The sequence below is a fragment of the Ilumatobacter fluminis genome (assembly GCF_004364865.1).
In the GTDB taxonomy this organism is placed as follows: Bacteria; Actinomycetota; Acidimicrobiia; order Acidimicrobiales; family Ilumatobacteraceae; genus Ilumatobacter; species Ilumatobacter fluminis.
Genome location: NZ_SOAU01000001.1, coordinates 2,140,001 through 2,195,700, shown reverse-complemented (window position 1 = coordinate 2,195,700; position 55,700 = coordinate 2,140,001). Strand labels below are relative to the sequence as shown.

The following is a 55,700-nucleotide window of genomic DNA, read 5'->3' as shown; positions in this document are numbered from 1 at the left end:
CAGGACGACGTCGGTCCGCCCGATGAGGTGCCAACCACCAGGCGACGCCGTCGGGTACACGGCGCTGAATCCTGCGGCGATCGCGACCGACCCGGCGGGCACCCGGGTCCGCGGGGTGGCCCGTCGGGCGAGATGGAGCTCGGGCGGCAGCCCGTCGAGGTAGGCGAACCCCGGCGAGAACCCGCAGAACGCGACTCGGAAGGTGGCACCGGCATGTCGTTCGATCACGTCGGCGGTCGACAGGCCGGATCGTTCGGCGACCTCGGCGAGATCGTCCCCGTCGTAGACGACCGGGATCTCGACCGGTCGGGTGTCCCCCTGGTCCGCTTCGCGATGCTCGGCTGCCGAGAGCGCAGCGACGACGGTGTCGACCGCCTCCTGGCGATCGACCGTGATCAGCAGGGTCTCGGCCGCCGGGACGATGTCGACGACCCCGGCGAGGCCCAGCCGCCGTACCGCTTCCCCGACCACGGCCGGGGGTGCGTCGAGGTCCTCGACCAGGACGGCGCTCGGGCCCATCGGCAGGACGCGCATGACTACAGCGCGAACGCGTGGACGCCGACCTCGGCCATCTCGAGACCGGCCCGGACCGCACGAGCCAACTCGACCGCACCGTTGGTGTCGCCGTGGACACAGATCGAGCGGGCGTGCACCTCGACGTGGGTTCCGTCGATTGCCGTGACCCGACGTTCGGTGGCGACGGCGACCGCTCGTGCGGCGACGATGCTCGGGTCGGTGATGACGGCGTCGGGCTCCGAACGCGGCACGAGCCGACCGTCACCGAGGTATGCCCGGTCGGCGAACGCCTCCGGCACGGCTTCCATCCCGAGCGCGTCGGCGACGGCGAGCAACGGCGAGCCGGGCGCACCGAGGATCGCCATCGACGGATCGAACTCGTGGGCGGCGGTGGCGACCGCCTCGGCCTGGTCGTGATGCGTGACGCAGGCGTGGTAGAGCGCACCGTGCGGTTTCAGGTACTTCACGCCGGTTCCGGCGACCTGGGCGAACCCGTCGAGCGCACCGAGTTGGTACAACACGGCGTCGCGCAACTCGCCCGGATCGATGTCGATGAAACGACGGCCGAAGCCGAGCAGGTCGGGATACGACACCTGCGCCCCGATCGTCACGTTCCGCTCCGCAGCGGCATGGCAGACCCGGCGGAGCGTGCTCGGATCGCCCCCGTGGAACCCGCAGGCCACGTTGGCACTGGTGACCACGTCGAGCATCGCGTCGTCGTCACCGAGCGACCAGATGCCGTACGACTCACCGAGATCGGCGTTCAGGTCGATGGCGGGCACGGCCCCACCTTAGATCTCGGTGGATCGAGATGTGAGCGAACCGAGCGCGCTCCACAGGCCCATCACCGCGATCGCGACCGCTGCACCGATGCCGGTGCCGAGCAGGTTGGCCGCCATGTCGCTGCGCTCGACGGCCCGGGTGTCGCTCCAAACGCCTTGGCCCAGCTCGATGACGAGCGACGATGCGGCCACGGCGACGACGACGAACGGGGTCGCTCGCCATGACCACAGGGTGAGCACGGCGAGCACGGTGACCACGGCCCAGAGCACCACATGGACCACGGCGTCGGGCTGCGACGCCGCCTCGCCGGCCAGTTCGGCCGGCCGCCCGGCGAGATCGACCCGGTTCCAGAGCCGCTCGATGCGAGGGCCGAGCACCGTGCGCAGCACGCCGGGCGCTCGGTCGGAGAGCAAGAGCGCAGCGCTGAACAGCCCGGCCGCGAGCGCGCCGAGCGCGATGACGGCACGCAACCACCGGGGCGCCCGCGAGCGCGGGCCACCGAGGAGCGGTCGGTCAGCGACCGAGCGCTGCGACGACGTCACCCTCGGCGAGACGGTGGAAGCATCGGCGGCCGTTGCCACGCGACAACTGCGCCACCTCGAGCTCGCTCGTGGGCAGCTCCCGATCGGGCCCGGCGAGCGCCTCGACACCGATCCGGACGGCGTCGTTCAGATCGAGTCCGTCGGAGAACGATTCGGCCAGGCGACCCGAGATGGCCTCCGCATCGCCACCGAGCACCGCCGTGTCGCGCTGGTCCATGACGGTGCCGTCGTAGAGGATGTGGAACATCTGGTCGCCGTCGGGCTCGAGGCCGACCTCGGCGACGAGGATCTCGACCTCCATCGGCTTCATCTCGTGGGTGAACACGGTGCCGAGGATCTGCGCGTACTGGTTCGCGAGCGTGCGGGCGTCGACGTCGTCGCGCGAGTACTGGAACCCCTTCAGGTCGGCGGCGCGGATTCCGGCGACCCGGAGCTGGTCGAACTCGTTGTACTTGCCGACCCCGGCGAACGCGATGCGGTCGTAGATCTCGCTGACCTTGCGCAGCGTCTCGGACGGGTTCTCGGCGACGATCGCGATCCCGTCGCTGTAGCGGATCGCGACCAGCGCCCGGCCGCGCGCGATGCCCTTGCGCGCGTAGTCCGCGCGGTCTTTCATCACCTGCTCGGGTGCGACGTAGAACGGCATGCTCATGCGTCGTCACCTCCGAGCGCCGGGTCGGGTGCGGGCGGTGTGGTGCGCACGAGGACGTCGTCGGCGATGCGCCGGAAGCGCTCGGCCAGATCGTCGTCGCCGACCGGTTCCCAGCCGTCGGACGTGACCGTGGCGACGATCGGGTAGATGCCGCGCAGGGCATCGGGGCCACCCGTGGCCGAGTCGGCGTCGGCGGCCTCCCACAGCGACCGCACCGCCAGGTCGATCGCGTCGTCGCGCGTCATCGCCGAGCGGAAGCCGACCTTGATCACGGTGCTGGCGTGGAGGCTGCCCGAGCCGGTCGCGACGTACTCGCGCTCCTCGTAGCGGCCACCGGTGACGTCGTAGGCGAACAGACGCCCGACGTCGCGTCGCAGGTCGTACCCGGCGAACAGCGGCACGACGACCATGCCCTGCATGGCCGCCGGCAGGTTGCCGCGCACCATCATCGACAGCTGGTTGGCCTTGCCCTCGAGGCTGAGCGGTGAACCCTCGACCTTCTCGTAGTGCTCGAGCTGCAGCTGGAAGAGGCGGATCATCTCCATCGCCGGGCCGGCAGCACCGGCGATGGCGACGCCGCTGTACCGATCGGCCTGGACGACCTTCTCCATCGCCCGATGCGAGATCAGGTTGCCCGACGTCGCCCGGCGGTCGCCCGCCATGACGACACCGTCGGCGAAACGGAGTGCGACGCACGTCGTGGCGTGCGGCACGTCGATCTGACCGGACTGCTCGCCGTGGCCGGACAGGCCGACGCGCCGGAGCAGCTCCGGGAAGTTCGAACCCGGATCGTCACCGGGCTCGAAGAACGGCATCGACACGGACTACTGCCCGCCCTTCTGCACGTAGGACTTCACGAAGTCTTCGGCGTTGGTCTCGAGCACTTCGTCGATCTCGTCGAGCAGATCGTCGAGGTCGGCCTTCAGCTTCTCGCCGGACTCACTGACGGCGGGTTCGGCTTCTTCGACGGTCTCGTCGGTGCGGTCGCTTGTGGTCTTCTGCTTGTTGATGCGTTCTGCCATGAGGATGGCCTCGCTCGTGTCAGGCGCCGAGCCGATCGAGCAGCTCGGCGGCGGTGGTGCTCTCGTCGATCAACGTAGCAACATGATGGGCGGTCCCGCGTAGCGGCTCCATCATCGGGACGCGACGCAGCGGGTCGCGCCCGACGTCGAACACCATCGAATCCCAGTTGGCGGCGACGATGTCGTCGGGGAACTTCTGCAGGCATCGGCCACGGAAGTAGGCCCTGGTCGTGGTGGGCGGTTCGGTGATCGCGTCGATGATCTCGTCCGGGTCGGCGATCGTGCGGAGACCGACGCGGTACGCCAGGCCCCGATCGGTGCGGAGATCGTGGTATTGCAGGTCGATCGCCTTGAGTTTCGGCGAGTCGGCCGGTAGGTCGTGTCGGCTGCGGAACCCGTCGACCAGGCGCCGTTTGGCGACCCAGTCGACCTGGTCGGCGACCGACTCGGGGTCGGCCTCGAGCGCCGTCAGCATCGTCTCCCACCGTGCGAGCACGTCGTGGCCGACGTCGGCGCCGACGGGTTCGAGACCGTGGGTCTGGGCGTACTTCTGGGCCCGTTCGAGCAGGCCGAACTGGATCTCGAGCGCGGTGGCGCGGCGGCCGTCTCGCAGCATGATCGTCTGCCGGAGCGTCGGGTCGTGACTGACCTGGCGCACCGCAGGCACCGGATTGCCGAGCACGAGATCGTCGCCCATCACGTCGTCCTCGATCATCGCGAGGACGATCGCCGTGGTGCCGACCTTCAGGTAGGTGGCGACCTCGCTCATGTTGGCGTCGCCGGCGATGACGTGCAGGCGGCGGTACTGCTGCGGGTCGCAGTGCGGCTCGTCGCGGGTGTTCACGATCGGACGCTTCAGCGTCGTCTCGAGACCGATCTCCTCCTCGAAGAAGTCGGCCCGCTGGCTGAGTTGGTACGCGACGTCGCCGGGTTCACGACCGGGTTGCTCACAGCCGACCTTGCCCGCACCGCAGAACACCTGTCGGGTGACGAAGTGGGGCGTGATCTGGGTGGCGATCCGACCGAACGGCACCTCGCGAGCCATGAGGTAGTTCTCGTGGCAGCCGTAACTGTTGCCCTTGCCGTCGGAGTTGTTCTTGTAGACGATGACCTCGGCGCCGTCGTCGAGGATGTTGTCCGCGTGACGCATCGAGCGCCGGATGATCTCGTCGGCGGCACGGTCCCACGTGACCGCCTCGAGCGCGTTCGTGACCTCCGGGATCGAGATCTCGGGGTGGGCGTGATCGACGTAGTAGCGGGCACCGTTCGGCAAGACGGCGTTGACCAGGGTCGTCTCGATCTCGGGCGCGAAGACGGCGTCGAGGTTGAACCCGCGTGCGTCGTTCGCCGGGGTCTCGTCCTCGAAGTCCCAGCCGACCTTCTTCGACGTCGCGCTGACGTAGGCGTTGATCAGGAGCGACGAGGCGCTGACCGGATTGTTGTCGCCCCCACGCACGACGATGCCGTACTCGGTCTCGATACCGCAGACCTTGTGGATCGACATACGCGCACCCTACCCGTGATCGGTCCGGTCGGCGAGGGCGGCGGGCGGCACCGAACGCTCAGTCGGCCAGCAGGGCCTTGGCGATCGCCCGGGTCTGGATCTCGTCGGTGCCGGCGTAGATCTGGAGCACCTTGGCGTCGCGGGCCAGCTGTTCGACGTGGTACTCGGCCATGTAGCCGTTGCCGCCGTGCAACTGCACCGCTTCGAGGGCGCACGCGGTGGCCTGCTGGGCCGAGTAGAGCTTCATCGCGGACGCCTCGGCGAACGTCATCGTCTCGCCGGCGTTCGACATCTCGATCGTGCGCCAGACGAGGTTCTGGATGTTCATCCGGGCGACCTCCATCGTCGCCAGCTTCTGCTGGATCAGCTGGAACTCACCGATCGGCTGGCCGAACTGGACACGCTCCTTCGCGTAGGCGACCGACACCTCGAGACACTGCTCGATGATGCCGAGCGCCATGGCGGCCACGCCGGCACGCTCCTGCTGGAACGTGGCCTTCGCACCGGAACGGCCGCCGCCCGACTTCGGGTCCTCGTCCTCGCCGATCAGGCGGTCCTTGCCGACGCGCACGTCGTCGAGGAACAGTTCGCCGGTCGGCGACGAGTGCATGCCCATCTTGCGGAGCGGGGGCGTCTGGGTGAGGCCCTCCATGCCGGCGTCGAGCACGAAGCTGAGCACCTTGCGCTCCTTGGGGTCGTTGCCCTCGTCGAGCTTGCAGATGAAGACGATCGTGTCGGCGTAGGGACCGTTCGTGATGAACGTCTTGTTGCCGTTGAGGACGTACTCGTCGCCGTCGCGCCGAGCGGTCGCCAACATCGAACCGAACGCGTCCGAACCGGAGTTGGGTTCGGTGATCGCCCACGCACCGACCGTCCGCAGCGTCAGCAGGTCGGGCACCCACCGCTCGCGCTGGGCGATCGTGCCCTTGCCGTTGATCGCAGAGGCCGTGAGACCGGTCGAAACCCCGAGCGCCGTCACGAGACCCGGGCACTGGCGGCACAACTCGATCGTCGGGATCAGCGAGAAGCCGGCGTCTCCCCCACTGTGGCGGCTCGGACGGTCGGACGGGTCGACCTCGCCCGCCGCCACCTGCTTGTCGAACTCGAGGCGCTTCCAGAACGAGGCCTCCGCCTGTTCGGCGATCCCGAACTGGGTGTACAGCTTGCGGAGCACCTCGTACGGCGGCAGGTCGCCGTGCTCGAGATCGTCACGGATCGGGATGATCTCCTTCGCGATGAAGTCCTTCATCGCGGTGCGGATCATCTGGTGTTCCTCGGACCATGCGTACATGCCGCTCACCGTATGCGGCGCACGGTCGTGCTCGGAAACCGCGACGCATGCGCGACGGCGCTGCATCGGCGAGACTCGCGACATGACTTCTCGGACATTCGTGGTGGGCGTCGACGCGACCGATGAGGGCGGACGCGCCCTCGAGTGGGCCCGAGCGGCCGCCTACGCCAACGACTCGATCGTCGCCGTCCACGCCTGGAGCCTCCCGACGATGGTCGGCATCGACACCTTGGCGATGATCCCGGTCGACGACATGGAGCGCGTCGCCGCGCAGGGGCTCGCCGAGCTGATCGACCGGATCGACGACGACCGGATCGAACCGATGGCGGTGCAGGGCCACGCTGGCCGGGCGATCGTCGACGTCGCCGCCGAACGCAACGCCGACGTGGTCGCGGTCGGTCACCAGGGTTCGGGCCAGGCGACGATGGTGCTCGGGTCGACCGCCAACCACGTCATCCACCACGCCGAGTGCCCGGTGGTCGTGTGCCGGGGCGACCATGCGCCGGAGCCTTTGCACGTGGTGGTCGGCGTCGACGATCACGACCTGGAAGACGGCGAGAACGAGTCGGTCCGTGCGCTCCGGTTCGCGGCGATGATGTTCCCCGAGGCCCGCATCGACGCCGTGCACGCCTGGTTCGTGCCGATGGTCGCCGCCGGGCGGTTCTCGAACGCCGGCGGTGACTTCGACGACCTCGACGCCGACGCGATCGCGGTCGTCGAGCGGGTGATCGCTGCCGCCGACGTCGATCCGGCCGTCACCGTGACCGCCCGCCCGGTGAACGGCACGCCGGAGTTCGCCCTGATCGAGGAGTCACGCGAGGCCGACCTCATCGTGGTCGGGTCGCGCGGCCGAGGCGGGTTCCGGGGCCTCCTGCTCGGATCGACGAGCCTCGATCTGGCGAGCCACAGCCACAGCCCGGTCGCGATCGTCCGCTGAGTGGCGGCCGCCACTCGTCGCTCGCGCCCGACGCCGATACCGTCGCACGGGTGATCCCCCTCTCGGTCCTCGACCTGTCGGTCGTGCGTGACGGCGGCACGTCGTCGCTCGCACTCGACCACACCACCCGGTTGGCTCAACACGCCGATCGGCTCGGCTTCCTGCGGTTCTGGGTCGCTGAACACCACAACATGGGAACGGTCGCGTCGACGACGCCGGGCGTGCTCGCAGCGCACCTCGCCGCCACGACCGAACGGATCAAGGTCGGCTCGGGCGGCGTCATGCTCCCCAACCACGCACCGCTCGCGATCGCCGAGCAGTTCGCACTGCTCGAGTCGCTGTACCCCGGCCGGATCGACCTCGGTATCGGTCGGGCTCCGGGCACCGATCCGCGGACCGCGTCGGCGTTCGGCCGTCATCCGCACGAGAGCGTCGAGAAATTCCCGCGCGACCTGATCGACGTGATGGGGATGCTCGGCGACCAGCGGGGCGACGAAGGGATGTGGACCTCGTTCCGTGCGACGCCGGTGCTCACCAGCTCCCCCACCGTGGCACTGCTCGGGTCGTCGGGCTACAGCGCTCAGCTGGCCGGCATGCTCGGCCTGCCGTTCGCCTACGCCCACCACTTCGACACCGGTCAGACGAACCTCGCATCGCAGCTCTACCTCGACAAGTTCGAGCCGTCACCGGTGCTCGATGAGCCGTACCTCATCCTCGGCGTCGGTGCGCTGGCGGCCGAGACCGACGACGAGGCGGCGCGCATCGGGCTCCCGAGCCAGATCCTCCGATTGGGGATCCGCACGAACAAGCGGAATCCGCTCGTGTCCCCCGACGCTGCCGTCGACCACCCCGACGCCCAGCAGGCGCGGACCATGCCATCACAGCAGCTGATCGGCAGCACCGAACGGGTGGTCGAGGGGTTGCGAGATCTCGTCCACCGGACCAAAGCAGACGAACTGATGCTCACGGCGGCCACCTACGACCTCGAGGACAGGCTCCGCAGCCTCGATCTCATCCACGCCGCCTGGCGGTGACCGGAAGGGGTCAGGCACCATCTGGCATTCGACCTGACGACCACCGCGACGTGGCACGCCAGATGGTGCCTGACCCCTTCCGACCCCTTCCGCTATGCCATGGCGATGCGGTCGAACCAGCGGTCGAGATCGCGAACGCTGACCAGCGGGTTCATGACGAGATCGCGTTGGCCCTTGTCGCCCGAGATGCGCAGGCGCGCCGGATACGTGTGGTGCAGTTCGACCACCCGCCGGTCGTCGACCGGGATGATGCGACCGCGCGACGTCAGGCGAGGCACCCACCACCGCTGACCGTCGACGTCCCACGTCCGGATGAACAGGACGACATCGAGCAACACCACCATGCCGCCGAGGAAGCCGAACACGGCGACGATCCGGAAGTACCACGGCACCGAGTCGGTCGCCGCAAGGATCCCGACGGCGAGCGTGACGGCGAGCGCCGCGACCCAACGCACCCAGGTGCGCCACGAGAGGCGCAGAGCGATCGGGGCCACGAACCGCTACAGGTACTGACCGGTCTGGGTGCGTTCGATCGTGCGACCACCGAGCGGGTCGTGATCGTCGCCCTGGTTGACGAGGGTGCGGATGAACACGATCCGTTCGCCCTTCTTGCCGGAGATCTTCGCCCAGTCGTCCGGGTTCGTCGTGTTCGGCAGGTCCTCGTGCTCCTTGTACTCTTGCTTGATCGACGCGATCAGGTCGTCGGCGCACACGCCGCGCGTGCCACCGCTGATCACCCGCTTGATCGCCAACTTCTTGGCGCGACGGACGATGTTCTCGATCATGGCGCCACTCGCGAAGTCCTTGTAGTACAGGATCTCCTTGTCGCCGTTCTGGTAGGTCACCTCGAGGAACCGGTTGGCGTCGTCGTCGCGGTACATCTCCTCGACCGTGCGGTCGATCATCACGGGGACGTCCTCGCCCTCCATGATCGGGATCTCGTCGGTCAGATAGCGAGCGAAGATCGCCGTTGCCGCAGCGGCGCTCGGACGCTCGATCTTGATCTTCACGTCGAGACGGCCGGGACGCAGGATCGCCGGATCGATCAGGTCTTCGCGGTTGGTCGCACCGATCACGATGACGTTGCGGAGCCCCTCGACACCGTCGATCTCGGCGAGCAGCTGGGGGACGATCGTCGATTCCATGTCGGAGCTGATGCCCGAGCCACGGGTGCGGAACATCGAGTCCATCTCGTCGAAGAACACGATGACGGGCCACCCCTCCTCGCTCTTCTCACGAGCTCGCTGGAACACGAGGCGGATCTGGCGCTCGGTCTCTCCGACGTACTTGTTGAGCAGTTCGGGGCCCTTGATGTTGATGAAGTAGGAGCGGCCCTTGCCCTCCCCCATCTTGTCGGCGACCTTCTTGGCCAGGCTGTTGGCCACCGCCTTGGCGATCAGGGTCTTGCCGCAGCCGGGCGGCCCGTAGAGCAGGATGCCCTTCGGTGCCGGCAGGCGATGCTCGGCGAAGAGGTCCTGGTGCAGGAAGGGCAGTTCGACGGCGTCGGCGATCTCCTCGATCTGGTCGTCGAGGCCGCCGATGTCGGCGTAGCTGATGTCGGGGACCTCTTCGAGCAGCAGGTCTTCGACCTCGGGCCGTGGCAGCTTCTCGAGCAGCATGTTCGACCGGGGGTCGAGCCGGAGCATGTCGCCCGCACGGAGCCGCACACCGCGGATCTGGCTCGCCAGTTCGACGACGAGTTCTTCGTCGGCGCGGCCGACGACGATCGCCCGGACGCCGTCGTCCATCACTTCCTTCAGCGACACCACGTCGCCGGTCGTGTCGGGGTGACGGGCGTCGATCACGTTGAAGCTCTCGTTCAACGCGACCTCGGCGCCGATCTCGAGCAGGTCGAGGTCGATCTCGGGATGCACCTGGACCCGCATCTTGCGGCCGCTGGTGAGAATGTCGATCGTGTCGTCGTCGTTGAGGCCGACCACGACGCCGTACGCATTCGGCGGTTGGGTGAGCTTGTCGACCTCGTCGCGCAGTGACGCGATGTGCTCGCGCGCCTCGCGGAGGGTGTAGCTCAGTTTCTCGTTCTGGGCCGTCGCCTGCGACAACTGGCCCTTCGTCTCGAGCAGCCGCTCCTCGAGCGAGCGGATGCGGTTCGGCGTGTCGGCCAGCCGAGAACGCAGATGGGCGTTCTCTTCCGCGGCCATGGTGAGCTGCGCCTCGAGTGCGGCACGCTCGTTCGCCTGGTGGTCGTCGCTGTTCACGCTGTCGTCCACGTCCGTTTCCTTTCCGGTCGTGTGCTCTTGGTCTGAACCTACACGCGCGTCTGCGATCTCGCGTGGCACCGAAACGCCATCCGTGGCTGGCTCGTCCGGTCCTGGTGCTCATCGGTAGGTTGCCGGGCCATGACCGCCACATCGTCCGCCCTCCCCGCCGCGTTCGACAACACCGTGACCCGCCAGCTCGGCGTCGAGATCCCGATCGTGCAGGCCCCGATGGGCTGGATCGCCCGCAGTCAGCTCGCTTCCGCCGTGTCGCAGGCCGGGGCGATGGGGATCATCGAGACGTCGTCGGGCGAACTCGACGCCGTCAAGGACGAGATCCGGACCATGAAGGATCTCACCGACCGACCCTTCGGTGTGAACATCGCGCAGGCATTCGTCCGCGACCCGTCGATCGCCGAGTTCGTGATCGAGCAGGGTGTGGAGTTCGTCACCACGTCGGCCGGTTCGCCCACCAAGTACACCTCGACGCTCAAGGAAGCGGGCCTCATCGTGTACCACGTCGTGCCGACCCTGCAGGCAGCGCTGAAGGCGGTCGACGCCGGCGTCGACGGGCTGATCGTCGAAGGCGGTGAAGGCGGCGGCTTCAAGTCGCCGACCCCGGTCTCGACGATGGTGCTGCTGCCGCTCGTGTGCTCGCGCGTCGACGTGCCGGTGATCGCCGCCGGCGGCATCACCGACGGCGCCACGATGGCGGCCGCGTTCGCCCTCGGGGCCCAAGGCGTCCAGATGGGCACCCGGATGGTGTCGGCCGCCGAGTCACCGGTGCACGACAACTGGAAGCAGGCGATCGTCGACGCCGCCGAGACCGACACCGTGCTCCTGAACCAGCGCCACTCCCCCGCCCTGCGTGCGCTCAAGACCGGGCGGACGACCGCACTCGTCGACGCCGAGCACAACGTGTTCGCCGACTTCGGTGACGCGAAGTCGCTCTACTACGGCGGCGACATGGAAGCGGCGATCGCCCTGTCGGGACAGGTCGCGGGTCGGATCGACTCGGTGCGTCCCGTGGCCGACATCATCGGCGACACCGTGCGAGAGTTCGGCGAGGTCGTCGACCGGCTCGCCGGCGTCGGATCCCGCTGACCGCCCGGACATGGGACGAAGGTCACGACCTGGTCGGATCTGGGCGTCATGTTCGTTTCCGAGGGGTCGGCCGTGTAAACTCGGCACTGTCTATTTCCCGCTCGAAGGAGTCTGAATTCACATGAAGGTCTGGATCGATCAGGATCTCTGCACCGGCGACGGGCTGTGCGAAGAGATCGCCCCCGACGTGTTCACCCTGCTCGACGACGGCCTTGCCTATGTGGTCGAAGGCGACAAGATCTTCGCCGAGGCGAAGGGCAACCCCCAGGGTGCCGAGGGACTCGCCGAGTTCCCCGACAGCCAGATCGACGCCGTCGTCGAATCCGCCGAAGAGTGCCCGGGAGAATGCATCTTCATCGAGCCGTAAGGTTTGATTTCACGGGTTTGCGTGTGCCGCATCGCTCGTGATCTCCGGGGACTGTGACACGGCGTTCGCCGTTGCAGGGTCCGACGCCTGAAAGAACTGAGTTGACCGCCTGGCCCTCCGGGTCGGGCGGTTTGCTCGTTTTCAGGTCACTCGCAGCGGGAACGGGGTGGCGGTCAGCGCCGGGGGCGTTCTCCGCCGAGGCGTTCTACTTTGGGGTCGGTGCGCATGGCTCGGTTCTCCATGCCGAGGAAGCGGGCCACCGACAGGAACGCCGTGTGGGCGACCATGCGGTGGTCGGGACGGACGGCCTGACCGTCGATCTTCCAGCCGCGGTGGAGCACCTCGATCGTGCGGGCGTCGATCCACTTGCCACGGAAGCACTCACGAACCTGCTGGGCCTGGACGATCGACGGGGTGTACGCCACGACGACGGCTCCCGGGTGCAGGCGCTGCTCGAGGTGCGGGATGACCTGCCACGGCTCGGGCAGGTCGAGGACCGCACGGTCGAACGTGCCGTGCTCCTCACCGATGCCCTCATAGCTGTCGGCGATGTGCACGTCGTACCGGTCGAGGACGCCCTCGCCCATGAACTCGCGGACGTTGGCGATCGCCCGCTTCGCGAAGTCTTCCCGGACCTCGAACCCCACGATGTCGGCGCCGTATCGGAGCATCGTCATCGACATGGCGCCCGAACCGACACCCGTCTCGAACACCCGCATGCCGGGTCCGATGTCGGCCAGCATGCAGATGGTCGCCAGATCTTTCGGGTAGATGACCTGCGCCCCACGCGGCATCTCGAGCACATAGTCCTCGAGGGTCGGCCGCAGCACCGTGTACTCGGCGCCCTTCGTCGACTTGACCACCGCGCCGTCGCCCTGCCCGATGATGTCGTCGTGGGGCACGAAGCCGGCGTGGGTGTGGAACTCGCCGCCCGCGAGCAGCGTCACCAGATAGCGACGCTTCTTCGCGTCGAGCAACATCACGCGGTCGCCCGCGGCCAGGGCCTGCATCAGTCGTTTCCTCCTGCGGCCGCCTGTGCGGCCAGGTAGGCCTTGCGGGCCTTCTTGTTCAGAACCATTTCGACGGGCACCGGCTCGACACCGGCGGTGCGCTCCTGCAGCCGGCAGAAGGCGCACACCGGTGCGTCGCCCGAATCGGGTGCGGTCGTGGGTGCGCCGCACGAGGTGCACGCCAGCAACCGGGCGCGCTCCGAGGATCGGCGCTCGGCCAACAACGGCGCCATCTTGTCGACGAACTCGAGGTAGAACGCGGCCTTCGAGCCGGGCGACTCGCGCTCGATCGAGTTGAGCGCCTCCTTGTACGACAAGTGCTTGTTGCCCACCGCCATCGGGCATTCCTCGACCTGGTAGTCGATGCCACGGACGATGCACCACGCCGCCATCTCCCGTTCGGTCAGACGCACGAGCGGCTTCACCTTCTTCGGGAAGCCGTCGCGGGCGGGCAGCACCGGCAGCTGACGTGAGAGATAGTCGATGTCCCACCGCAGGGTGTTGCCGAACAGGACCGCTGCCTCGTCGTCGAGGTTGTGGCCGGTCACGACGACGTCGTAGCCGCCGTCGAGCGCCGCCTTGTCGAAGATGTGCCGCTTCGACATGCCACACGCCGAACACGGCACCCGCTTGGTGACCTTGGCGGCGGTGGGTACGTCGTAGCCGAACTCGTCGCGCAGGTCGACCGTCGTCAGCGTCAGGCCGCGTTCGTCGGCGAAGTCGCGGGTGAACTCGTACGACACGTCGCTGTACTCGCCGATGCCGAGACCGATGTACAGGCCGTCGGCTGCGTAGCCGAGTTCGTGCAGGATGTCCCAGACCGCCAGGGAGTCCTTGCCCCCGCTGACGGCGACGAGGATGCGGTCGTCGGGCGACAGCATGTCGTAGTCCTTGATCGCCTTCTCGACCTGGCGACGACAGAGCTGCAACAGGTGCTCGGCGCAGAAGTTCGCGTTGTGACGCGGGAGGTCGATGATCGCCGGTTCGCGGCAGACGCGACACTTCGAGCCGCTCATCGGGGGCCTCCGCCGGGTCGCGGGCTAGCCGCCCGAGACGACGGGGCGGATTTCGATCGTGTCGTCGGGGTCGAGTCGTCCATCACCAGGCACCAGTGTGCCGTTGCGGATGACCAGGAACGACTCGCGATTCATGTCGAGTGAGTCGAGCAACTGGTTGACGGTGCTCACCCCGTCGACCGTGATCTCGCGCTTGGGTTGCCGGAGGCGGACCAGCATCGGAGTCAGGCAGAACGCTTGCGACGCTTCTTGGCCGGCGGGATGCTGGTGATCAGCACCGACTGGCCGGCCTTGAGCGTCTCGGTGGAGAGCTTCTCGGTCTCCTTGACCGTGAGCTTCTTCATCATGTCGTTCAGGAAGAACACGCCGGCGACGGCCTGCCAGCCGCGGCTGCCGCCGTAGACGCCTTGGCGCATCGAGGTGGTGCGCAGGAACTGGGTCCGGCCGATCAGGAACAGCGCGAGGAACCGGAACAGCGCGCTCTCGGACCGGACGCCCTGGTACATCGCCCAGCGGCGGATGATCCACGACGGGCGAAGGGCACGAGGGAGCAGCGCCACGGGCTCAGAGCCTCCGGATCTCGACCAGGGTGGTCTTCTTCTTGCCGCTGCGCTTGCCGAGCAGGAAGAACAGGATCAGCAGCACGACGAGTGCGCCGCCACCGATGGTGAGCAGGGTGTTCTTCTGCTCGTCGACCTTGCCCTGCAGGGAGTTCTGCAGACCCTGCATCTTGTCGCGGAGTTCGTCGGCCGAGATCGTCTCGCCGGTGGAGGTCTGGCTCATCGCTTGTCCTTCGGGTCGAGGTAGGTCTTGTTGATGCGGCTCACGACGATCGCGGTGATCGCAGCGCCGACGAGGATGACGATCAGGTACGGCACCCACGACCACCACTCGCTCGTACCCATGTCGGTCTCGACCTGGAGCACGCGCAGCAGGCCGAGCAGCAAGATGATGATGCCGATACCGAGCGAGACGGCAGCAGCAGCGCCCATCGCGATCCAGGTGCCGGCGCCCTTGAGCGGGCCGAGCGTCTCCTGCTTCGCGTAGCGCTTGACGTAGTCGACGACCTCGCCGACCGAAGCACCTTCGACCTTGGCCGTGGGCGGCGGGGTTGCTGGACGTGTGGTGTCGTCAGCCATGGCTCCCGTTTCTATCAGGTTCGCGGCGCTCCGCCCCCGATCATCCGGAGGATCCCCCGGACGAACGACGGAACTCGATCACGGCGTCGGCGTCGTCGAGGGCGTCGCGCAGCACATCGCACCGTTCGGCGAGCGACGGCGCCGCCAGGACGCGGTGTCGGTCGACCGCGCCGAGCGGCGACAGCGAGGCGAGGTGATAGATCGCCAGCCGGGGGTCGTCGCTGATCTCGGCATCGGGCGGTGGCGCCCCTTCGCCCATGTCGAGGACCGATTGGTTGAGGCGGCGGACCCGGTCGTGGAGTTCGTCGATGCGCTCGGCGATGTCGACGGGCGGATCGCCGTCGTCGGGCCAGATGTCGACGTCGGCCAGCGGGTACGGGTCGTCGGGCAGCCAGCCGACGACCCGGATCCGTTCGGCGCCGACGATCGCCACGGCGAATCGATCGCCGGGCATGACCCGCATGTCGGCGATGCGGCACATCGTGCCGACGTCGGCTCGGATGTCGCCCCCGCCGACCTCGTGACCGCGTTCGATCATCACGACACCGAACTCCATCGGGTTCGTGTCGTCGGCCAGGAGATCCTGGACGAGTTGCACGTAGCGGGGCTCGAACACTTGGAGCGGCACCACCCCACCGGGCAGCACCGTCATCCCGAGCGGGAACATGGGCACGACGGCCATGAACCCAGGGTAGGCCGAACGACCTGCGCCGGTTCAGCGCGGTGCGAAGCGGTCGGGGTCGGGTTCGACGACGATCGGGTACTGGGCGATCAGGTCGATCACCGACGACCAGTACGGCGTGTAGGAGGCCGGGTCGTTCGCTCCGTCGCCGTTGAGCACCAGCGCGAACTCGACCGGGTCGCCGTCGTCGCCGTCCATCACACCGGTCAGCGCCTTGACGCCGGTCAGGGTGCCGGTCTTGGCCCGCAGCTCACCTTCGGCCGGGGTCCCGATCAGCTGATCGTCGAGCGTGCCGTCGCGGCCGGCGACGGGCAGCAGGTCGGCGAGGTCGTCGGCGACGGGCGAGACGGCGAGCACGGCCGACAGCGAGTCGCAGGTGAGCCGGTTGTCGCGGCTCAGCCCGGACCCGTCGACGACCATCGCACCGGGGAGCGGGACGCCCCACTCGGTCAGGCGCTCGCCGATCACGGCGGCGCCGGCGGCGCGAGTTCCCTCACCCCGTGCCGCGTAGCCGATCTCCTTCAGCAACAGTTCGGCGGTGTTGTTGTCGCTCGTGTGGAGCAGCTCGACGAGGATCTCGGTGAGCGGTTCGGACTCGATCAGGGCCAGCGTGGAGAGAGCGGCGTCGTCGGGGGTCGGGGCCTGGCGAGCGCTACCGACGACGTCGACGTCACGCGCCTCGAGCAGGCGTTCGACCTCGTTGGCCGCCGCCTGAGCGGGGACGATCGCGAAGTTGCCGTTGCCGATCATCCCGTCGTTGACGAGCAGGGCGTCGTACGGACCGGCGTCGGAGAACGTGATGCCGTCGCCCCACGCGTCGACGCGGAACTCGTCGTCGTAGCGGGAGGCGTCACCGACGATGTCGCCGTCGATCCGGGTGATCCCGGCCGCCACGAGCTGGTCGACGACGGCATCGAGGGTCGTCGTGTTCACCGCCGGGTGCGGCTTGGGATCGACGAAGTCGGCGGTGACCAGCACCGGATCGCCGCTCCCGATCACGTACACGTCACCCGCCACGACGCCGCCCACCGGTGGGGCCGAGCTGAGTTCGGTCCGGAAGGTGTGGTCGGGGCCGAGCTCGTCGAGTGCCACGGCTGCGACGAGCAGCTTCATGTTGCTGGCGGGGATCAGCGGGTCCTGCCCGCGATCGTCGATGACGATCTCGTCGCCCCGCCGGATGGTGAGGCACATCCCGTCGCCGATCGTGGCGGTGAGCTCGTCGGCCGCTGCTTCGAACGCGGCGAGCGACTCGGCCTCGGCGACGTCGACGGCGATGGGAGTCGGATGGCGTCGGAACGAGAGGATGTCGGTCGACAACTCGTCGACCGGAGGCGGCGGCACCGTCGTGGTCGTCGTGGTGGTGGCGGGCGGTTCGTTGGCCTCGGCCAGACCCCACACGCCTCCGAGCAGCACGACGGGGATGAGCGCGAGGACGACGAGCGAGGTCAGGGGGATGGTGTTGCGATCACGCATGGGTCAGCGGGGGCCGAGCGCCGCCGGGCTGGCGACGGCCGGGAACGAATTCAACACGTTCACGAGCTCCGCCCACACCTGCCGATACTCGCTCTGGTCGCTGATCGTCGGCCCGTTGAGGATCAGCACGAACTCGATCGCTCCCCCGCCGTCGACCGGCAGGTAGCCCGACAGCGCCTTCACGGCGGGCGGGTCCTGGTCGAAGGGCGGGTTGTTGAGCGTGCCGGTCTTGGCGCGCATCCGACCCGCCACCGGGGTGTCGGTGAAGATGTCGCTGAGGGTGCCGGTCTCGCCGGCGATCGCCATGCCGGCGCCGACCGACGAGTCGTAGGTCGAGTACTGCAGGACGTCGAGCAGGGTCGCGCAGCTGATCCGGTTGTCGAGGCTGAGGCCGCTGCCGTCGCCGAGCACCATGCCCGTCGTGTCGATCCCCCACCCGGCGATCGTCGCTGCGATCGCGTTCAGGCCGGCTTCGCGTGTGCCCTGACCCGACACGGCGACGCCGATCTCCTTCACCATCATCTCGGCGGTGTTGTTGTCGCTGTTCGTCAGCATCTCGGCGATCGCCGACGGCAACGGTTGCGACTCGATCGAGGCGAGTTCCGGCACGTCGCCGGGCGCCACGCCCGTGCCGCTGCCGCCGCTGACGACGACGCCTTGTTCGGCGAGGATGCGGACGAACTCACGGGCACCCGCCTCGTTCGGATCGCTCCCCCGCTGGTCGTCACCCTGGACTCGGGCATCGTTGACGAGCAAGGCGTCGTACGGGCCGGCTTCGATGCCGGCGACGCCTTCGCCCCATGAGTCGATGTAGTACTCGTCGTCGTACCGCGAGCCGTCGCCGCGCACGGTGCCGTCGATGCGGGTGACACCGGCAGCGACCAGGTTGCGAGCCAGCTGATCGAGCGAGGTGATGTCGAACACCGGATTGCGGTCGAGGTTGCTCTCCGGGTACCACTCACCCGACAGCAGCGGGTCGCCTCCTCCCACCAGGTAGACGTCGCCGCTGACGACCCCGCCGGACGGCTGAGGGCCGACGACGCGGGTGGTGTAGCGGAAGTCGTTCCCGAGCACGTCCTCGGCCACGGCCGCGACGAGGATCTTCTGGTTGCTGGCCGGGATGACGATCGTGTCCGCGTTGACGGCGCCGACGTCGGTGCCGTCGAGGGAGATCGCGCTGCACGACCGGTCGTTGATCAGCGGGGTCATCGAGGTCGCCGCGTCCTGGAACGCGACCACATTCAGGCGGCGCGACAGCTCGCCCGCCGTCCGGCGCATCGACAGCAGGCCGGTGCTCAGGGCCGGTTGCGCCGGTTCGGTCGCGACCGGCACCGACGAGTCGGTCTCGGGAACGGCGTCGTCGGCGGCGGCAGCCTCACCGTCGGCCCATCGCCAGATCGCCCACAACAGCAGCGCCGGGATCAGCGCTGCGATCGTGAGGACGACGAGGGGGCCGGCACCGGACTGCCGCCGGGCGTTCATGCGGTTCGTCGCGCCCGGTGCTGTGCGTAGCGAACGAGGTGGCCGAGCGCCGCGACGGCACGGTCGCCACTGGGGTAGGCCAGCCGACCGGTGTCGCGCACGGCGGCCGGACCCGGGTTGTCGGGGTCGGCAACGGCGAGTTCGGTGGCGCACAGGATCGGCTTGCCGGTCGCATCGCTCAGTTCGGCCGCCGCCTCCGCGAAGCGACGGTCCTGGCGCTCGTGGTACTCGACGATGCGCTCGAGACCGTGGTCGGGGTAGAAACGGCCCTCACGCATGAGGCGGGCCTGGTTCGACTGGATGCCGAGGCCGATGTAGACGACGGCGTCGACCGAGGGGTGCTCGGCGATGAGGCGCATCACGGTCGGAATCGTGTCACGGGTCTCGCCGCCGGCGCAGTCGACCGGGTTGTTGCGGCTCCAGCGAGCCGGCAGGTGTTCGTCGATGGCGGCCTTGAGGTCGTCGGGGAGCTCGAGCAGGTTCAGGTCGGGGTCTCGGGTGATCGCGTCGGCCGTGACGACACCCCAGCCGCCGGCCGTGGTGAGCACGACGACGTTCGATCCGGTGGGGAGCGGTTGGGTCGCGAACGTGGCGGCCGCCTCGAACGCTTCCTCGACCGAGGGGGCGCGGGTGACGCCGTAGGCGCGGCAGGCGCCGTCGAAGACCTTGTCGTCGGCGGCGAGGGCACCGGTGTGGCTGGCGGCAGCCTTGGCGCCGCCGGCCGTGGCGCCGCCCTTCAGCAGCACGAGCGGCTTGCGGGCGGCGGCGTCGCCGAGACGGCGCATCAGGCCGGCGCCGTCGGTGATGCCTTCGACGTAGGCGAGGCCGACGGCTGTCTCGGGATCGTCGGCGTAGAAGTCGAGATAGTCGGCGACGCTGACCGCCGCCGCGTTGCCGGCCGAGACGGCGCGGCTGATGCCGACGCCGCTCGAGCGGGACAGGTTGAGAAAGCTCGACACGAAGTTGCCCGACTGGCTGGCGACGCCGATGCGGCCGGCCGGCGGATACGGGGCGACGATCTGCGCGCACAGCTTCGCCGGCGTCGAGACGACGCCCTGCCCGTTCGGGCCGGCGAGGAGGATGCCGAGTTCGTCGGCCAGGGCGACGAGGTCGCGCTCCGCGGCACGGCCTTCCTCGCCCGCCTCGCCGTAGCCGGCGGAGGTGAGGAACGCGGCGCCGATCCCTTTGGCTGCGCAGGCCCGGAGGATGTCGGGGTTCGCCTTGGCCGGGGTGCACACGAAGACGAGGTCGATCTCGCCCTCGGGCAGTGCCTCGATGTCGGCGACGGTGTCGATGCCGAGCACGTTCTCACCTTGGAGGTTCGTGCCGAACACGGCGCCCTCGTAGCCGGAGGCGAGCAGGTTGTGGAGCGAGACGAAACCGAACTTGCCCGGGTGGGTGGACGCACCGGTCACGAGCACGCCCTTCGGCTCGAACAGGGCACAGAAGGCGTCGTCGGAGGGGCGAGGCCGCATCGGGAGGTGACCGGCGTCGTGCTGACCGATCTCGACCAGAGCGTCGACGGCGACCGGCGCGCCGTCGGCGGTGACGATCAGCGGGTTGACGTCGACGCTGGCGACGTCGGGACGGTCGACCGACAGCCGACCGAGACCGACGAGCAGGTCGACGAGCGCCTGGCGGTCGACGGCGGCTTCGCCGCGGAACTCACCGAGCAGTTTCTGGGTGGCGAGCCCGTCGATCATCTCCTCGGCCGTGACCGCGTCGATCGGAGCCGGCCGGAACACGACGTCGGCCACGGCCTCGGCCAGGATGCCCCCGACGCCGAGCATCACCGTCGCGCCGAACTGGACGTCGCGCAGGAGGCCGACGATCAGTTCGCGGTTGCCGCGGATCATCGGGGCGACGAGCACGCCGACCTCGCCGTCGTCGGGCGTGGCCGCTGCCAGGAGTTCGGTCGCCGCCGTCTCGACCGACGCCCGGTCGGGCAGGTTCAGGCGGACGAGGCCACGCTCGGTCTTGTGCGCGATCGCCGCGCCTTCGAGCTTGGCGACGACCGGGTAGCCGAGCCGATCGGCGGCGTCGGCGGCCTCGGTCGCCGAGGCGACGACGGCTTCGGGGGCGATGGGGAGTCCGTAGCCGACCAGCAGGGTCTTCGACTCGGATTCGGACAGCGTGGTTCCAGCGTGCATGCGCCGACCACGGTAGTGACCGACCACCCTCGGGTGGCGGCATTGGAGCGCCGCCGCTCAGGCGGTTCCCAGTGCGACGGCCCGGTCAGGTGGGGCGCGGCACGAGCGCGGCGCGGAAGAAGTCGACGACGTGTTCTTCGCGGGCGGCGAGGGCGGCGTCGGACATCGGGGCGACGTCGAGCAGGCCCTCGAGGAACGGTTCGTCGGAGAAGTAGCTGAGGAGTGCGCCGTAGCCGGTGATGAGGAGTTGGCGGGCGTCCTGGCGCAGGAACGTGCCGTTGTCCATCTCGCGGGTGAAGTACTCGGTGGCGAGGTCGAACATCGGGCGCAGGACGCTGGCGAGGTCGATCGCCAGGTGCTGGCCGCCGTCGATCGCCTCGCGACGGACCATGCGGACGTAGCTCGGGTTGTCGGCGAAGAAGCGGAAGCCGGTGCGCAGGACCAGTTCGACCTTGTCCCACCCTTCCTCCGGGGCCGCGATCGCACCGGTGAGGCGGTCGAACCAGTCGGAGAGGAGGTGCTCGAACACCTCTTGATAGAGCGCTTCCTTCGACGGGAAGTGGTGCAGGAGGCTGGGCCGACGGATACCGACACCGGCGGCGATGTCGTTCAAGGACGTGCCCTCGTAGCCGGCCTGCGCGAAGCACGCCAGCGCCTCGTCGAGGATCTGCTCGCGGGTCGACCTGATTCCGGTTTCGATCGCGTCGTCGAGCGACGCCTCGGGTTGCACGGCCATGTGTCACGAGACGCTAACACCGAATTCACCACCTCGACCTACCGACCGGTAGGTAGCCCCGCTACGGTGGGTGTCGTGACCACCATCTTGCTCGCTGTCCTGGTCGGTATCGCCGCCACCACGCTCGCCAACCTCTGCACCACCGTGTACCTGCACCGGGGGCTGTCGCATCGTGCGATCCAGTTCTCCCGGCCCGCGCACGCCGGCTTCAAGACGGTGCTGTGGTTGAGCACCGGGATCAAGGTGCGGGAGTGGGTCGCAGTGCACCGCAAGCACCACGCCTTCACCGACACGCCCGACGACCCGCACTCCCCCGCCGTGTCCGGCTGGTTGACGGTGCAGGTGAAGAACCTGTCGATGTACCGGGCCGCCGCCCACGACGAGGAGAACATCCGCCGCTACGCCAAGGATCTGGCGCCGACCCGCTGGGACCGCTGGCTGTTCGACCGGCAATGGCTCGGCCTGGCGCTCGGCTTCACGTTGCTGCTGGTCGTGTTCGGCTGGCAGATCGCACTCATCGCGGCGTTCGTGCACATCAACTACTACCTCGGCGGTTCGGCGGCGGTGAACGCGATCGGTCACCACTTCGGGCGGCGCCCGTACCGCAACTCGGCGACCAACCTGCAGTGGCTGGCGTTCCTCACCGCCGGTGAGGGGTTCCACAACAATCACCACGCGGCGCCCACGTCGGCCCGCTTCGCCCACCGCCGGCACCAGATCGACCCCGGCTGGTTCGTGATCAAGCCCCTCACCTGGCTCCGCCTGGCACGACTTCGCTTCGACGACATCGTCCTCGCACCCGGCCAGTTACCCGAGCCGGTCACCGCCAACGCGTGAACTCCTCGCGGATCGATCCCGCGAGGAGTTCACGCGTTCGGCGGTGAGCGCTCTGAGGGCGAGCCGGGATCAGGCGGTGACGGTGGTGTGTTCGTAGGCCGCCGTCTCCATCGCGAGGTAGCCCCCGACCGAAGCCGGATCTGCGAACGGGAAGATCTGCGTCGCCCAGTACCCGCCGAGCCCCGTCCGGCGATCGATCCAGTAGTAGCAGTTGGCCAGGCCGGCCCACGCCAGCGACCCGGCCGGCCGCCCGGTCGGAGCGTCCTCGTCGTTGATCATGTAGGTCAACGCCCAGGTCTTCGGCATGCCGGGGAAGAACTCGGCGTCGTTCGACAGTCTCGGGCGCGAGACCGGCAGGATCGACGACGCGGTGGTCGTCGCCCCGACCCCGGGCAGCATCGTGATGTTCATGCCCGCGGGCAGATGGTTCCGCGACGCCATCTCGACCGTGTCGGGACGCAGGATCTGCTCGCCGTCGTCGCTGCGGCCGTCGTTCAGCCACATGCGGATGAACTTCACGTAGTCGAGGGCCGTCCCGTACAGGCCGTGCCCGCCCATGTGGATCTCGGGATCCGGAGGCAGTGCGACCCCGTCGAGCGGGATCAGCGAGTCGTCGGCGTCTTCGCGGGCGTGGATCGTCGCGAGTCGAGCCTGCATGGACGGTGTCGGCGTGAAGGCCGTGTCGTTCATGCCGAGTGGACCGAGGATGCGCTGCTGCATCACCTCGCCGAGGCGTTGGCCGGTGATCCCCTCGACGACCATGCCGGCCCAATCGATGTTCGTGCCGTACTCCCAGCGCTCGCCCGGGTCGAAGAGGAGCGGCGTGGTGATCGACGCCCACGACGCGTCGACGACCCACGGCTGGCCCTGCTCGTTCGCGAGACGGGTGTACGCCTCGTTGAAGAAGTCGTAGGTGAAGCCGGCGGTGTGCGTCAGCAGATGACGTGTCGTGATGTCCCGCTTCGGCGGACGCAGACGGGGCGTCCCGTCGTCGTCGAAGCCGTCGAGCACCTGGATCTCACCCAGCCGGGGCACGTACTCGCGCGCCGGGGCGTCGAGGTCGAGCGCACCGTCCTCGACGAGTTGCAGGCACGCGGTCCCGGCGATCGCCTTGGTGGTCGAGAAGATCGCACACACGGTGTCGGGTTCGAACGGTTCCTCCGATCCCATGTTCCGGACGCCACGCGCTCCTTCGTAGATCGTGCCGCTTCGGTCGGTGATCGCTACGGACACGCCCGGCACTCGCGGCGTGCCGGTGGTCGCGTCGTCGAGTACGGCGTCGATCGCGTCGGCGAGATCGTTCATGATGGCCCCCTCCAGCCCCTCGGCGCGGAGACGGTCTCCGTGCACGACTCCGACGGTACGCAACACCACGGCGGGGCGATACCGCCATCGCGACGCACTTCTCGCCCGTCGGCCCGCCGTTCGGCGGGTCGGGTGTTCAGCGCTGCTCGGCGGTCGGTGGGGCGACCAACACGGTGGAGTGTTGGAGGCGCCACACCAGGTAGGCGATGCCGATGCGGGTGCGTCCGATGCCGTCCATCGGATCGAACGGCAATGTCCGTTGGATCTCGTCGATCCGCGTCTGCATGGTCGAGTGATGGACGTCGGCGAGGCGGGCCGCCTGGCGGACCGAGCCGGCCCTCACCAGTGCGTCGAGCGTCTCGGCGCCCCAACTGTGGGCCATGATCGCGTCGAGCGGGTCGACGTCGAGCAGTGGGCCGGCCGTGTGACTCGCTGCGAGGAGTTCGACCAGACCGCCGTAGTCGTCGGCGACGACCGTCGGGACGTCGGGCGGGGCGCTCAAACGTAGGCAGACCATCGCCGTCCGGAAGGACCGGTCGAGGTCGTCGAGCGACATGGGGACGCCGATCCCGCACGGGTTGGCCTCGATCGCGATCACCGACTCCGGCACGACGGCGACGTGGATGGGGCCGAACGGTGTGTTGACGACGTCCTCGACCATGTGGCCGTGACGGTGCCACGTGGCGAACAGCGGCAGGCAGACGATGCGATGCCGTTCGTTGGGCCGGAGCCCGAGCGCGACGAGGAGTTGCTGCCGTACGTGTGGCGGGACGTCGGGGTCGAGGGCCGACGACAGACCGCGGCGACCGTCGGGTGGGTTGCGTCCGAGCCGGAGCCCGATACCCAGCGCGAGCCGTTCGAGGACCATCGCGTCGTTCATCCCGAGCGGGGGTGACTTCTCGATCCAGACCGTCAGGCCGTCGTCGGTATGGGCCACCCGTTCGATCGAGGGCGCGGCAGCATCGTCGGGAAGGGCCACACCGTCGGGACCGACGCGCATCGAGCGGCCGGAGCGTTCGTCGTGGAAGCCGGCCACCGAACCGGCCATGGACGCGCCGGCGCTGAGGAGCGCATGAGCGTTGACACCCCCGCGCACGAGTTCGTCGAAACACGCGATGACGCGGAGCGACATGCTTGCGCTGGTGTCGAGCGCCGTCAGACGCGCAAGGAGCTCCTGCACTCTTCCCCTCCCTCGGGCAGACGCACATCCTACTCAACGAGAGCACGACTGGGCCGGACGGCCGATCAGTCGATCAGGACCCGGGCCACCCAGGCGTCCCGGGTCGCGATCATCCCTCGCGACAAGGTGGCGTGCGGGGCGAAGATGTCGAAGGCGTGGAAGCCACCGGGCCACACGTGGAGCTCGGCACTGCCGCCGGCGCGCCACAGCGCGGTGGCGTACTCGATCGCCTCGTCGCGGAAGATCTCGGCCGACCCGACGTCGATGAACGCGGGCGGCAGACCGGACAGGTCGGTGGCGCGTGCGGGTGCGGCGTAGATCGACACGTCGTCGGTTTGGTACCGGTCGCCCAACGAGGCACGCCACGCCGTCTCGTTGCTGACGCGGTCCCACACCCCGATCCCGTCGAACTGGGTCGTCGACACGGTTCGCCCACGATCGTCGAGCATCGGGTAGTCGAGCAGTTGCGCACACACCGGCGGGCCGTCACGATCGCGCGCTGCGAGAGCGAGCCCCGCTGCGAGTCCGCCGCCGGCACTCGCCCCGGCGACCATGATGCGGTCAGGGTCGACGTCGAGACGATCGGCGTCCGACGCGAGCCACTCGAGTGCTGCGTAGCAGTCTTCGCGTGCGTAGGGATCCGGGTGTTCCGGTGCGAGTCGGTACTCGACGGTGACGAGCGTGACCGCCCACCGTTCGACCCAGTCGATGACGCGGTCGAGGCCGCTGAAACGGTCGCCGAACATCAGCCCGCCCGAGTGCAGGAACAGCACGGTCGGTCGGGCGCCGACTGCCCCGTCGGCGGTGAAGACCGATCCCACGACCTCGTCGCCGCGGTGTCCGGCGAACGTTTCGTCGCAGACGGTGATCCGCCGCCCCTCGAGCAAGTCGGCGACCGGCGGACCGGCGTACGACGTCCGCATGAAGTCGACGAGGTCCGGCGTGATGGTCGGCGGGAACATGCCGCCGACGAGCGCCAGTCCCCCACGGAGCTCGGGATCGAACTCGGGTCGAACCGCGACGCCCGGATCCGTCGCCGGGTTCGGTTCGTGCGTCGCCGCGTCCATCCCGCCAGGGTTCCACATCTCGCGGTCGGCAGCGTACGTAGGATCGGGCCGTGGGATCGATCGGGGCCGACGAGGTACGACGAGCTGCTGACGAGTGTGCGCAGTTCCTCCGTGGCGAGGTGGACGACGATTGGTCGGTGCCGATCCCCGACCTGGAGATGACGGTCGGCGAGGTGGTCGCGCACGCCGCCGAGGGGTGCGTGTGGTACGCGATCGACCTGGCGGCCGGCGGCGACGACCTCGAGCCGGTCGAGCATCGGGTCAAGACTGACGTCACGAACGGGTCGTTGGTCGACACGCTGACGGCCTACGCACGCGTGGTGGCCGGTGTGATCGAGACGACACCCGACACCGTGCGCGGTTTCCATCCCATGGGTGCCGCCGATCCCTCCGGGTTCGCGGCGATGGCGTGCGACGAGATGCTGATCCACACCGACGACGCGGCGCGCGGTCTCGGCCTCGAGTTCCGCCCGAGCGACGACCTGTCGGCGGCGGTGCTGGCACGGTTGTTCCCGTGGATCGAGGGTGACGGTGATCCATGGGATCTGCTCCGTTGGGCCAACGGTCGGATCGAGCTGTCGGGCCGGGAGCGGTTGAGCGACTGGGCCTGGCACTGTGCCCCGCTCGACGACTGGGACGGGACGGTGCCCACCCGTTCGTCGGTGCTGGGCGGCGGCTGACCGACGCGTCCGCGGACGCGTAAGTCAGCGGGCGAGCACGGCAGCGACGATGCACACCGCGACTCCGGCGAGCGCGCACCATCCGACGATGCGGCGAACCCTCGAATCGCCGTAGCGGCTGCCGAGGCCGCGCAGGAACGCCCGGTTCGACTGGAGTTGCCCCTCGGGTGTCAGCACGCTGTGCCCCCGATCGTCGATGTCGTCCATGACCGAACGCTACGCCCCGGCGGCGTGGCCGTCCATCGGCTGACGCGTCCGCAGACGCGTCAGCCCGGAAACCCTGTGACACCCCCGAAGTACGCTGAGTCGAGCGAGCTCGACCACACCCTCGCCGAACGGTGGTCCGGAAACGAAGCCCGATCCGATCGGAGGCAGTCATGTCCGGTTCCCGATCTCCCGCCACTCAAGGAGCACCCCTGACCGAGGCGTTGGGCGACGCCATTGCGAACTGGTCGAACGACCAGCGAACCGTCGTCGTGCTCGCCGCCGAGTTCGCCGACTCGGGTGAGTGGGTGGTGTCCAGCTCGGCGTCGGCGGCGCACTGGATCGCAGCGAGCGCCGACATCGAGGTGTGTACGGCTCGTGAGTGGATCCGCGTCGGGCGGACGCTCCGGAGCCTGCCGCTGGTGGCACGGCTGTTCGACACCGGCGAGCTGTCGTACAGCAAGGTGCGAACGCTGACGCGTGTTGCGACGAGCGAGAACGAGTCGGCGCTCGTCGCACTGGCGGCCGACGTCCCAGCCGGACAGCTCGGCCGAGCGATCGCTGCGTGGATGAGTCGCACATCCGACGACGTCGAGCTCGAGCGGCTGCACCAGGAACAGCGCTCCGTCGTCTGGCGCAACGAACCCGACGGCATGGTCACGTTCACGGCACGGCTGGCTCCGTTGGCTGCCGGTCAGCTGATCGCACGCCTCCAGACCCACGTCATGACGAATCGCCCGACGCGGCGTCGCTCGATGCGTGGCCCTCCTTGGCGCAACAGCACGCCGACGCGTTGTCGGCGCTGATCGCCGGCACGGCAGGATCGCTCACGACCGAGGTCGTGCTCCACGTCCGCGAAGACGGTGCGACCCTCGACGACGGCTCACCGTTGCCGCTCGGTGTCGTCGCCCGCATCGCGTCCGACGCATTCATCCGGGCGCTGATCCACGACGCCGAGGGTCGCCCGATCGACGCCAGCTCGCGCCGGCGTCACCCGACCGCCCGCCAGAAGCGCGTCGTCAAGGAGCGCGACCGAGCGTGCGTCGACTGTGGGTCCACGGGGCTCCTCGAGTACGACCACGTCCCCGACTTCGCGGTGTCGGGGCGCACCGTCGTGGACGAACTCGAACTCCGCTGCGCCCCCTGCCACCGCCGCCGCCACGGACACGCCGCCGCCTGACCGCGTGCACCTCCGAGCGCGAGTCAGCCGCAATGACGGTCTGGCTGGCCGACCTCGATCCAGGATCGCACCGTCGAGCAAGACCCGCTCACACTGCCGGTTAGCGCGTGGGGTCGAAGTGCTTCCTCAGCCGCAGTTCTGATCGATCGAGTTCCGAACAGAGCGAGACCGTCGCGGCTCTCGCATCGGCAGTTAGGCATCAAGCGCACGTCTCCACTCGCCGAGAAATCCAACCTCAAGGCTCTCGTCGAGTTGGCCGTCCGAGATCCACCCGATGACCTCGCCGTCGTACTCGACCGCGACCGTCACCGGGGTTGATCGCGTCACCATCGCCAAGTCATGGAGCAATCTGGTCGCGGCCGCAAGTCCGGCACGTTCGGTCTCTGCAGCCTGGACCTGCCCAGGTCGTGGGAGGCGAACTCCGATTCCAGCATCTGGGCTGGCTGCAGCCTCGGGCCGATCGATCGGCCACTCGCCGTCATGAAGACGAACCGCCATTGCCGCGAAGAACTCTGGGTTCAGGATGTCGTCGGACCCTTCGACGAAGCCCGCAAGCGTCACCGTGTCGACTTCCACAACCGCCTCTTCCACTAGCGCAGAATGCCTGATCTGGTCCCACACGGCAAGCGCCACGCCGCACGCGACCCGATCAGAAGGTTCGGTGCACGATGCGGTCGGACGCGCACGTACCGGCACTCATCGATCGGGGCCGGCGGGTGCGACTCCTCAGGAAACCTTGTCGCACCCCCGGATTAGGCTGGGGCGCATCCCACCCCGCACCGACGCCCCAGCCTAATCCGGGGGCAGGCGGCGGTCGGCGGGCGGTCTTCTCGTCAGGGCGTTGCTGCGCGTGCTCGCTGCGCGACGGCACGCGTCCGCGGACGCGTCTGCCCGCCCGCCCGGCCCCCGGGCGCGACGACGGGGCCGGTCGCCTTGCGGCGACGCGACCCCGTCGGTCGATCGTTCAGGTGGTGATCGGGCGGATCAGCTGGGCGGGTAGACGCCCATGCCCTTCGCCTTCTCGGTCTGCCAGAAGACGTCGGCAATGGCATCGATCTGCTCGAGGAGCTTCTCGGCCGGGGCGGCGTCGAGGCTCTTCTTGACGTCGCCGGCGCCGTGGATGGCGTCCCAGAACATCTGGTGGAGGTTCGGGAACTGGGCGAAGTGATCGGGGGTGAAGAAGTCGGCCCACAGCACCATCAGGTGATGCTTGACCTCTTCGGCGCGCTGCTCCTTGACCATGATCGCACGGGTCTTGAAGTGCTCGTCATCGGAGTCGTGGTACTTCTGGATGGTCTTCAGACACGACAGGGCCTCGATCTTGGCCTGCGCCGGGTCGTAGACACCGCAGTAGAGGTCGCAGTGAGCGTGGGCCTCGGTCGCATTGGCGAACAGACGGCTGAGCATCGATTTCTCCTTCATCGAGGGGACGGTTACCCCGCAACCTACACTCACAAACGTGGCGACAAGGCAACCCGGCCGAACTTGGCCGATCCGCCGCTTCCAGGTCGTCGAGGCCTCGATGGAACCGACCCTCCGGCCCGGTGACGGCCTCCTGGCAGTCCGATCGAGCCGAGCCCGGCGCGGCGAGATCCGCGTCTTCGAGCACCCGATGCGGCCCGGCTTCTGGCTCGTGAAGCGGGTCGATCACGTGCGCGGCGACCGGTTCGAAGCGGTCTCCGACAATCCCGACGCCGGTGCGGTCGACTCCCGCGTGTTCGGCGACGTGCCGATCGCCGGCTCGTTCCGCGTCGTGTGGACCGTCTCCGCCCGCCGGTGACAGACTCCCGGCCATGGCGATCTACCTGTGCCACACCGACCCCGATCTCTACGAGCACGACGCCGACGTCGTCGCCGTGCGGCCGGGCGCCGTCGCCCTGAGCCGCTCGGCGTTCCATCCCGGTGGCGGCGGGCAGGTGAGCGACATCGGCGCGATCGAGTGGTCGGGCGGTCGTGCCGCGGTCACCCACGTCGAACTCGACGGCGACACCTGGTGGCACGTCCTCGACGACGCCACCGCCGAACCGAGCGGCAGCGTGCAGGTCACCGTCGACGCCGACCACCGCCTCGGCGTGGCCTCGCTCCACACCATGAGCCACGTGCTCAACGCGTTCGTCTTCGACGAGTTCGCCGGCGCCCTCGTCACCGGTGCCCAGATCACCGGCGACGGCAAGGGCCGGATGGACTTCGACCTCCCCGAGGTCGACAACGACCGCCTCCGTGCACTCACCGACCCGATCAACGCGGTGATCGCCCGGGGCCTCACCGTCGACTCGATCTACGTCCCCGTCACCGAAGCCACACCCGAGAGCGGCCTCATGCGCAGCAAGTCGGTCGCGCCGCCGCCCACCGACGACGGCACCTTCCGCGTGATCGACATCGACGGCGTCGACCGCCAGGCCTGCGGTGGCACCCACCTCACCAACACCGGCCAGTCCCGGCCGATCGCCATCACCAAGGTCGAGAACAAGGGTCGCCACAACCGACGTGTCCGCTTCCAGTTCGCCGACGCCTGAACCGCAGGACGTCCATCCGCTCGTCGCCGAACCGACAGCGGTGCGGGGCACGATCAGCTCCGTCGCGTTCGAGTCGGGCGACCGGTTCGTCGTCGGGAACTGGCATCGCTCCCCTGTCGGCCGCCTCGTCGACGTCATGTGGGTCACGACCGACGGCACCCGTCGCCTCCTCGTGAACGACGAGCGAGCCGCCGAGTTCATCACCTCCATCTACGCCTTCGACGAGGTCCACGTGGCACCCCTGACCGTCGACGGTGACGCCACCCATACGCACGTGTCCGGCCACGGGCTCCAGCTCTCGATGACGGCGGGCCGCCGCCGTCCGATCCCGTTCCCACGGCCACGGTGGGTCACCCGCTGGGTCGAGGCGCCGATCGCCCGTCGCCTGATGGGCGTCGAGACCTACGGCGTCAGCCCGACCGGCGTGCGCGAGTGGTACCAGTCGCGCGGCTGGAGCTGGATCACCGAGGCGTCGGGAACCCTCGACGGCGTCGACCTCGGCGAAGTCGTCCCGATCCGCAAGCCGGTCGGTGTCGGCTTCAGCGACCCGCCCGAACGCCCGTCGATCGTCACGGTCCACGTCGCCATCCACCCGCCGGAGCGCTGAACGCCGGATCGGTGCGACTCAGCGGCGGCGGGCGACGAGGGTGGCCTCACCGTCGAGTTCGACGTGGCGTTCGATCGTCACGTCGAACTCGCGGAACGCGTCGACCAGCTCCCCCGGCGGGGCATGGAACTCGCCGCCCTCGCCGTCGAGCCCGACCTGGGACAGCACGGTGATCACGAGCACGCCACCCGGCTCGAGCATGTACACCAGCTGCTCGTACAGGTCGGGGTCGCGGAACCGCTGACAGATCACGAGTGAGCAGCTGTTCCCGACATCGCTCGGCAGCCCCTCGTCGAGATCGATCACCCGCGAGTCGACCCGGTCGCGGATCCCGAGTTGCACGGCAGCGGAGTTGAGGGCGGTGATCGCCACGTCGGACGCATCGACGGCGACCACCTCGAACCCGTTCTGAGCGGCCCACAACGACTGGGCACCCAATCCGCACGCCACGTCGAGACAGCGCCCGCGCTCGAGTCGCACCCCGCCGAGGCCCTTCGGCATCGACGGGTCGCCGGTGAGCTTGCCGTCGTACCGTCCGTTCCAACGCTCTGCGTCCGCCTGCACCGGGCCATCTTCGCAGGTCACCGCTACCCTCGGCCCCATGCAGATCGTGTCGGCCCTCTTCGTCGAGAACTTCGAGATGCGACAGGCTCCCGGCCCGTCCACCAGGCTCGACCTCACCGGCGCCATGTTCTCGATGGCCGCCCCCGAACCGGCCCCGCTCACCATCTCGCCGCACCTCGTGGCGCTCATCTTCTGCCCGGAGGGCGAGACGGGCCAGGGCGTGTTCGAGGTGATCTTCCGCCCCGACCTCGACGATCCCGAACGTCCCGACGCCGGCGAGCACCTGGCCCGCAACGTCAGCCCGTTCAACGTCGAACCCGGCAAGTTCACCTACCGCCTGGTGCGTGGCGAACTCGAGTTCCCCGACTACGGGCAGGTGTTCGCCCACTGCCGCGTCGACCGCGGCCCCTGGCACGTCGTGCCGTTCACCCTGCTGCCGCCCGCCGCCTGACGCGATCGGCCCATGTCGGGTCGCGCCCGCGGCCAGTAGTGTCGGAGGTGATGCCTCTCACCCCCGAACTCGACCGCGACGCCGTCAATCTGATCCGTGGGTTCGCCATGGACGCCCCGCTCGCCGCCAACAGCGGCCACCAGGGCACCGCGATGGCGCTCGCACCGCTGGCCCACGTCCTCTACAGCCGGGTGATGAAGTTCGACCCGGCCGACCCGAACTGGGCCGACCGCGACCGGTTCGTCCTGTCCGCCGGCCACGCGTCGATCCTGCAGTACTCGATGCTGTACCTGAGCGGTGTCGGTCTCGAACTCGACGACATCAAGGCGTTCCGCCAGTTCGAGTCGAAGACGCCGGGTCACCCCGAAGCCGGCCACACCGCCGGCGTCGAGGTCACCACCGGTCCGCTCGGTCAGGGATTCGCCAACGCCGTCGGCATGGCGCTCGCCGAACGCATCCTGTCGGAGAAGTTCGGCACCGACGCCGTCGACCACCACACCTTCGTCGTCGCCGGCGACGGCTGCCTGATGGAGGGCGTGTCGCACGAGGCCGCGTCGCTCGCCGGGCACCTGCAGCTCGGCAAGCTCGTCTGCGTCTACGACGACAACCACATCACGATCGACGGCGAGACCGAACTCGCCTTCAGCGACGACACCCCCGCCCGCTTCCGCGCCTACGGCTGGGACGTCGTCGACCTCGGTGAGATCGCGAACGACCTCGACGCACTCGAAGCGGCGCTGGAAGCGGCGAAGCAGACCGATCGGCCCTCGCTGCTCGTGCTGCGTTCGCACATCGGCTTTCCCTCGCCCGACCACACCGACGACCACGAGGCCCACGGTCTCGCGTTCGACGCCGGCGACGTGACCCGCACCAAGGAGGTCATGGGGATCCCCGACGAACCGTTCTGGGCGCCGAGCGAGGTCGTCGACGCCTACCGCGGTACGGCCGCCGAGCGCGGCACCGCCGCCCGCTCCGCCTGGGAAGCCCGCGCTGCCGACACGATCGAATCGCCCGAGTGGGCCGCCTGTTGGAACCAGACCGGCCTCGACGGCTGGGACGCCGACCTGCCCACCTACGACCAGGGCGACAGCGTCGCCACCCGCAAGGCGATCAACGCCGCGTTCAACGCCACGCTCGACAAGATCCCCGGTCTCGTCTCCGGCGCCGCCGACCTCACGGGCAACACCGGCACCAAGCTGAACGGTCAGACGACGAACGCGGCGGATGCGCCGGGCGGACGACAGATCGCCTACGGCGTGCGCGAGCAGGGCATGGGTTCGGCCATGGTCGGCATGGCCCTCCACGGCGGCGTCATCCCGATCGGCGGCACGTTCTTCGTGTTCCTCGACTACATGCGTCCGCCGGTCCGCCTCTCGGCGCTGTCACACGCCAAGGCCGTGTTCGTGTTCACCCACGACTCGGTCGGCGTCGGTGAGGACGGCCCCACCCACCAGCCGGTCGAACACCTCGCCACCCTGCGGGCCATCCCCGACCTCCACGTCATCCGGCCGGCCGACGCCAACGAGACGATCGCTGCATGGGCCGACACGGTCCGCCACGACGGACCGACCGCACTCGTGCTCAGCCGCCAGAACATCACCGTCGTCACCGACGGTTCGGCCGTCGAGCGCGGCGCGGGCATCGTTCGCTCCGCCGACGACCCCGACATCGTCCTCGTCGCCACCGGCAGCGAAGTCGCCCTCTGCGTCGAGGCAGCCGAACGCCTCGCCGCCGACGGCACCACGACCCAGGTCGTGAGCATGCCCTCGTGGGATCGCTTCGATCAGCAGGACGCCGACTACACCGACACCGTGCTCCCGATCGGTGTACCGACCCTCGCCGTCGAAGCCGGCGTCGAACTCGGATGGCACAAGTACGCCGACGACGTCGTCAGCATCGAACGTTTCGGTGCGAGCGCTCCCGGCAACGTCGTCATGGAGAAGCTCGGCCTGAACGTCGACCACGTCGTCGCCCGTGCCGCCGAACTCGTCGAACTGCTCGCCGACTGACCCAGCGCCCCCATCGAACGACAGGAAAGAACCCACCCATGAACCGACTCCAGTCACTCTCGAACGACCAGGGCCAGAGCCCGTGGCTCGACAACCTGAAGCGCAGCTACCTCACCTCCGGCGAACTCGCCGACCTGCGCGACCGCGGCGTGCGCGGCCTGACCAGCAACCCGTCGATCTTCCAGAAGGCGATCCAGGGTTCGGCCGACTACGACGAGCAGTTCCGTGCGCTCGCCGGTGACGAGCATCCCGTCATCGACGACTACTGGGCGATGGTGCTCGCCGACATCCACGGCGCCTGCGACGTGTTCTCCCGTGTGTACGACGAGACCGACGGACTCGACGGCTACGTGTCGGTCGAGGTCGACCCGAGCCTCGCCCACGACTCCGCCGGCACGACCGAAGCCGCCCGGCAGCTGCACGAGCGGCTCAACCGCCGCAATCTGATGGTCAAGATCCCCGGCACCGAGGCCGGCCTGCCGGCGATCCAGCAGATGATCGCCGAGGGTCGCAACATCAACGTGACCCTGATCTTCTCCCTCGACGGATACGCATCGGTGATGGAGGCCTACATCGCCGGTCTCGAGCAGTTCGCCGACGACCCCGACGCCGACCTGTCGCAGGTGTCGAGCGTTGCCAGCTTCTTCATCTCCCGCGTCGACACCGAAGTCGACCGCCGCCTCGAGGCGATCGGCACCGACGAAGCCCTCGCACTGCGCGGCAAGGCGGCCGTCGCCCAGGGCAAGCTCGCCTACCGCCTCTTCCAGGAGACCTTCAGCGGACCGCGCTGGCAGGCGCTCGCCGAGCGTGGCGCTCGAGTGCAGCGGCCGCTGTGGGCCAGCACGAGCACGAAGAACCCCGACTACCCCGACACGCTCTACGTCGACGAACTGATCGGCCCCGACACCGTCAACACCCTGCCGGAGAACACCCTCGAGGCGTTCGCCGACCACGGCACGGTCGCCCGCACGATCGACGCCGGCATGGACGAGGCCGATCGCGTGTGGCAGGGCCTCGCCGACGTCGGCGTCGATATGGACGACGTCGCCGCGCAGCTCGAGCGCGAGGGCGTCGACTCGTTCATCAAGTCGTTCGACGAACTCATCGAGGCGCTCGAACAAAAGGCCGCCGAACTCACTGCCGACTGACCAGAAGGGGTCAGGCACCTTCTGGCCGACGAAACGACGGCGACCGACCGCTGCACGCCAGAAGGTGCCTGACCCCTTCTGGTAGACAGCGGGCATGACGTCTGCTGTGTACGACCGGTATCCACGGTACGAGGAACTGACGGAGTGGCTCGACGAGTTCGCCGAGCAGTTCCCCGACCTCGTCCGCAAGACGTCGATCGGGCAGTCGTACGAGGGCCGCGACATCTGGCTCCTCACGGTCACCAACCACCAGATCGGTGACCCCGCCGAGAAGCCGGCGCTCTGGATCGACGGCAACATCCACGCGTCCGAAGTGACGGCGTCGGTGGCGATCGTCCACCTGGTCGACACCCTCACGGCCGGGTACGGCTCCGACGAGCGCATCACCCGAGCGCTCGACACCCGCACCTTCTACCTCGTGCCGCGCGTCAACCCCGACGGCGCCGAGCTGTCCCTGGCCGAACTCCCTTCGTTCGTCCGCGGCAGCGTCCACCCGTGGCCGTACACCGAGCAGCAGGCCGGCCTGGTTCCCGCCGACATCGACAAGGACGGCCGCATCCTCCAGATGCGCGTCGAAGACCCGAACGGCGCCTGGAAGCCGTACGCCCACGACCCACGTCTCATGGTCGCCCGCGACCTCGACGAGGACGGCGACGGCCCCTACTACCGCATCCTCGCCGAGGGGACGATCCACGACTACGACGGCGTCCGGATCCCGACCGCCCCATACCGCGCCGGTATCGACCCGAACCGGCAGTTCCCGTTCCAGTGGGAGCGCAAGGTCGAAGGCCCCTGGGACGCAGGCGAATATCCGGGCAGCGAACCCGAGGTCGGCGCGCTCCTGAAGGCGATCACCGACCGCAAGAACATCTGCACCTACTTCGCGTACCACACCTTCTCGGGCGTGCACATCCGTGCCTACAGCGACCGTGCCGACGAGGCGTTGCCCGCCGACGACCTCTGGACCTTCCAGGCGCTCGGCGACATCGCCACCGAACTCACCGGGTACCCGGCGATCTCCGGCTACCACGACTTCCGCTATCACCCCAAGAGCGTCATCAAGGGCGTCGGCACCGACTGGGCGTACGACCACCTCGGCGTCTACGCGTGGACGACCGAGTTCTGGAACGCCCTCCAGGCCGCCGGGCTGGACGACAGCCACCCACTCGAGTGGTACCGCACCCACCCGATCGACGAGGAACTCCAGCTCCTGGCCTGGGTCGACGACAACGTGCCCGGCGGCTACGTCGACTGGTACGAGTACGACCATCCGCAGCTCGGCCGGGTCGAGCTCGGCGGCTGGCACTCCGAACTCGTCTTCCGGAACCCTCCGGCCCACCTGCTCGAGGCCGAGGTCGAACCGCACACGGCGCTCGCCCTCCGGCTCGCGTTGTCGAGCCCGCAACTGCGCCACCGAGACACGATCGTCGACCGGTTGGGCGACGACACGTGGCGCATCCGCGTCGTCGTGGAGAACGCCGGCTGGATGACGACCTCCGTGACCCAGCGGGCGATCGATGCCGCATACGTGCGGCCCATGATCGGTCGGATCACCCTCCCGGACGGAGCCTCGCTCGCGACCGGCTCACCACGCCTCGATCTCGGACAGTTGGCCGGCCGGGCACTCAAGCAGAACGCGGTGCGTGCCTTCGGTGGCGCCTCCGACGGCACCCCCGACCGCACCGTCGCCGAGTGGGTCGTCCGCGGCAGCGCCGGCACGACGTGCTCGATCGAGATCGTCCACGACCGCGCCGGCGTGGTGCGCACCGAGGTGGAGCTGGCTTGATCCGGGTCGGGTGATCTCCGGAAACGTCGACTCCGTCGCCGTTCCCTACGACACCCGACCCGTTCAGCGGTTGGGGAAGGTGACGGGGAGGTAGCGGGGGCCGCGGACCTGGCCGCCGGCCCACGTGACGGCGTCGGGATCCTCGAGTTCGAACTCGGGGATCATCGCCAGCATCTCCTCGATCGCCACCTGCATCTCGAGCCGCGCCAGGTTCGAGCCGAGACAGCGGTGGATGCCGGCACCGAACGCAACGTGGCGGTTCACCTGCCGGTCGATGATGACCTCCTCCGGACGCTCGAACATGTCCGGGTCGCGGTTCGCCGCCGGGAAGGGCAGCAGCACCCGCTCCCCTGCTTTCACCTCGCGATCGCCGAGCATCGTGTCGTGGGTCGCCAGACGGGCCATCGTCACCGGCGAATAGGCACGGAGGAACTCCTCGACAGCGGTCGGGATCAGCTCGGGCTCGTCGACCAGACGCCGGCGGTCGTCGGGATGGCTCGCCAGGTGCCAGAGCGCAGAGCCGATCGAACTCCACGTCGTGTCGATCCCGGCGATCAACATCAGTCCGAGATTGCCGCGGATCACGTGCATCGGAACCGGCTCACCATCGAGTTCGGCGTTCAGGAGGAACGAGATCAGGTCGTCGCCCGGGTTCTCCATCCGGTCCATCACCTGTTCGAGAAAGAACTCCCGGATGATCTTGGCGTAGTGCTCGCGGATCTCGTCGTCCTGCAAGCCGAGTTCGAGCACCCCCTGCACCCAGGTGGTGAAGTCGTCGGCGCGATCGGGATCGATGCCGAGGATCGCGGCGATGATGCGCGGCGGGATCTGCCGGGCGTAGTCGCCGGCGAAGTCGGCGCGGCCGTCCTCGATGAAGCTGCGGATCAGTTGACGACACAGGTCGCGCGTGTGGTCGCGATACTTCTCGACGGCCTTCGGGGCGAAGAACGGCAGGAGCAAGCGGCGCTCGGGTGTGTGATCGGGCGCATCGGTGGTGATCACCGAGCGGATGCGATTGCCCTCACTGTCGTAGGCCGGCGGTGCCGGAGCGACCGTCACCTCGAACGAGGAGAAGTCGTCGGTCCGGTCGGCGACCTCGCGGACCGCGGCGAACGTCGTCGGCATGTAGGTCGGACCCCGACGTTCGGTGCGAGCGAACGGACAACCCTGCTCGCGCAGCTCGCCCCAGATCGGGTACGGGTCGCGCACGAAATCGGGGTCGAAGATCTCGAAGTCTTCGGCCCAGTTCTGCACCGGCTCGGTCGCGGTCATCGTGAGTACCCCCGTTCGACGGCGACCCCCCGATCGCCGTTGACGTCGAATCTAGTCGCCGGCTCCCCGCCTCCACGGGGCGAACGGCCGTTTCATCGCCTACCGTCACGGGTATGTCACGCTGCGTGCACCGCCCGCTCATCGTCGCCGCAGCACTCCTGATCGGTTCGATCGCCGCCGTCGGATCTGGCGGCACCTCGAACGCCGCACCCGCCGCAGGAGCGTCCGCCTACACCCCCAACCAACCCTGCCGCCTCCTCGACACGCGCGAGGAACCGGGTCGTACGGTCGCCCCGAAGACGCTTCGGATCGAGATCGCCGGCCGCTGTGGAGCTCCGGCCGACCTGTCGGCGGCTGTCCTCACCCTGACCGTCACCAAACCGACCGGTCCGGGCCACCTGACCGTGTACCCCGCCGGGACCGAACGGCCGACCGCATCGAACGTGAACTACACCGCCGGTCGGACCACGGCGAACACCGCCATCGTCGTGGTGCGCAACGGAGCCGTCGACCTGTACGTCCACACCGACACCGAGGTCAGCGTCGACCTCGACGGCACGTTCAGCCCGGTCACCGGTGCCGTGTCGGCGGGCCGGCTCGAATCGGTCGCTCCCACCCGAATCGCCGACACCCGCGACCCGACGTCGTTCGAGGGGTCGCGTGTCACGACACGTGGCAGTGGCGATCTGCTCCTGCCGCTCCCCGACGGCGTCCCCGCCGATGCGACCGGCGTTGCGATCTCGGTGGTCTCGGTCAACAGTGCACCCGGACACATCACCGTCCACCCCGCCGGCACGCCGAGACCCAACGCCTCCGTCGTCAACACCGACGCCTACGTGCGAACCCGGGGCACCACCGTCCTGGCACCGGTCAGCGACGACGGCATCGTTCTGCACCGGGTGAGCGAGGGCGACCTCGTCGTCGACCTGTGGGGATGGTTCACCGGTCCCAGCGCCCGTGCTTCCACCGACGGGCTGTTCGTCCCCGAGTCACCGACCAGGGTCTGGGACTCACGTACGACGAACGATCCCCTCCACGACGGTGGCGCCCTGACGAAGACGATGGCGACCACTGACGCTGCGGTCGTCGCGCTCAACGTCACGGCGGTCGGTGCGACCGAACCGGGCCATCTCACCGTCGGCCCCGCCGGCTCGACTCGGCCGGCCACGTCGACGGTCAACTTCCAGTGGTCGGAACCGGCGGCTGCAGCCACGCTGGTGCGCAACACGACCGCCGGGGTGACCTTCTGGGCCCAGGGTGGGACCCACGTCGTGGTCGACCGCTTCGGCTGGTTCACCGGCGGCGCCGCACCGGCGGCCGCTGCGGCCGACCGCAATCCCGTCCCCACCACCGGCGGCCGCGTCCTGTTCGTCGCCGACTCGTCGTTCGCCGGGATCCGGTGGAACGGGGCCCTCCCGCTCCTCCAGGGGGCCGACTTCGATGCACGCCTCGAGTCGTGCCGTCGTCTCATCGGCTCCTCCTGTTTCGGCCGTGAGGGCTACCGACCGTACAACGCCGTCACCGAGGTGCTGAGTGTGACGCCGGGATCGGTCGACGTCCTCGTGGTCGGCACCGGCTACAACGACTTCGCTTCCCGCTTCCACGAGGGGTTCGTCAGCGTCATGGAAGCGGCACGCCGCGTCGGCATCCCGAGGGTGGTGTGGATCACGTACCGCGAGTCGGTCGGCTACACCTCACCCGCCGGGGCGTCGAACGCCGCGACGTACGCCGCGAACAACGCGATCCTCCGGACGGAATGGGCGTCGGCACGGTGGCCCGAACTCACCCTGCTCGACTGGAACGCCTACAGCGCCGGTCACCCCGACTGGGTGACATCGGACGGCGTCCACTTCACCGTCGCGGGAGCTCGCGAGGCGGCGATGTACGTCTCTCGGGCGCTCGCCTCGTACGACCGTCGCACCTGTCCCGCCGGCATCGGCGGAGCAACCGAGCGCGGCGGCTGGTGCGCCCTGCCCGGCTGATCGCCCCCGTCAGCCCTCGATGTCGAAACGCACCGAGTGGTAGCCCTCCGCACCGTCGGGGGCGACGCTCTTCGGGCCGACCGGCTGCGGCTCGCCGTCACCGTCGTACGCCCGTGCCGTCACACGGTGCTCGCCGGGCGTGAAGTCGGTCCAGCGATACCGCCACTGTCGCCAGGTGTCGTCGCTCGGCACACCGGCGAGTTCGCACTCGCGCCACTCGCCGTCCTCGTCGATCTCGACCTCGACACGTGAGATGCCGCGGTGGATCGCCCAGGCGAGACCGGCGATGTCGACGGCGCCGTCGGCACTGCGATCGAGACGGCGGCCGTTCGACGGACGGTCGATGCGCGCCATGATCTTGATCGGGCCTTCCTTGGCCCAGCCGCGTGGCACCCAGTAGCCGTCGAAGTCCTCCCAGCGCGTCATCTCGATCTCGGTGACCCACTTGGTGGCCGACACGTAGCCGTACAGGCCCGGCACGACGAGGCGGACCGGATAGCCGTGCTCGGCGGGCAGCGGCTCGCCGTTCATCGCGATGGCGACCATGGCGTCGCGACCGTCCATGATGATCGACGTCGGCGAGCCACAGCTCCACCCGTCGATCGAGCGGGACACGACCTGCGTCGCCTCCGGATCGACCCCGGCTTCGTCGAGCAGGTCTTTCATTCGCACGCCCTGCCACACCGCGTTCCCGACGAGGTCGCCACCGACCTGGTTGGACACGCACGACAACGTGATCGGTCGTTCGATCATCGGTCGTTCGAGCAGGTCGGCGAAGGTCAGCTCCATCTCGTTGTCGACCATGCCGTGGATCCGGAGCGACCAATCGTCCTTCGAGACCTGGGGCACCGAGAGCGCCGTGTCGATCCGGTAGAAGTCCGAGTTCGGCACGACGAAGGGCGTGAGACCGTCGAGACCGAAGTCGTTGCCGTCGATCGCGGCGGTCGACGTCTCGAGCATCGGCGGGTCGGGAACGGTGTCGTCGACCTCGGGCAGGGTCAGCGCGTCCCGCTCGTCGTCGACGTCGAACCGGCGCTTCAGCACGCGGCCGAGGCCGCCCAGCAGGACCGCCCCCATGGCGACGATGCCGGCGCCCATCACGAAGCCACGCCGCGACGACCCCGCCACCGGGATCAGTTCGGTCGATGCCGGACCCGTTGTCGTCGCACCGGTGGTTGTCGCACCGGTCGATGGCAGCCCCGCAGCGACCGGCTCCTGGTCGGGTGCGGACACATCGGTGGTCGGTTCTGGTCCGGCAACGACCGAACGCGGCGCCAGCCACCACAGCACCCCGATCGACACGGCAGTGCCGATGATCGACGGCAGCATCTTGCCGAACGACGGAGCCGGCCGCATCCAGACGGCCCAGACACCGATCAGGCCGACCACACCGGTGACGGCGTACGCCGCGGCCCGGGATCCGCGCACGGCGAGGATGCCCACGATCGAGCCGATCACGCCGAGCGAGATGACTGTGCCGAGGATCAGCACGGCCTTGTCGGCGGTGCCGAACGTCTCGATCGCCCAGTCCTTCACCGCAGGCGGCACGATGTCGATGATCTCCTGGCCGACGGGGAGCACGGGCGACGATGCGCCCTTGACGAGGCCCGTGATGAGCTCGGCGACGGCCAAGCCGGCGAACGTCGAGAGCAAGCCGAGCGCGACGCCGTGCCATGCGGACCCGTAGAGTCGGTGTGCCATGGACTCAAGTGTGCCGAAGTCGACGGAGGAGCGCATCGCTGCGGCCCTTCGTGAGCTGGATGTTTCGCAGGACTTTCGAATCTCGGAATCGTTCGTTTCGGAAGTGCTGGGGCTGATCGCCGACCAGCCTCACGTCCTCGACCTGAAGATCGCCAGCGCAGCGGTGACCGAGATGCGCGACGCCTTCGAGGTCTTCAAACCGTACCGAGAGGTTCGCAAGGTGTCGATCTTCGGATCGGCGCGCACCCAGCCGGACGATCCGCTCTACGACCAGACCCGACGCGTTGCGGCGCGCCTGGCCGACGCCGGGTGGATGGTCGTGACCGGGGCGGGCCCGGGCATCATGCAGGCAGGCATGGAGGGTGCCGGCCGCGAGCGCAGCATCGGCGTGTCGATCCGGCTCCCGTTCGAAGCGGGAGCGAACTCGATCATCGCCGGCGACGACAAGCACGTTGCCATGAAGTATTTCTTCACCCGCAAGCTGATGCTGGTGAAGGAGAGCGCGGCGTTCGTCTGCCTGCCCGGCGGATTCGGCACCCTCGACGAGACGTTCGAGCTCCTCACGCTCACCCAGACCGGCAAGGGCGTCCCGGTACCGATCGTGTTCCTCGACACGCCGGGCGACCCCTATTGGGAGCACGTGCACACCTTCGCCGTCGAGCAGCTCCTCCCCCGCGGGTTGATCGCCGAGGCCGACACCTCGCTGTACACCATCACCGACTCGTGCGACGACGCTGCGGCCGTGATCGAACGCTTCTACGCGAACTACCACTCGATCCGCAATGTCGGCGACGACCTGATCGTGCGGTTGCAGTACGAGCCGACCGACGCCCAGCTCGACGAGCTGAACGACCGCTTCGACCATCTCGTATCGAGCGGCCGGATCAGGCGGGTGCGGGCGTACGACGTGGAGCGACGCCAGAACGACCATCCGAGCCTCCCCCGCGTCGCGATGAAGTTCAACCAGCGCGGCTACGCCGAGCTCAAGGGCCTGATCGACACGGTCAACGGCTGGGTGCTCGACGACGGATCAGTCGTCGACTGATCCGTCGATGTTCCGCAGGATGTAGGCGGCTTTCTCGGCGGCCCGTCGGGCCTTCGCCAGCTCCTTGTCGCTTGCGGGCCGCTCGGTCGCCCCGTCGGCGGCGGCCTCACGGAGCCGGTCGAACGCCACCTCGTCGAGATCGGCGACGATCTGCTCGAGACGTTCGGCGAGGCGTTCGACGTCGCTCACGGCAGCGCCGCCGCGAGCACGTCGATCGGATGGCGCACCGCGATGCCGCGACTGCGCAGCTCACCCTCGAGGTGCATGCCGCAGCCCGGATTGGCGCTGATCACCGTCGACGCGCCCGATCGCTCGACGGCGCGTTCGATCGTGGCGACCTTGCGCGCCCGGATGTCGCCGGCGAGTTCGGGTTCGACCGCTGCGTAGGCGCCGCCGGCACCGCAGCACAGCCCGGCGTCGTCGAGCTCGACCAACTCGGTGAGCGGGGCGAGCAGTTCACGGACCGAGCCGTGCGCACCCTGCACGTGACGGAGGTGACACGGGTCCTGCACGATCAGCGGGCCGTGGATCGGCCGCATCGGTGGCAAGCGGTCGGCGTGGGCGGCGATGAACTCGTTGGCGTCGAACACCCGGGCCGAGAACGCCTCGGCCTCCGGTGTGCCGAGCAGGCGGCCGTACTCCTTCATCGCGGCGCCGCAGCCGGCGGAGTCGACGAGGATCGGGGCGCTACCGGGCATCGACGCCATGGTGCGTTCGGCCAGGTCGATCGCACCCTCGTGCAGACCGGCGTGGGCGTGCAGCGCGCCGCAGCAGCCGCCACCGCTGCCCGGTACGGCGTAGGTGAACTGCATCGCGTCGAGCAGCGCAGCGACCGACCGATGGGTCGACCGCATCCAGGCGTCCATGACGCAACCGGTGTGGATCCACGCCTCGGCCGAGTCGGGCGTCGCCGTCGCCTCGACCGCCGGCCCTCGACGGACCGGGAGCCGTCCGGCCACGAAACGTTTCGGCACGAGGCCCACGCGCTGGAGCAGGGCCAGCGCGGTGGAACCGCGCAACAGGAGGGCGTGCTTGGGCAACACGTCGAAGCCGCGACGCTGCCACCAGCTCGTGGTGCGACCGCGTTCGGTCAGTTCGGTTCGGGTGCGTTCGATCAGCTCGCCGTACGGGACGCCGCTCGGGCAGGCCGGTTCGCATCCCCGGCACTGCACGCACGTCGACATCGCGTCGACGAACTCGGCGTCGATCGGCGCTCCCTGCAGCTCGACGGCGCGCATCGCGTCGATCCGACCTCGCGGCGACAGCGCCTCGTCACCCGTGACCCGGTAGGTCGGGCAGTGGGGCAGACAGAGCCCGCAGGAGACGCACGTGTTGAGCGATTCGGGGTCGAGCGACAGCGACATCGAGCGCCATGGTAGGCCTCGCTCGCCGTCGAGCCCCACCGTTCCTTAGGCTGGAGGTGTGAGCATCGACTTGTCCGAACCACTCAAGCTCGTCCGCGGCGGCGCCGACGCCCGCGTTCTGCACGACCTCGACATGCGTCGGGTTCAGCTCGAGCGCATCAAACGGATGCTCACCGAACGCGAGAGCGAGTTCGTCGACGCACTCGCGAGCGACCTCGGCAAGTCGCCGGTCGAGGCCTACTCGACCGAGATCGGGTTCACGCTGACCGAGATCGATCATGTCCTGAAGAACCTGAAGAAGTGGGCCAAGCCGCGCAAGGTGTCGCTGCCGATCCACCTGAAGCCGGGTTCGGCGGTCGTGCAGCCGGAGCCGCTCGGCACCGTGTTGATCATCGCTCCGTGGAACTATCCGCTCCAGCTGGTGCTCGCGCCCCTCGTGGCAGCGATCGCGGCCGGCAACACGGCGGTGATCAAGCCGTCCGAGGTCGCCCCGGCCACCGCCGACGCGATCGAGCGGCTCGTCCCGAAATACCTCGACCCGAACATCGTGCAGGTCGTCACCGGCGGCGTCCCCGAGACGACCGCCCTCCTCGACGAACCGTGGGATCACGTGTTCTACACCGGCAACGGCACCGTCGGTCGGATCGTCATGAAGGCAGCGGCCGAGCATCTCACGCCCGTCACCCTCGAACTCGGCGGCAAGAGCCCGGCGGTCGTCACGGCCAACGCCGATCTCGCGGTCGCCGCCCGACGCATCGCCTGGGGCAAGTTCACCAACGCCGGCCAGACGTGCGTCGCTCCCGACTACGTCCTCGTCGACCGGTCGGTCGCCAGTGGACTCCTGGCCGAACTCTCGTCGGCGATCACCACGTTCTACGGCGACGACCCCCAGCAGTCCGACGACTACGGACGGATCGTGAACGGCAAGCACTTCGAGCGGCTCACGACGCTGCTCGACGGTGCCGGTACCATCGCGCACGGCGGCTCGAGCGACGCCGACGATCGATACATCGCTCCGACGGTGATCACCGATGTCGACCTGACGGCACCGATCATGCAGGACGAGATCTTCGGCCCCCTCCTGCCGATCATCACCTACGAAACCCTCGACGAGGCGATCCGGTTCGTCACCGAGCGACCGAAGCCGCTCGCGTTCTATCCCTTCACCGACGATGGCGACGAGGCCGACGAGCTGATCGACCGCACCACCTCGGGCGGTGTCACGCTCAATCACACCCTGTTGCACCTCGCGGTGCCCGAACTGCCCTTCGGCGGCGTCGGCGCGAGCGGCATGGGCGCCTATCACGGTCAGCACGGGTTCGACCTGTTCTCGCACCTCAAGCCCGTGCTGCGCCGCAAGTCGAACCCCGACCCGAGTCTGGCCTACCCGCCCTACACCGGCTTCAAGGCCAAGCTGCTCCGCAAGCTGCTCTGACGGTTTCGGGACCAACGTCCCGACGCCGACGGCGGTCCGTCGGTCGCCCGATCGGCGATCGATCGTGCATGCTGGGAAGGTGACTTCGATGCCTCCTCCCAATCAGCCCGACGACATCATCGACCTGGTCGGACCGGGTGGCGACGTCATCGTGCCGCTCGCCAACGGCGAGCCGACCTGCGTCATGGACGCCCTCGAGGCGGGCGCGGCGGCGGGACGCCTGTCGGGCGTGCGCGTCCACCAGATGCACGCGCTGCACGACCGCGACTATCTCGCGGGCGCCTACGGCGACGACCTGCGCCACGTCGCCTACTTCTTGTCCCACATCACCCGCAAGCACTTCCAGGCCGCCACCATCGACCTGGTGCCGGCCCACTTCTCCGAGGTGTACTCGCTGATGGCGGGCCGATCCGCCGACCCGATCGTCGTGGCGGCGGCGTCACCGCCCGACCAGCACGGCTTCTGCTCGCTCGGCGTGTCCGCCGACTACGTCGCGAGCTTCATCGGTCGCGCTCGTTTCTTCCTCGAGGTGACCGACCAGATGCCACGCACCTTCGGTCGCAACCAGCTGCACGTGTCGCAGCTCGAGGGGTGGTGCGAGTCGGACCGTCCGCTGATCGAGGTCGCCCCGGTCGAGCCGTCCGAGATCGATCGCACGATCGGCGAGATGGTCGCCGAACGCATCCCCGACGGAGCGACGATCCAGACCGGCATCGGTGCGATCCCGAACGCGATCATGGCCTCACTGTCCGATCACAAGAACCTCGGTATCCATACCGAACTGATCTCCGACGGCGTCGTCGACCTGATGGAGTCCGGTGTCGTCAACGGGGTGAAGAAGCGACTCAATCGCACCAAGGCGGTGGGCACGTTCGCACTCGGCACCGAGCGGCTCCACCGATTCCTGCACGAGAACACGGCGCTCGAACTGCACGCCGTTCGCTACGTGAACGACCCGCGGATCATCTCGAACGAGCCGAACTTCGTATCGATCAACGCCACGCTCAACGTCGACTTCCTGGGGCAATGCGCATCGGAGACGATCGGTGGCAAGTACTACTCGTCGTCCGGTGGGCAGAACGACTTCGCCCGCGGCGCCATGTACTCCCAGGGCGGCCAGGGGTTCGTCGTGCTGCACTCGACGACGTCATCGGGAGCGAGCCGGATCGTGCCGACGCTCGCCGCCGGCGACGCCGTCACGACACCGAAGAACACCGTCGACAAGATCGTGACCGAATGGGGCGTCGCCGAGCTCCGGGGCCGGTCGATCCGCGAGCGCACTCGTGCCCTGATCGAGATCGCCCACCCCGATCACCGTGACGACCTCACGGCACGGGCACGCGAGATGGGCTACGCCTGACCGCTACTGCGCCCGCCACACCGGCGCGTCGACGTCGCCGCGCCACGACCGGAGCCGCTGCTCGGCCTCGGCTCGAGCCGCGTCGTCGTGCCGCCCGGCGCGGACCCGCAGGATCGTGGCGGCGACGTCGCGGAGTTCGCCCAACGCGGTGGTGAGCGGATCGTCGCGGAGCGACGTGCCCGCACCAGCGGCGAACGCGTCGTAGACCGCAGGGTCGCCACCCCACCGGCGGTGGTGGTTGGCGAGCATCGCGTGGTCCCACGCCGGATGGGCGACGCACATCAGATCCCAGTCGACGAGGAGCGGCCCGCGACCGGTCATCATGACGTTGCCGGGATGGACGTCGCCGTGACACAAGACCGGGTCGACGCCGACGTCGGACCGCCATCCCCGGTGTCGTTCGACCGCGGAACGCAGACCTTCGAGCGCCGGCGCATCGATGTCGGTACTGACGTCGTCGAGCAAGCCGTCGAAGTCCCACCACGGGAAGACGATCGGTGACGGCACCGGGTACGAGGCCGGCACGCCGGTCTGCGGCAGGCGGTGGACGGTGGCGACGACCGAGCCGACGACCCGCCAATCGACCGCTCGTCGGGTCTCGCGTTCGAGTCGCCAACCGGTGACGGCGAACCCGTCGAGGTCGGCCGTGATGCCGTCGACCGGCTCCACGGTCGGGATGCCGTTGTCGAGCAACCAGCGCACGAGTTCGTGTGACGCCACTGCGGGCCCGGTCGCCCGCCCAACCCGCAACACGACCGAACCGCACCGGTACAGCGCGTTCATGCCGTGCCGGAGCACGACGGGATCGTCGAGTCCCCACGCCGCCGCCTGCGTTCGAGCGACCTGCAACGCTGCGTCGCGGTCGACGACGGGCCGGTCGACGAACGGCCGGTCGATGTCGGGGCGGTCGGTCATGCCCGGGCCAGCACGTCGACACCCGGGTTCAGGCGTCCGGTCGGGTCGAAGCGGGCCTTGATGCGCCGGTGCAGTTCGGCGACGCCCGGATCGACCGGACGATCGGGGGCCGGGTGCTCGTGATGGACGATGCCCACACCGACCTCGGCCACGAAGCGGCCGGTGCCGACGAGCGAGCGGATGTCGCTCGGAGAGATCGACCAGCGGCCGCCGGACGGCAGCGCCGGAGGCAGATCGCCGGCCACCAGGTCGACCGACGCCGCCTGCGCACGAACGTCGTCGGGGTGGCCCTCGAGCAGGACCCACGACCGCTCGCCGTCCCAGAGGATCGACGTCGGGCGGTACAGCTCGCGCAGGAGGACTTCGGGTTCGGTGGTCGTGGTGAACCACTGCTCGAACCGGCCCATGGGGCGGGTCCGGAGGATCACCTCACCGATGAAACCGAGGGTGCCGTGCGATCCGACGAGCAGCCGACACAGGTCGAAGCCGCTCACGTTCTTCACGGTGGGCCCGCCCGCCTTGACGACCTGTCCGGCGCTGTCGACGTATCGCAGCTGCAGGACGACGTCGCGCACGGGCCCGTAGCCGAGCCGACGCACGCCGGAACGCCCGACCGCCAACGCCCCGCCGACCGTGCCGAACGGCGGGATCGCCACCGTCTGGCGATGCACGGCGAGCGTGTCCTCCAACTCGTCGAGCGGGGTACCGGCGCCGCAGCACACGGTCATCTCGTCCGGCTTGAACCAGTCGACGCCACCGGGGGCCATGACGGGGCGGACGTCGTCGACCGGGCCCCCTCGAGTGCCGAGCCCGGCGATCGTGACCGGGCCCTCGCTGCCGATCTCCTCGGCGAACTCGCTCAGATCCATGCGCCCTCCGGCACGTGGACGTGGTTGATCTCGCCGCAGGTCGCAGGGTTCGGGAGCACCTTGCCGGGGTTGGAGCGCATGTCGGGGTCGAATGCACAGCGGAGTGCGTTCTGGGCGGCGAGGTCGACCTCGCTGAACATCAGCCCCATGTAGTCGCGCTTTTCGAGGCCGATGCCGTGCTCGCCGGTCAGCACACCGCCGGCGTCGACCGACGCCTGGACGATCTCGCGACCCGCCTCGTGCACCCGCTCGACCGTGCCCGGCACCCGTGCGTCGTAGACGAGCAACGGGTGCAGGTTGCCGTCACCGGCGTGGAACACGTTGAGCACCTGGAGTCGGTGGCGGTCGGCGATCTCGTAGATCTGTTCGAGCACGGCCGGGAGTTGTGATCGAGGCACCACGGTGTCGTGCAGGTAGTAGTCGGGTTGGATGTTGGCGATCGCACCGAACGCCGACTTGCGCCCCTTCCAGAGCAGCGCCCGTTCGGCTTCGTCCTGAGCGACCCGGACCGACGAAACGGCGTGCTCACCGGCGATCTCGACGATGCGCGCCACCTGTGCCTCGAGGTCGTTGGGCAGCCCCACCACTTCGATGAGCAGTGCTGCGGCCGAGTGCACCGGCAGGCCGGCGTGGATGTACGCCTCGACCGCTTCCAGGCAGAGCTGATCCATCATCTCGATCGCGGCGGGCACCATGCCGTCGGCGATGATGCTGCTGACCGTCGCGGCGCCGTCGGCGACCGTGGCGAAGTCCATCAGCATCGTGCGAACGGCCGGATAGTTCTGGGTCAGCTTCACGCACACCTCGGTCGTGATGCCGAGCATCCCTTCGCTCCCGACGAAGACGCCCCGCAGGTCGTAGCCCGCCGGTTCGGGCTCGTCGCCGCCGAGCACGGTGACGGTACCGTCCGGGAGGACGACCGTGACGCCGAGGATGTGGGCGTTCGTGACCCCTTCGGCGAGGCAGTGCGGGCCACCCGAGTTGTTCGCGACGTTGCCGCCGATCGAGCAGGTCTGCTGGCTGCTCGGGTCGGGGGCGAAGTGCACGCCGAGGTGAGCGAGCTGGTCGGACAGGTCGAGGTTGAGCACGCCCGGCTGCACCCACGCCCGTCGATTGAGTTCGTCGACGCTGACGATGTCGGTCATGCGCGTGAGCGAGATGACGACGCTGTCACCGAGCGGCACCGCTCCCCCGGCCAGGCCGGTGCCCGACCCGCGGGCGACGAACGGCACACCGTGTTCGTTCGCGATCCGGACGCAGGCCGCGACCTCGTCGGTGGTCTCGGGCAGACAGACGACCGACGTCGTCCCTTCCATGTTGGAGGCGTCGCGTCGGTAGCGCGCCCGATGCCCGTCGCCGTCGTGGACGCGACGGCGGTCGAGCGCCCGTGTCAGATCGGCGACGAGCCGGCGGGTCATCGACGTTGCTTCAGCACGATCACGCGGCCGGACTCGACCGGGTGACCGTCGACGAGCAACTGCTCACCCGGTTCGAGGCGGCTGTCGACCGGTTCGAGGCGGGCGTCGCGACGGGCCTTGAGCTCGTCTTCCTTGGCGCGCATCGCCGCTCGGCCGTCACGGACCGCGTCGACGATCTGCTTCGTGCCGGTCTTGGCACGACCGGCGGCGCCACGCGCGACGTTCACGGGTGTCAGGTTCTGCGCAGTGCGCTTGACCTTCTTGGCGGCGTAGTTGGCGCCGGCGGCGCCGGCCGTGGCTCCGGCCACGAACCAGGTGACTCGTTTCATGCTCGCCTCCGATCGGGTTCGGCCGGCCGGATGATCTCGATGTCGACCGAGCGGCCGCGGAGCCGGCGTGCGGCGCGCCGGGTTCCGGCGGCCAGACCGGCCGCCTTGATGATGGGTGCCGAGAAGGCGACTCGGGCTGCACGACCCGACCCTTCGACGGCCTCGCTGATCGCCTCGGCCGAGCCGAGCACGCGATCGAATCGTTCGAGATCGGAGCGGGCCGTGTCGACGGCGTCGCGGGCCTCCGAGGTCGACGCCCGCAGCTCGGCGAGGAGCGGTCGGGTCTCGTTGCGGAGCGACTCGACTTCGCCACGGAGCACCTTCAGGCTGTCGAGCACCCGGACGAGCACGACGATGAGTGCCGCGAACCCGATTGCGCAGAGCAGCGCCGCCAGGGTGACGGCGAGATCGCCGGCGGTCACGCGTCGTCTCCTCGGGGTTGCTGTCGCTGCTGCATACGTTCGTCGATCTCCCGTTCGAATCCGTGTCGGCTCGGACGGTACCAGCGCTCCCCCACCAGCTCGTCGGGGAGATACTGCTGTTCGACCCAGCCGCGTTCGTCGTCATGAGGGTACTCGTATCCGGCGCCGTGCCCCAGCGAGGAAGCACCCTGATAGTGGGCGTCGCGCAGGTGTGCGGGCACCTCGCCGAGCGAGCCGTCGCGGACGGCTCGGCGGGCAGCGCCGATGGCCGTCGTCGCCGTGTTGCTCTTGGGGGCCGTCGCCATGTGGATGACCGCCTGCGACAGGTTGAGTTGTGCTTCGGGCAGGCCCACGTGTTCGACCGCCTGAGCCGCCGCCACCGCGACCTGCAGCGCCTGCGGGTCGGCCATGCCGACGTCCTCGCTGGCGAAGATCACGATCCGGCGAGCGATGAAGCGAGCGTCCTCACCGGCCTCGAGCATCCGGGCGAGCCAGTAGATGGCCGCGTCGGGATCGGAGCCACGCATCGACTTGATGAACGCGCTGATGACGTCGTAGTGGTCGTCGCGGCCGTACCGCAACGCGCTCGTGCCGAGCGCCGCCTCGACGTGCTCGATGGAGACGACGGCATCGCCGGCGAGTGCACACGCGACCTCGAGCGACGTGAGGACCTGGCGACCGTCGCCACCCGCACGTTCGACGAGCAGGTCGACGGCATCGGTGTCGGCCGACGCCCCCTCGGCCTCGAGGCCGCGGGCGACGAGGGTCCGGATCGCATCCCTCGGCAGCGGTTCGAGACGGAACAACGTCGAGCGGCTGCGAAGCGGTGGATTGACCTCGAAGAACGGGTTCTCGGTGGTCGCTCCGATCAGCGTCAACGTACCGTCTTCGACCGCCGGCAGCAGAGCGTCCTGCTGCGCCTTGGAGAACCGGTGGATCTCGTCGAGGAACAGGATCGTGCCCTGACCTCGCTCCCCGAGTCGCTGTCGGGCCCGCTCGATCACCTCGCGGACGTCTTTCACGCCGGCGGTGACCGCGCTCAGCTGTTCGAACGCACGAGCCGTCGAGCCGGCAACGGCCAATGCGAGCGTCGTCTTGCCCGTGCCGGGTGGCCCCCAGAAGATCGCCGAGGTGAGCCGGTCGCCCTCGACCAGGCGTCGGAGCGGTTTGCCCGGTCCGACGAGGTGGTCCTGGCCGACCACGTCGTCGATCGTGCGCGGTCGCAGTCGAGCAGCGAGCGGTGCCGACGAGCGGAGACGGTCCTCGACCGCGGCCGAGAACAGGTCATCCACCGAGCACCTCCTCGTACGAACGCTTGCGGAAGTCGGCGACGTCGGCGATCAGCTGCTCGGTGCTCATCCACGTCCAGTCGCAGAACTCCTTGCCGTCGGGTCGTGGACGAACCGTGTCGTGCAACGGCTCGAAGAAGAACCATCGCTGCGCCTGACCGAGCCGGCCCTTCTTCTTCCGGACGCCGTCGGGCCACTGGTAGACGGTCCAGCCGTCGTGGGACCCGACGAGTCGGACGTCGTCGCGCCCGAGCCCGGTCTCTTCCTCGAGCTCACGCCACGCGGCCTGTTCGGGCGACTCGTCGTCTTCGATCCCGCCCTGGGGCAGTTGCCAGGCGCCGGGCACATCGGCTCGCTCGAACGCGAGCACGTCACCGTCGGAGCGCCGAACGACGGCGACCACACCGGCTCGGAAGTGAGGGTTGGGCATCGAGTGGAGCGTACGGGGTGTCTCAGCGACCGAGCGCCCGCAGACGCTCGGAGACGTCGGCGAACTGCGGATCGTTGCGGGCGACCTCGGTGAACCAGCGGCTCGCCGCCATCGTGTCGCCGGCGCGGTCGTACAGGTCGGCCAGCACGTACCACTGACGAAGGTGGTGGTCGCGAACCCGCTTCGGCTTCTGCGCCACCGAGTTCATCATCGAGATCGCGTCCTTCAGCTTGCCCTGTTCGGCCAGGGAGTTCGCGACGACGATCCGGCCCTCGGCCATGATGTCGTGCGGCGGCGACTTCGACTTGATCTCGTCCCAGACGGCGTCGACGTCGATCCACCGACGCTGGGCCCGGTAGCAGTCGGCGAGCACCGGCAGCAACGCCGGGTCGTCGTGCAACTGTCGAGCGAGCTCGAGCGACTGCGACGCCTTCTTCCACCGACCGAGCCGGTACGCGGCGAGACCGCTCACCTCGTGCACGGCTGCGACGTGGGGAAGTTCGCGCGTCAGAGGCGTGACGATGCGGAGCGCCTCCTCGAAGCGCTCGCGATCGAGCGCCGCCGACGCCGACCCGAGTCGCTCGGTCAGGCGCTTGGCACGATCGGGCGACAGCGCCGCCTGGATCTCGGCGACGACCTCGGGGTCGATCTCGGCCGGTTCACGGCTCCCGCTCCCGCCGCCGGACGCACGGCGCGTCGCCGCGGCCGCTTCGGACCGGACGGATCCCTCATCGATCCACTGTTCGGTGGTCCGGGACTCGATCTGTTCCTGCTCGAGTTCGGGCGTCCGCTCGGTGCGACGAGGTCCGCGCGTGGCGCGCACGGCGGCCGCGCGGCGCTCGGCCTCGGTTCGCGGCTCGGCGCGCCAGTCGTCACGACGGTCATCACGACGACCGCCACGACGATCATCACCGCGACCGTCACGACGATCATCCCGCCGGTCGTCGCGGCGACCGTCACGAGGCGGTCGGCCCGAACCACCGGCGCGTCCGCCCGACTTCGAGCCGGGCTTGCCACCGGGGCGGCCCTTCGACGGACCACTCGAACGCCCAGCCGGCTTGCCGGAACGGCCGGCCGGCTTGGAGCCGGGCTTGCCGCTCGGGCGACCGGTACCACCACGCTTGCCGCCCGACGATCCGCGCGAACCGGAGCCGGAGGATCGGCCGGAGCCGGGGCGTGAAGAGCGGGAACGGTCGTCAGACATAGGCGACCATGCTACGGCCGGCAGCGCCACATCGGCCGAAAACGACGAAGGGCGCCACCTCGATGAGGTGGCGCCCTTCTCAGAGCAATTCCGGCGGCGTCCTACTCTCCCAGGGGATCTCTCCCCAAGTACCATCGGCGCTGAGAGGCTTAACTTCCGTGTTCGGGATGGGAACGGGTGTGACCCTCTCGCTATGGCCACCGGAAACTTGTTGTCAACTCTATGGGTTTGCACCCAGAGGACTCCAGAGCAAGCACGAGCTATCGATCGAAGTAAGATCCAAGCCCTCGGCCGATTAGTACCGGTCGGCTGAACACATTGCTGTGCTTACACCTCCGGCCTATCAACGTGGTGGTCTGGCCACGGGCCTTACTGCGTTTACCGCATGGGAAGACTCATCTTCGAACGGGTTTCCCACTTAGATGCTTTCAGCGGTTATCCCTTCCGGAGGTGGCTAATCTGCCGTGCCCTTGGCAGGACAACAGACACACCAGAGCTCCGTCCGTCCCGGTCCTCTCGTACTAGGGACAGCCTTCGTCAATCTTCCTTCGGCTGCGGAGGATAGGGACCGAACTGTCTCACGACGTTCTGAACCCAGCTCGCGTACCGCTTTAATGGGCGAACAGCCCAACCCTTGGGACCTGCTTCAGCCCCAGGATGCGATGAGCCGACATCGAGGTGCCAAACCTTTCCGTCGATATGGACTCTTGGGAAAGATTAGCCTGTTATCCCCGGAGTACCTTTTATCCGTTGAGCGACCACGCTTCCACAAGCAATGGCCGGGTCACTATGCCCTACTTTCGTACCTGCTTGACTTGTAGGTCTCGCAGTCAAGCTCCCTTGTGTCATTGCACTCGACGGCTGATTGCCAACCAGCCTGAGGGAACCTTTGGGCGCCTCCGTTACAGTTTAGGAGGCGACCGCCCCAGTCAAACTACCCGCCTGGCGCTGTCCCTGATCCAGATCATGGACCCAAGTTAGAGCCCCAAAGTACGCAGGGTGGTATTTCAACGACGACTCCACACTGGCTGGCGCCAATGCTTCCAAGTCTCCCACCTATCCTACACAACGCAATTCAAGACTCAACACCAAGTTATAGTAAAGGTTCACGGGGTCTTTCCGTCCTTCCGCAGCTAACGAGCATCTTTACTCGTACTTCAATTTCGCCGGGTCTATGGTTGAGACAGTGGGGAAGTCGTTACGCCATTCGTGCAGGTCGGAACTTACCCGACAAGGAATTTCGCTACCTTAGGACCGTTATAGTTACGGCCGCCATTCACTGGGGCTTAGGTTCACAGCTTCGTTCCGAAGAACTAACCGTTCCCCGTGACCTTCCAGCATTGGGCAGGCGTCACAGCGTATACAGCGCCTTTCGGCTTCGCACGCTGCTGTGTTTTTGGTAAACAGTCGCTACCCCCTGGTCTGTGCCACCCTCGCCAGCTCGGAGAGTAAATCTCGTCACCGTCAAGGGT

Annotated in this window: 59 protein-coding genes and 2 rRNA genes (2 of these 61 running past the window's edge); 19 read left to right on the top strand and 42 right to left on the bottom strand. The window is 68.6% G+C overall.

The genetic code is table 11. From position 1 onward, the window contains the following. The 8 genes in view from pxpB to BDK89_RS09965 are tightly spaced (at most 58 nt apart) and all read right to left on the bottom strand, a layout consistent with a single transcriptional unit that may run on beyond the window. Positions 1–534, bottom strand: partial view of a 5-oxoprolinase subunit PxpB gene (gene pxpB, locus BDK89_RS10000; protein ID WP_133868815.1) — the 5' portion only. 69 nt of this gene lie to the left of the window's left edge; the window shows 534 of its 603 coding nt (coding positions 1–534); it begins with the start codon at positions 532–534; the stop codon falls past the left edge of the window. A 2-nt stretch (positions 535–536) separates the two neighbouring features. Next, complete coding sequence (locus BDK89_RS09995) at positions 537–1,298, bottom strand: LamB/YcsF family protein (RefSeq protein ID WP_133868814.1); 762 nt, start codon at positions 1,296–1,298, stop codon at positions 537–539. Positions 1,299–1,307: 9 nt separating this feature from the next. Further along, entirely contained in the window at positions 1,308–1,841 is a 534-nt protein-coding gene (locus BDK89_RS09990; protein ID WP_133868813.1) for a hypothetical protein, read from the bottom strand. Further along, entirely contained in the window at positions 1,813–2,493 is a 681-nt protein-coding gene (gene prcA / locus BDK89_RS09985) for a proteasome subunit alpha (protein WP_133868812.1), read from the bottom strand. Before prcA ends, BDK89_RS09990 begins: the two co-directional genes overlap by 29 nt. Next, the gene (gene prcB, locus BDK89_RS09980; RefSeq protein ID WP_166657499.1) at positions 2,490–3,308 is read right to left on the bottom strand and encodes a proteasome subunit beta; all 819 of its coding nucleotides are present in this window, start codon (positions 3,306–3,308) and stop codon (positions 2,490–2,492) included. Before prcB ends, prcA begins: the two co-directional genes overlap by 4 nt. A 9-nt stretch (positions 3,309–3,317) precedes the next feature. Next, a complete protein-coding gene (locus tag BDK89_RS09975; protein ID WP_133868810.1) occupies positions 3,318–3,515 on the bottom strand; it encodes a ubiquitin-like protein Pup in 198 nt (65 codons plus the stop codon). Between the two features lie 19 nt (positions 3,516–3,534). Beyond that, the gene (gene dop, locus BDK89_RS09970) at positions 3,535–5,019 is read right to left on the bottom strand and encodes a depupylase/deamidase Dop (protein WP_133868809.1); all 1,485 of its coding nucleotides are present in this window, start codon (positions 5,017–5,019) and stop codon (positions 3,535–3,537) included. Between the two features lie 58 nt (positions 5,020–5,077). After that, positions 5,078–6,310, bottom strand: a complete 1,233-nt coding sequence (locus BDK89_RS09965; protein WP_133868808.1) for an acyl-CoA dehydrogenase family protein — start codon at positions 6,308–6,310, stop codon at positions 5,078–5,080. Positions 6,311–6,392: 82 nt separating this feature from the next. On the opposite strand from BDK89_RS09965, the gene BDK89_RS09960 reads away from it, so the two are divergent. Both BDK89_RS09960 and BDK89_RS09955 read left to right on the top strand, forming a co-directional pair. Further along, positions 6,393–7,247 (top strand): universal stress protein, encoded by an 855-nt coding sequence (locus BDK89_RS09960; RefSeq protein WP_166657498.1) that lies wholly within the window; start codon positions 6,393–6,395, stop codon positions 7,245–7,247. Between the two features lie 50 nt (positions 7,248–7,297). Next, on the top strand, positions 7,298–8,281 hold the full coding sequence (locus tag BDK89_RS09955) for an LLM class flavin-dependent oxidoreductase (protein ID WP_133868806.1): 984 nt from the start codon (positions 7,298–7,300) through the stop codon (positions 8,279–8,281). 92 nt (positions 8,282–8,373) lie between these two features. Here BDK89_RS09955 and BDK89_RS09950 read toward each other — a convergent pair whose 3' ends face one another. Further along, positions 8,374–8,775, bottom strand: a complete 402-nt coding sequence (locus BDK89_RS09950; RefSeq protein WP_133868805.1) for a hypothetical protein — start codon at positions 8,773–8,775, stop codon at positions 8,374–8,376. A gap of 6 nt (positions 8,776–8,781) precedes the next feature. Further along, on the bottom strand, positions 8,782–10,569 hold the full coding sequence (gene arc, locus BDK89_RS09945; protein ID WP_424955300.1) for a proteasome ATPase: 1,788 nt from the start codon (positions 10,567–10,569) through the stop codon (positions 8,782–8,784). A gap of 72 nt (positions 10,570–10,641) precedes the next feature. Here arc and BDK89_RS09940 point away from each other — a divergent pair, with 72 nt between their 5' ends. Together BDK89_RS09940 and BDK89_RS09935 are read left to right on the top strand one after the other, a co-directional pair. After that, positions 10,642–11,604: an NAD(P)H-dependent flavin oxidoreductase gene (locus BDK89_RS09940; RefSeq protein ID WP_133868804.1), complete on the top strand. Its 963-nt coding sequence runs from the start codon at positions 10,642–10,644 to the stop codon at positions 11,602–11,604. A gap of 121 nt (positions 11,605–11,725) precedes the next feature. After that, complete coding sequence (locus BDK89_RS09935; RefSeq protein WP_133868803.1) at positions 11,726–11,971, top strand: ferredoxin; 246 nt, start codon at positions 11,726–11,728, stop codon at positions 11,969–11,971. A gap of 173 nt (positions 11,972–12,144) precedes the next feature. Here the strand turns inward: BDK89_RS09935 and BDK89_RS09930 are convergent, their stop codons facing one another. The 11 genes from BDK89_RS09930 to BDK89_RS09880 form a co-directional block, all read right to left on the bottom strand. Then, on the bottom strand, positions 12,145–12,981 hold the full coding sequence (locus BDK89_RS09930; RefSeq protein ID WP_133868802.1) for a tRNA (adenine-N1)-methyltransferase: 837 nt from the start codon (positions 12,979–12,981) through the stop codon (positions 12,145–12,147). Further along, complete coding sequence (locus tag BDK89_RS09925) at positions 12,981–13,997, bottom strand: PP-loop family protein (RefSeq protein WP_133868801.1); 1,017 nt, start codon at positions 13,995–13,997, stop codon at positions 12,981–12,983. Before BDK89_RS09925 ends, BDK89_RS09930 begins: the two co-directional genes overlap by 1 nt. Positions 13,998–14,021: 24 nt before the next feature. After that, entirely contained in the window at positions 14,022–14,216 is a 195-nt protein-coding gene (locus BDK89_RS09920; RefSeq protein ID WP_133868800.1) for a MoaD/ThiS family protein, read from the bottom strand. A 5-nt stretch (positions 14,217–14,221) separates the two neighbouring features. Continuing rightward, entirely contained in the window at positions 14,222–14,557 is a 336-nt protein-coding gene (locus BDK89_RS09915; RefSeq protein WP_133868799.1) for a hypothetical protein, read from the bottom strand. A 4-nt stretch (positions 14,558–14,561) separates the two neighbouring features. Beyond that, a complete protein-coding gene (locus tag BDK89_RS09910; protein WP_133868798.1) occupies positions 14,562–14,780 on the bottom strand; it encodes an LPXTG cell wall anchor domain-containing protein in 219 nt (72 codons plus the stop codon). Further along, positions 14,777–15,136, bottom strand: a complete 360-nt coding sequence (locus BDK89_RS09905) for a phage holin family protein (RefSeq protein WP_133868797.1) — start codon at positions 15,134–15,136, stop codon at positions 14,777–14,779. The genes BDK89_RS09910 and BDK89_RS09905 overlap by 4 nt, the downstream gene beginning before the upstream one ends. A 40-nt stretch (positions 15,137–15,176) precedes the next feature. Then, entirely contained in the window at positions 15,177–15,818 is a 642-nt protein-coding gene (locus tag BDK89_RS09900; protein ID WP_166657497.1) for an LON peptidase substrate-binding domain-containing protein, read from the bottom strand. Between the two features lie 33 nt (positions 15,819–15,851). Continuing rightward, complete coding sequence (gene dacB, locus BDK89_RS09895; protein ID WP_133868796.1) at positions 15,852–17,291, bottom strand: D-alanyl-D-alanine carboxypeptidase/D-alanyl-D-alanine endopeptidase; 1,440 nt, start codon at positions 17,289–17,291, stop codon at positions 15,852–15,854. A 3-nt stretch (positions 17,292–17,294) separates the two neighbouring features. Then, on the bottom strand, positions 17,295–18,773 hold the full coding sequence (gene dacB, locus BDK89_RS09890; protein ID WP_133868795.1) for a D-alanyl-D-alanine carboxypeptidase/D-alanyl-D-alanine endopeptidase: 1,479 nt from the start codon (positions 18,771–18,773) through the stop codon (positions 17,295–17,297). Beyond that, positions 18,770–20,923, bottom strand: a complete 2,154-nt coding sequence (locus tag BDK89_RS09885) for an acetate--CoA ligase family protein (protein WP_133868794.1) — start codon at positions 20,921–20,923, stop codon at positions 18,770–18,772. Before BDK89_RS09885 ends, dacB (BDK89_RS09890) begins: the two co-directional genes overlap by 4 nt. An 85-nt stretch (positions 20,924–21,008) precedes the next feature. Further along, complete coding sequence (locus BDK89_RS09880; RefSeq protein WP_133868793.1) at positions 21,009–21,659, bottom strand: TetR/AcrR family transcriptional regulator; 651 nt, start codon at positions 21,657–21,659, stop codon at positions 21,009–21,011. Positions 21,660–21,734: 75 nt separating this feature from the next. Here BDK89_RS09880 and BDK89_RS09875 point away from each other — a divergent pair, with 75 nt between their 5' ends. After that, the gene (locus tag BDK89_RS09875) at positions 21,735–22,496 is read left to right on the top strand and encodes a fatty acid desaturase (protein ID WP_166657496.1); all 762 of its coding nucleotides are present in this window, start codon (positions 21,735–21,737) and stop codon (positions 22,494–22,496) included. Positions 22,497–22,565: 69 nt separating this feature from the next. Here BDK89_RS09875 and acmB read toward each other — a convergent pair whose 3' ends face one another. From acmB to BDK89_RS09860, 3 genes are all read right to left on the bottom strand, one after another. Further along, positions 22,566–23,801 (bottom strand): methyl acetate hydrolase AcmB, encoded by a 1,236-nt coding sequence (acmB, locus tag BDK89_RS09870; RefSeq protein ID WP_133871044.1) that lies wholly within the window; start codon positions 23,799–23,801, stop codon positions 22,566–22,568. A 136-nt stretch (positions 23,802–23,937) separates the two neighbouring features. Then, entirely contained in the window at positions 23,938–24,981 is a 1,044-nt protein-coding gene (locus BDK89_RS09865; protein ID WP_133868791.1) for a helix-turn-helix domain-containing protein, read from the bottom strand. Between the two features lie 65 nt (positions 24,982–25,046). Then, positions 25,047–26,048, bottom strand: coding sequence for an alpha/beta hydrolase (locus BDK89_RS09860; RefSeq protein WP_208294022.1), 1,002 nt, complete (start codon positions 26,046–26,048; stop codon positions 25,047–25,049). A 50-nt stretch (positions 26,049–26,098) separates the two neighbouring features. On the opposite strand from BDK89_RS09860, the gene BDK89_RS09855 reads away from it, so the two are divergent. Further along, positions 26,099–26,728: a maleylpyruvate isomerase N-terminal domain-containing protein gene (locus BDK89_RS09855; RefSeq protein WP_208294021.1), complete on the top strand. Its 630-nt coding sequence runs from the start codon at positions 26,099–26,101 to the stop codon at positions 26,726–26,728. 24 nt (positions 26,729–26,752) lie between these two features. On the opposite strand, the gene BDK89_RS09850 is transcribed toward BDK89_RS09855, so the two are convergent. Beyond that, complete coding sequence (locus tag BDK89_RS09850; protein WP_133868790.1) at positions 26,753–26,935, bottom strand: hypothetical protein; 183 nt, start codon at positions 26,933–26,935, stop codon at positions 26,753–26,755. A 170-nt stretch (positions 26,936–27,105) separates the two neighbouring features. Here BDK89_RS09850 and BDK89_RS09845 point away from each other — a divergent pair, with 170 nt between their 5' ends. After that, the gene (locus BDK89_RS09845; RefSeq protein WP_133868789.1) at positions 27,106–27,738 is read left to right on the top strand and encodes a DUF222 domain-containing protein; all 633 of its coding nucleotides are present in this window, start codon (positions 27,106–27,108) and stop codon (positions 27,736–27,738) included. Next, entirely contained in the window at positions 27,702–28,112 is a 411-nt protein-coding gene (locus BDK89_RS09840; protein WP_133868788.1) for an HNH endonuclease signature motif containing protein, read from the top strand. The genes BDK89_RS09845 and BDK89_RS09840 overlap by 37 nt, the downstream gene beginning before the upstream one ends. Before the next feature lie 192 nt (positions 28,113–28,304). Here BDK89_RS09840 and BDK89_RS09835 read toward each other — a convergent pair whose 3' ends face one another. After that, the gene (locus tag BDK89_RS09835) at positions 28,305–28,745 is read right to left on the bottom strand and encodes a hypothetical protein (protein ID WP_133868787.1); all 441 of its coding nucleotides are present in this window, start codon (positions 28,743–28,745) and stop codon (positions 28,305–28,307) included. A 351-nt stretch (positions 28,746–29,096) separates the two neighbouring features. Continuing rightward, the gene (gene sodN / locus BDK89_RS09830) at positions 29,097–29,519 is read right to left on the bottom strand and encodes a superoxide dismutase, Ni (RefSeq protein ID WP_133871041.1); all 423 of its coding nucleotides are present in this window, start codon (positions 29,517–29,519) and stop codon (positions 29,097–29,099) included. Positions 29,520–29,571: 52 nt separating this feature from the next. On the opposite strand from sodN, the gene BDK89_RS09825 reads away from it, so the two are divergent. From BDK89_RS09825 to BDK89_RS09815, 3 genes are read left to right on the top strand one after another with little or no spacing between them, the layout of a single operon-like run. Then, entirely contained in the window at positions 29,572–29,892 is a 321-nt protein-coding gene (locus tag BDK89_RS09825; RefSeq protein ID WP_208294020.1) for a S26 family signal peptidase, read from the top strand. 13 nt (positions 29,893–29,905) lie between these two features. Next, positions 29,906–30,628 carry an alanyl-tRNA editing protein gene (locus tag BDK89_RS09820; RefSeq protein WP_133868786.1) on the top strand — a complete coding sequence of 241 codons (723 nt, stop codon included), beginning with the start codon at positions 29,906–29,908 and terminating at the stop codon, positions 30,626–30,628. Then, positions 30,600–31,235 carry a hypothetical protein gene (locus BDK89_RS09815; RefSeq protein WP_133868785.1) on the top strand — a complete coding sequence of 212 codons (636 nt, stop codon included), beginning with the start codon at positions 30,600–30,602 and terminating at the stop codon, positions 31,233–31,235. Before BDK89_RS09820 ends, BDK89_RS09815 begins: the two co-directional genes overlap by 29 nt. Positions 31,236–31,253: 18 nt before the next feature. Here BDK89_RS09815 and BDK89_RS09810 read toward each other — a convergent pair whose 3' ends face one another. Further along, positions 31,254–31,799, bottom strand: a complete 546-nt coding sequence (locus tag BDK89_RS09810; protein ID WP_166657495.1) for a class I SAM-dependent methyltransferase — start codon at positions 31,797–31,799, stop codon at positions 31,254–31,256. 37 nt (positions 31,800–31,836) lie between these two features. Between BDK89_RS09810 and BDK89_RS09805 the strand changes: the two genes are divergently transcribed. From BDK89_RS09805 to BDK89_RS09790, 4 genes are all read left to right on the top strand, one after another. Then, entirely contained in the window at positions 31,837–32,250 is a 414-nt protein-coding gene (locus tag BDK89_RS09805; protein WP_166657494.1) for a hypothetical protein, read from the top strand. 50 nt (positions 32,251–32,300) lie between these two features. Further along, entirely contained in the window at positions 32,301–34,259 is a 1,959-nt protein-coding gene (gene tkt / locus BDK89_RS09800) for a transketolase (RefSeq protein WP_133868782.1), read from the top strand. 38 nt (positions 34,260–34,297) lie between these two features. Beyond that, positions 34,298–35,407, top strand: coding sequence for a transaldolase (gene tal / locus BDK89_RS09795; protein ID WP_133868781.1), 1,110 nt, complete (start codon positions 34,298–34,300; stop codon positions 35,405–35,407). Positions 35,408–35,501: 94 nt separating this feature from the next. After that, the gene (locus BDK89_RS09790; protein WP_133868780.1) at positions 35,502–37,193 is read left to right on the top strand and encodes a M14 family metallopeptidase; all 1,692 of its coding nucleotides are present in this window, start codon (positions 35,502–35,504) and stop codon (positions 37,191–37,193) included. A gap of 63 nt (positions 37,194–37,256) precedes the next feature. Here BDK89_RS09790 and BDK89_RS09785 read toward each other — a convergent pair whose 3' ends face one another. After that, the gene (locus BDK89_RS09785) at positions 37,257–38,465 is read right to left on the bottom strand and encodes a cytochrome P450 (protein WP_133868779.1); all 1,209 of its coding nucleotides are present in this window, start codon (positions 38,463–38,465) and stop codon (positions 37,257–37,259) included. A gap of 113 nt (positions 38,466–38,578) precedes the next feature. Between BDK89_RS09785 and BDK89_RS09780 the strand changes: the two genes are divergently transcribed. Continuing rightward, complete coding sequence (locus BDK89_RS09780; RefSeq protein ID WP_133868778.1) at positions 38,579–40,447, top strand: SGNH/GDSL hydrolase family protein; 1,869 nt, start codon at positions 38,579–38,581, stop codon at positions 40,445–40,447. Positions 40,448–40,456: 9 nt separating this feature from the next. Here the strand turns inward: BDK89_RS09780 and BDK89_RS09775 are convergent, their stop codons facing one another. After that, a complete protein-coding gene (locus BDK89_RS09775; RefSeq protein ID WP_166657493.1) occupies positions 40,457–42,148 on the bottom strand; it encodes a molybdopterin-dependent oxidoreductase in 1,692 nt (563 codons plus the stop codon). Between the two features lie 103 nt (positions 42,149–42,251). On the opposite strand from BDK89_RS09775, the gene BDK89_RS09770 reads away from it, so the two are divergent. After that, positions 42,252–43,193 (top strand): LOG family protein, encoded by a 942-nt coding sequence (locus tag BDK89_RS09770; protein WP_243839134.1) that lies wholly within the window; start codon positions 42,252–42,254, stop codon positions 43,191–43,193. Here the strand turns inward: BDK89_RS09770 and BDK89_RS09765 are convergent. Continuing rightward, a complete protein-coding gene (locus tag BDK89_RS09765) occupies positions 43,179–43,382 on the bottom strand; it encodes a hypothetical protein (protein WP_133868775.1) in 204 nt (67 codons plus the stop codon). The genes BDK89_RS09770 and BDK89_RS09765 overlap by 15 nt on opposite strands. Further along, positions 43,379–44,557 carry a (Fe-S)-binding protein gene (locus tag BDK89_RS09760; RefSeq protein WP_133868774.1) on the bottom strand — a complete coding sequence of 393 codons (1,179 nt, stop codon included), beginning with the start codon at positions 44,555–44,557 and terminating at the stop codon, positions 43,379–43,381. The genes BDK89_RS09765 and BDK89_RS09760 overlap by 4 nt, the downstream gene beginning before the upstream one ends. A 58-nt stretch (positions 44,558–44,615) precedes the next feature. On the opposite strand from BDK89_RS09760, the gene BDK89_RS09755 reads away from it, so the two are divergent. Further along, positions 44,616–45,992 carry an aldehyde dehydrogenase family protein gene (locus tag BDK89_RS09755; RefSeq protein WP_243839133.1) on the top strand — a complete coding sequence of 459 codons (1,377 nt, stop codon included), beginning with the start codon at positions 44,616–44,618 and terminating at the stop codon, positions 45,990–45,992. A gap of 88 nt (positions 45,993–46,080) precedes the next feature. Continuing rightward, a complete protein-coding gene (locus tag BDK89_RS09750) occupies positions 46,081–47,352 on the top strand; it encodes an acetyl-CoA hydrolase/transferase family protein (protein ID WP_133868773.1) in 1,272 nt (423 codons plus the stop codon). 3 nt (positions 47,353–47,355) lie between these two features. On the opposite strand, the gene BDK89_RS09745 is transcribed toward BDK89_RS09750, so the two are convergent. From BDK89_RS09745 to BDK89_RS09700, 10 genes are all read right to left on the bottom strand, one after another. Continuing rightward, a complete protein-coding gene (locus tag BDK89_RS09745; RefSeq protein ID WP_133868772.1) occupies positions 47,356–48,267 on the bottom strand; it encodes a phosphotransferase enzyme family protein in 912 nt (303 codons plus the stop codon). Continuing rightward, positions 48,264–49,136, bottom strand: coding sequence for an FAD-binding protein (locus BDK89_RS09740; RefSeq protein ID WP_133868771.1), 873 nt, complete (start codon positions 49,134–49,136; stop codon positions 48,264–48,266). The genes BDK89_RS09745 and BDK89_RS09740 overlap by 4 nt, the downstream gene beginning before the upstream one ends. Beyond that, a complete protein-coding gene (locus tag BDK89_RS09735) occupies positions 49,127–50,554 on the bottom strand; it encodes an FAD-binding oxidoreductase (RefSeq protein WP_133868770.1) in 1,428 nt (475 codons plus the stop codon). Before BDK89_RS09735 ends, BDK89_RS09740 begins: the two co-directional genes overlap by 10 nt. After that, positions 50,551–50,883 (bottom strand): hypothetical protein, encoded by a 333-nt coding sequence (locus BDK89_RS09730; RefSeq protein ID WP_133868769.1) that lies wholly within the window; start codon positions 50,881–50,883, stop codon positions 50,551–50,553. Before BDK89_RS09730 ends, BDK89_RS09735 begins: the two co-directional genes overlap by 4 nt. Beyond that, positions 50,880–51,305: a DUF948 domain-containing protein gene (locus BDK89_RS09725; RefSeq protein WP_166657492.1), complete on the bottom strand. Its 426-nt coding sequence runs from the start codon at positions 51,303–51,305 to the stop codon at positions 50,880–50,882. The genes BDK89_RS09730 and BDK89_RS09725 overlap by 4 nt, the downstream gene beginning before the upstream one ends. Beyond that, positions 51,302–52,597, bottom strand: a complete 1,296-nt coding sequence (locus BDK89_RS09720) for a replication-associated recombination protein A (RefSeq protein WP_133868767.1) — start codon at positions 52,595–52,597, stop codon at positions 51,302–51,304. The genes BDK89_RS09725 and BDK89_RS09720 overlap by 4 nt, the downstream gene beginning before the upstream one ends. Next, on the bottom strand, positions 52,590–53,024 hold the full coding sequence (locus BDK89_RS09715) for an NUDIX domain-containing protein (RefSeq protein WP_133868766.1): 435 nt from the start codon (positions 53,022–53,024) through the stop codon (positions 52,590–52,592). The genes BDK89_RS09720 and BDK89_RS09715 overlap by 8 nt, the downstream gene beginning before the upstream one ends. Positions 53,025–53,046: 22 nt before the next feature. Beyond that, positions 53,047–54,228: a tetratricopeptide repeat protein gene (locus BDK89_RS09710; RefSeq protein WP_133868765.1), complete on the bottom strand. Its 1,182-nt coding sequence runs from the start codon at positions 54,226–54,228 to the stop codon at positions 53,047–53,049. Between the two features lie 88 nt (positions 54,229–54,316). Beyond that, a 5S ribosomal RNA gene (rrf, locus tag BDK89_RS09705) occupies positions 54,317–54,433 on the bottom strand. Between the two features lie 70 nt (positions 54,434–54,503). Continuing rightward, positions 54,504–55,700 (bottom strand): 23S ribosomal RNA (locus tag BDK89_RS09700) (it continues 1,861 nt past the right edge of the window).

Excerpts from the sequence above, each read along its gene's own strand:
- prcA (WP_133868812.1), bottom strand. The coding sequence starts at position 2,493 with ATGAGCATGCCGTTCTACGTCGCACCCGAGCAGGTGATGAAAGACCGC.
- prcB (WP_166657499.1), bottom strand. The coding sequence starts at position 3,308 with ATGCCGTTCTTCGAGCCCGGTGACGATCCGGGTTCGAACTTCCCGGAG.
- BDK89_RS09975 (WP_133868810.1), bottom strand. The coding sequence starts at position 3,515 with ATGGCAGAACGCATCAACAAGCAGAAGACCACAAGCGACCGCACCGAC.
- dop (WP_133868809.1), bottom strand. The coding sequence starts at position 5,019 with ATGTCGATCCACAAGGTCTGCGGTATCGAGACCGAGTACGGCATCGTC.
- BDK89_RS09965 (WP_133868808.1), bottom strand. The coding sequence starts at position 6,310 with ATGTACGCATGGTCCGAGGAACACCAGATGATCCGCACCGCGATGAAG.
- BDK89_RS09960 (WP_166657498.1), top strand. The coding sequence starts at position 6,393 with ATGACTTCTCGGACATTCGTGGTGGGCGTCGACGCGACCGATGAGGGC.
- BDK89_RS09940 (WP_133868804.1), top strand. The coding sequence starts at position 10,642 with ATGACCGCCACATCGTCCGCCCTCCCCGCCGCGTTCGACAACACCGTG.
- BDK89_RS09935 (WP_133868803.1), top strand. The coding sequence starts at position 11,726 with ATGAAGGTCTGGATCGATCAGGATCTCTGCACCGGCGACGGGCTGTGC.
- BDK89_RS09930 (WP_133868802.1), bottom strand. The coding sequence starts at position 12,981 with ATGCAGGCCCTGGCCGCGGGCGACCGCGTGATGTTGCTCGACGCGAAG.
- BDK89_RS09925 (WP_133868801.1), bottom strand. The coding sequence starts at position 13,997 with ATGAGCGGCTCGAAGTGTCGCGTCTGCCGCGAACCGGCGATCATCGAC.
- BDK89_RS09920 (WP_133868800.1), bottom strand. The coding sequence starts at position 14,216 with ATGCTGGTCCGCCTCCGGCAACCCAAGCGCGAGATCACGGTCGACGGG.
- BDK89_RS09910 (WP_133868798.1), bottom strand. The coding sequence starts at position 14,780 with ATGAGCCAGACCTCCACCGGCGAGACGATCTCGGCCGACGAACTCCGC.
- BDK89_RS09905 (WP_133868797.1), bottom strand. The coding sequence starts at position 15,136 with ATGGCTGACGACACCACACGTCCAGCAACCCCGCCGCCCACGGCCAAG.
- BDK89_RS09900 (WP_166657497.1), bottom strand. The coding sequence starts at position 15,818 with ATGGCCGTCGTGCCCATGTTCCCGCTCGGGATGACGGTGCTGCCCGGT.
- dacB (WP_133868796.1), bottom strand. The coding sequence starts at position 17,291 with ATGCGTGATCGCAACACCATCCCCCTGACCTCGCTCGTCGTCCTCGCG.
- dacB (WP_133868795.1), bottom strand. The coding sequence starts at position 18,773 with ATGAACGCCCGGCGGCAGTCCGGTGCCGGCCCCCTCGTCGTCCTCACG.
- BDK89_RS09885 (WP_133868794.1), bottom strand. The coding sequence starts at position 20,923 with ATGCACGCTGGAACCACGCTGTCCGAATCCGAGTCGAAGACCCTGCTG.
- BDK89_RS09880 (WP_133868793.1), bottom strand. The coding sequence starts at position 21,659 with ATGGCCGTGCAACCCGAGGCGTCGCTCGACGACGCGATCGAAACCGGA.
- acmB (WP_133871044.1), bottom strand. The coding sequence starts at position 23,801 with ATGAACGATCTCGCCGACGCGATCGACGCCGTACTCGACGACGCGACC.
- BDK89_RS09860 (WP_208294022.1), bottom strand. The coding sequence starts at position 26,048 with ATGGACGCGGCGACGCACGAACCGAACCCGGCGACGGATCCGGGCGTC.
- BDK89_RS09850 (WP_133868790.1), bottom strand. The coding sequence starts at position 26,935 with ATGGACGACATCGACGATCGGGGGCACAGCGTGCTGACACCCGAGGGG.
- BDK89_RS09845 (WP_133868789.1), top strand. The coding sequence starts at position 27,106 with ATGTCCGGTTCCCGATCTCCCGCCACTCAAGGAGCACCCCTGACCGAG.
- sodN (WP_133871041.1), bottom strand. The coding sequence starts at position 29,519 with ATGCTCAGCCGTCTGTTCGCCAATGCGACCGAGGCCCACGCTCACTGC.
- BDK89_RS09820 (WP_133868786.1), top strand. The coding sequence starts at position 29,906 with ATGGCGATCTACCTGTGCCACACCGACCCCGATCTCTACGAGCACGAC.
- BDK89_RS09805 (WP_166657494.1), top strand. The coding sequence starts at position 31,837 with ATGCAGATCGTGTCGGCCCTCTTCGTCGAGAACTTCGAGATGCGACAG.
- tkt (WP_133868782.1), top strand. The coding sequence starts at position 32,301 with ATGCCTCTCACCCCCGAACTCGACCGCGACGCCGTCAATCTGATCCGT.
- tal (WP_133868781.1), top strand. The coding sequence starts at position 34,298 with ATGAACCGACTCCAGTCACTCTCGAACGACCAGGGCCAGAGCCCGTGG.
- BDK89_RS09790 (WP_133868780.1), top strand. The coding sequence starts at position 35,502 with ATGACGTCTGCTGTGTACGACCGGTATCCACGGTACGAGGAACTGACG.
- BDK89_RS09785 (WP_133868779.1), bottom strand. The coding sequence starts at position 38,465 with ATGACCGCGACCGAGCCGGTGCAGAACTGGGCCGAAGACTTCGAGATC.
- BDK89_RS09780 (WP_133868778.1), top strand. The coding sequence starts at position 38,579 with ATGTCACGCTGCGTGCACCGCCCGCTCATCGTCGCCGCAGCACTCCTG.
- BDK89_RS09775 (WP_166657493.1), bottom strand. The coding sequence starts at position 42,148 with ATGGCACACCGACTCTACGGGTCCGCATGGCACGGCGTCGCGCTCGGC.
- BDK89_RS09760 (WP_133868774.1), bottom strand. The coding sequence starts at position 44,557 with ATGTCGCTGTCGCTCGACCCCGAATCGCTCAACACGTGCGTCTCCTGC.
- BDK89_RS09750 (WP_133868773.1), top strand. The coding sequence starts at position 46,081 with ATGCCTCCTCCCAATCAGCCCGACGACATCATCGACCTGGTCGGACCG.
- BDK89_RS09745 (WP_133868772.1), bottom strand. The coding sequence starts at position 48,267 with ATGACCGACCGCCCCGACATCGACCGGCCGTTCGTCGACCGGCCCGTC.
- BDK89_RS09740 (WP_133868771.1), bottom strand. The coding sequence starts at position 49,136 with ATGGATCTGAGCGAGTTCGCCGAGGAGATCGGCAGCGAGGGCCCGGTC.
- BDK89_RS09735 (WP_133868770.1), bottom strand. The coding sequence starts at position 50,554 with ATGACCCGCCGGCTCGTCGCCGATCTGACACGGGCGCTCGACCGCCGT.
- BDK89_RS09730 (WP_133868769.1), bottom strand. The coding sequence starts at position 50,883 with ATGAAACGAGTCACCTGGTTCGTGGCCGGAGCCACGGCCGGCGCCGCC.
- BDK89_RS09715 (WP_133868766.1), bottom strand. The coding sequence starts at position 53,024 with ATGCCCAACCCTCACTTCCGAGCCGGTGTGGTCGCCGTCGTTCGGCGC.
- BDK89_RS09710 (WP_133868765.1), bottom strand. The coding sequence starts at position 54,228 with ATGTCTGACGACCGTTCCCGCTCTTCACGCCCCGGCTCCGGCCGATCC.